The organism is Kitasatospora griseola (assembly GCF_044999035.1).
Classification (GTDB): Bacteria; Actinomycetota; Actinomycetes; order Streptomycetales; family Streptomycetaceae; genus Kitasatospora; species Kitasatospora griseola.
Genome location: NZ_CP173360.1, coordinates 388,130 through 444,471 on the forward strand (window position 1 = coordinate 388,130; position 56,342 = coordinate 444,471).

Annotated in this window: 49 protein-coding genes and 3 pseudogenes (2 of these 52 running past the window's edge); 21 read left to right on the forward strand and 31 right to left on the reverse strand. The window is 72.2% G+C overall.

The annotated features are described in order from the left end of the window. A pseudogene (locus ACI1MP_RS01915) lies at positions 1-494 on the reverse strand (alpha/beta hydrolase); its annotated part reaches 431 nt to the left of the window's first position; the annotation flags it as partial. Positions 495-518: 24 nt separating this feature from the next. Between ACI1MP_RS01915 and ACI1MP_RS01920 the strand changes: the two are divergent. Next, positions 519-1,053, forward strand: a pseudogene (locus tag ACI1MP_RS01920) (TetR/AcrR family transcriptional regulator C-terminal domain-containing protein). 438 nt (positions 1,054-1,491) lie between these two features. Continuing rightward, positions 1,492-3,639, forward strand: coding sequence for a M4 family metallopeptidase (locus tag ACI1MP_RS01925; protein WP_404867505.1), 2,148 nt, complete (start codon positions 1,492-1,494; stop codon positions 3,637-3,639). Between the two features lie 85 nt (positions 3,640-3,724). Here the strand turns inward: ACI1MP_RS01925 and ACI1MP_RS01930 are convergent, their stop codons facing one another. From ACI1MP_RS01930 to ACI1MP_RS01945, 4 genes are all read right to left on the reverse strand, one after another. Then, on the reverse strand, positions 3,725-4,408 hold the full coding sequence (locus ACI1MP_RS01930; protein WP_380331159.1) for an HD family hydrolase: 684 nt from the start codon (positions 4,406-4,408) through the stop codon (positions 3,725-3,727). Between the two features lie 90 nt (positions 4,409-4,498). After that, positions 4,499-4,768, reverse strand: a complete 270-nt coding sequence (locus ACI1MP_RS01935; RefSeq protein WP_380331162.1) for a hypothetical protein — start codon at positions 4,766-4,768, stop codon at positions 4,499-4,501. A 260-nt stretch (positions 4,769-5,028) separates the two neighbouring features. Continuing rightward, positions 5,029-5,289 (reverse strand): hypothetical protein, encoded by a 261-nt coding sequence (locus ACI1MP_RS01940; protein WP_404867506.1) that lies wholly within the window; start codon positions 5,287-5,289, stop codon positions 5,029-5,031. Between the two features lie 439 nt (positions 5,290-5,728). Beyond that, positions 5,729-6,172 carry a DUF6210 family protein gene (locus tag ACI1MP_RS01945; RefSeq protein ID WP_404867507.1) on the reverse strand — a complete coding sequence of 148 codons (444 nt, stop codon included), beginning with the start codon at positions 6,170-6,172 and terminating at the stop codon, positions 5,729-5,731. 83 nt (positions 6,173-6,255) lie between these two features. On the opposite strand from ACI1MP_RS01945, the gene ACI1MP_RS01950 reads away from it, so the two are divergent. Then, the gene (locus ACI1MP_RS01950; protein WP_380331171.1) at positions 6,256-9,807 is read left to right on the forward strand and encodes an NACHT domain-containing protein; all 3,552 of its coding nucleotides are present in this window, start codon (positions 6,256-6,258) and stop codon (positions 9,805-9,807) included. 12 nt (positions 9,808-9,819) lie between these two features. Here ACI1MP_RS01950 and ACI1MP_RS01955 read toward each other — a convergent pair whose 3' ends face one another. Next, positions 9,820-12,585 carry an AAA family ATPase gene (locus ACI1MP_RS01955; RefSeq protein WP_404867508.1) on the reverse strand — a complete coding sequence of 922 codons (2,766 nt, stop codon included), beginning with the start codon at positions 12,583-12,585 and terminating at the stop codon, positions 9,820-9,822. Between the two features lie 115 nt (positions 12,586-12,700). Next, positions 12,701-14,854, reverse strand: coding sequence for a M4 family metallopeptidase (locus ACI1MP_RS01960; RefSeq protein WP_404867509.1), 2,154 nt, complete (start codon positions 14,852-14,854; stop codon positions 12,701-12,703). Positions 14,855-15,905: 1,051 nt separating this feature from the next. Here ACI1MP_RS01960 and ACI1MP_RS01965 point away from each other — a divergent pair. After that, a complete protein-coding gene (locus ACI1MP_RS01965; RefSeq protein ID WP_380331733.1) occupies positions 15,906-16,697 on the forward strand; it encodes a chitosanase in 792 nt (263 codons plus the stop codon). A gap of 33 nt (positions 16,698-16,730) precedes the next feature. On the opposite strand, the gene ACI1MP_RS01970 is transcribed toward ACI1MP_RS01965, so the two are convergent. Continuing rightward, positions 16,731-19,907 carry a glycoside hydrolase family 9 protein gene (locus tag ACI1MP_RS01970; RefSeq protein ID WP_404867510.1) on the reverse strand — a complete coding sequence of 1,059 codons (3,177 nt, stop codon included), beginning with the start codon at positions 19,905-19,907 and terminating at the stop codon, positions 16,731-16,733. A 172-nt stretch (positions 19,908-20,079) separates the two neighbouring features. Beyond that, the gene (locus ACI1MP_RS01975; protein WP_100584324.1) at positions 20,080-20,847 is read right to left on the reverse strand and encodes a GntR family transcriptional regulator; all 768 of its coding nucleotides are present in this window, start codon (positions 20,845-20,847) and stop codon (positions 20,080-20,082) included. A 189-nt stretch (positions 20,848-21,036) separates the two neighbouring features. On the opposite strand from ACI1MP_RS01975, the gene ACI1MP_RS01980 reads away from it, so the two are divergent. Beyond that, positions 21,037-22,542: an alkaline phosphatase family protein gene (locus tag ACI1MP_RS01980; RefSeq protein WP_404867511.1), complete on the forward strand. Its 1,506-nt coding sequence runs from the start codon at positions 21,037-21,039 to the stop codon at positions 22,540-22,542. Between the two features lie 40 nt (positions 22,543-22,582). Here the strand turns inward: ACI1MP_RS01980 and ACI1MP_RS01985 are convergent, their stop codons facing one another. From ACI1MP_RS01985 to ACI1MP_RS01995, 3 genes are all read right to left on the reverse strand, one after another. Then, entirely contained in the window at positions 22,583-23,758 is a 1,176-nt protein-coding gene (locus ACI1MP_RS01985) for an 8-amino-7-oxononanoate synthase (protein ID WP_404867512.1), read from the reverse strand. Between the two features lie 98 nt (positions 23,759-23,856). Beyond that, a complete protein-coding gene (infA, locus tag ACI1MP_RS01990) occupies positions 23,857-24,081 on the reverse strand; it encodes a translation initiation factor IF-1 (protein WP_043911924.1) in 225 nt (74 codons plus the stop codon). Between the two features lie 52 nt (positions 24,082-24,133). After that, on the reverse strand, positions 24,134-24,895 hold the full coding sequence (locus ACI1MP_RS01995) for a GNAT family N-acetyltransferase (RefSeq protein WP_404867513.1): 762 nt from the start codon (positions 24,893-24,895) through the stop codon (positions 24,134-24,136). 311 nt (positions 24,896-25,206) lie between these two features. Here ACI1MP_RS01995 and ACI1MP_RS02000 point away from each other — a divergent pair, with 311 nt between their 5' ends. Continuing rightward, on the forward strand, positions 25,207-25,824 hold the full coding sequence (locus ACI1MP_RS02000; RefSeq protein ID WP_404867514.1) for a hypothetical protein: 618 nt from the start codon (positions 25,207-25,209) through the stop codon (positions 25,822-25,824). Between the two features lie 346 nt (positions 25,825-26,170). On the opposite strand, the gene ACI1MP_RS02005 is transcribed toward ACI1MP_RS02000, so the two are convergent. Both ACI1MP_RS02005 and ACI1MP_RS02010 read right to left on the reverse strand, forming a co-directional pair. Beyond that, a complete protein-coding gene (locus tag ACI1MP_RS02005) occupies positions 26,171-26,464 on the reverse strand; it encodes a DUF1330 domain-containing protein (RefSeq protein WP_404867515.1) in 294 nt (97 codons plus the stop codon). A 163-nt stretch (positions 26,465-26,627) separates the two neighbouring features. Then, complete coding sequence (locus ACI1MP_RS02010; protein WP_404867516.1) at positions 26,628-27,557, reverse strand: NADP-dependent oxidoreductase; 930 nt, start codon at positions 27,555-27,557, stop codon at positions 26,628-26,630. Between the two features lie 89 nt (positions 27,558-27,646). Between ACI1MP_RS02010 and ACI1MP_RS02015 the strand changes: the two genes are divergently transcribed. The 4 genes from ACI1MP_RS02015 to ACI1MP_RS02030 all read left to right on the forward strand — a co-directional run bounded on the left by ACI1MP_RS02015 (position 27,647) and on the right by ACI1MP_RS02030 (position 31,826). Further along, on the forward strand, positions 27,647-28,612 hold the full coding sequence (locus ACI1MP_RS02015) for an AraC family transcriptional regulator (protein ID WP_404867517.1): 966 nt from the start codon (positions 27,647-27,649) through the stop codon (positions 28,610-28,612). 218 nt (positions 28,613-28,830) lie between these two features. Then, positions 28,831-30,609 (forward strand): hypothetical protein, encoded by a 1,779-nt coding sequence (locus tag ACI1MP_RS02020; RefSeq protein WP_404867518.1) that lies wholly within the window; start codon positions 28,831-28,833, stop codon positions 30,607-30,609. An 83-nt stretch (positions 30,610-30,692) separates the two neighbouring features. Next, entirely contained in the window at positions 30,693-30,908 is a 216-nt protein-coding gene (locus ACI1MP_RS02025) for a hypothetical protein (protein WP_404867519.1), read from the forward strand. A 21-nt stretch (positions 30,909-30,929) separates the two neighbouring features. Further along, positions 30,930-31,826, forward strand: coding sequence for a hypothetical protein (locus ACI1MP_RS02030; RefSeq protein ID WP_404867520.1), 897 nt, complete (start codon positions 30,930-30,932; stop codon positions 31,824-31,826). Here ACI1MP_RS02030 and ACI1MP_RS02035 read toward each other — a convergent pair. From ACI1MP_RS02035 to ACI1MP_RS02065, 7 genes are all read right to left on the reverse strand, one after another. After that, positions 31,799-32,281, reverse strand: coding sequence for a MarR family transcriptional regulator (locus tag ACI1MP_RS02035; protein ID WP_380331214.1), 483 nt, complete (start codon positions 32,279-32,281; stop codon positions 31,799-31,801). The genes ACI1MP_RS02030 and ACI1MP_RS02035 overlap by 28 nt on opposite strands. 61 nt (positions 32,282-32,342) lie before the next feature. After that, on the reverse strand, positions 32,343-33,200 hold the full coding sequence (locus ACI1MP_RS02040) for a nitroreductase/quinone reductase family protein (RefSeq protein WP_404867521.1): 858 nt from the start codon (positions 33,198-33,200) through the stop codon (positions 32,343-32,345). Between the two features lie 107 nt (positions 33,201-33,307). Then, the gene (locus ACI1MP_RS02045; protein WP_404867522.1) at positions 33,308-33,787 is read right to left on the reverse strand and encodes a macro domain-containing protein; all 480 of its coding nucleotides are present in this window, start codon (positions 33,785-33,787) and stop codon (positions 33,308-33,310) included. Between the two features lie 42 nt (positions 33,788-33,829). Further along, positions 33,830-35,296: a multicopper oxidase family protein gene (locus ACI1MP_RS02050; protein ID WP_404867523.1), complete on the reverse strand. Its 1,467-nt coding sequence runs from the start codon at positions 35,294-35,296 to the stop codon at positions 33,830-33,832. After that, positions 35,293-36,294, reverse strand: a complete 1,002-nt coding sequence (locus tag ACI1MP_RS02055; RefSeq protein WP_404867524.1) for a TIGR03842 family LLM class F420-dependent oxidoreductase — start codon at positions 36,292-36,294, stop codon at positions 35,293-35,295. Before ACI1MP_RS02055 ends, ACI1MP_RS02050 begins: the two co-directional genes overlap by 4 nt. A 33-nt stretch (positions 36,295-36,327) precedes the next feature. Next, a complete protein-coding gene (hydA, locus tag ACI1MP_RS02060; RefSeq protein WP_404867525.1) occupies positions 36,328-37,716 on the reverse strand; it encodes a dihydropyrimidinase in 1,389 nt (462 codons plus the stop codon). A 6-nt stretch (positions 37,717-37,722) separates the two neighbouring features. Continuing rightward, a complete protein-coding gene (locus tag ACI1MP_RS02065; protein WP_404867526.1) occupies positions 37,723-38,565 on the reverse strand; it encodes a nitrilase-related carbon-nitrogen hydrolase in 843 nt (280 codons plus the stop codon). A gap of 219 nt (positions 38,566-38,784) precedes the next feature. On the opposite strand from ACI1MP_RS02065, the gene ACI1MP_RS02070 reads away from it, so the two are divergent. Both ACI1MP_RS02070 and ACI1MP_RS02075 read left to right on the forward strand, forming a co-directional pair. Further along, positions 38,785-39,399, forward strand: a complete 615-nt coding sequence (locus ACI1MP_RS02070) for a TetR/AcrR family transcriptional regulator (RefSeq protein WP_404867527.1) — start codon at positions 38,785-38,787, stop codon at positions 39,397-39,399. Continuing rightward, entirely contained in the window at positions 39,396-39,761 is a 366-nt protein-coding gene (locus ACI1MP_RS02075) for a VOC family protein (RefSeq protein WP_100584340.1), read from the forward strand. The genes ACI1MP_RS02070 and ACI1MP_RS02075 overlap by 4 nt, the downstream gene beginning before the upstream one ends. A 7-nt stretch (positions 39,762-39,768) precedes the next feature. Here ACI1MP_RS02075 and ACI1MP_RS02080 read toward each other — a convergent pair whose 3' ends face one another. Both ACI1MP_RS02080 and ACI1MP_RS02085 read right to left on the reverse strand, forming a co-directional pair. Continuing rightward, on the reverse strand, positions 39,769-40,914 hold the full coding sequence (locus ACI1MP_RS02080; protein ID WP_404867528.1) for a serine hydrolase: 1,146 nt from the start codon (positions 40,912-40,914) through the stop codon (positions 39,769-39,771). Positions 40,915-41,149: 235 nt separating this feature from the next. Continuing rightward, positions 41,150-41,761, reverse strand: coding sequence for a TetR/AcrR family transcriptional regulator (locus tag ACI1MP_RS02085; protein WP_380331243.1), 612 nt, complete (start codon positions 41,759-41,761; stop codon positions 41,150-41,152). A gap of 198 nt (positions 41,762-41,959) precedes the next feature. On the opposite strand from ACI1MP_RS02085, the gene ACI1MP_RS02090 reads away from it, so the two are divergent. From ACI1MP_RS02090 to ACI1MP_RS02100, 3 genes are all read left to right on the forward strand, one after another. Beyond that, positions 41,960-42,244 carry a hypothetical protein gene (locus ACI1MP_RS02090; RefSeq protein ID WP_380331246.1) on the forward strand — a complete coding sequence of 95 codons (285 nt, stop codon included), beginning with the start codon at positions 41,960-41,962 and terminating at the stop codon, positions 42,242-42,244. A gap of 181 nt (positions 42,245-42,425) precedes the next feature. Further along, complete coding sequence (locus ACI1MP_RS02095) at positions 42,426-42,860, forward strand: ester cyclase (RefSeq protein ID WP_189275228.1); 435 nt, start codon at positions 42,426-42,428, stop codon at positions 42,858-42,860. Between the two features lie 331 nt (positions 42,861-43,191). Continuing rightward, positions 43,192-44,142: a beta-ketoacyl-ACP synthase III gene (locus tag ACI1MP_RS02100; RefSeq protein WP_404867529.1), complete on the forward strand. Its 951-nt coding sequence runs from the start codon at positions 43,192-43,194 to the stop codon at positions 44,140-44,142. A gap of 51 nt (positions 44,143-44,193) precedes the next feature. On the opposite strand, the gene ACI1MP_RS02105 is transcribed toward ACI1MP_RS02100, so the two are convergent. Beyond that, complete coding sequence (locus ACI1MP_RS02105) at positions 44,194-44,508, reverse strand: hypothetical protein (protein ID WP_404867530.1); 315 nt, start codon at positions 44,506-44,508, stop codon at positions 44,194-44,196. A gap of 158 nt (positions 44,509-44,666) precedes the next feature. Between ACI1MP_RS02105 and ACI1MP_RS02110 the strand changes: the two genes are divergently transcribed. Beyond that, entirely contained in the window at positions 44,667-47,201 is a 2,535-nt protein-coding gene (locus ACI1MP_RS02110; RefSeq protein WP_380331254.1) for a DEAD/DEAH box helicase, read from the forward strand. 55 nt (positions 47,202-47,256) lie between these two features. Here ACI1MP_RS02110 and ACI1MP_RS02115 read toward each other — a convergent pair whose 3' ends face one another. The 6 genes from ACI1MP_RS02115 to ACI1MP_RS02140 form a co-directional block, all read right to left on the reverse strand. Beyond that, positions 47,257-47,979: a DUF981 domain-containing protein gene (locus tag ACI1MP_RS02115; protein ID WP_404867531.1), complete on the reverse strand. Its 723-nt coding sequence runs from the start codon at positions 47,977-47,979 to the stop codon at positions 47,257-47,259. Between the two features lie 119 nt (positions 47,980-48,098). Continuing rightward, positions 48,099-48,764 (reverse strand): hypothetical protein, encoded by a 666-nt coding sequence (locus ACI1MP_RS02120; protein WP_404867532.1) that lies wholly within the window; start codon positions 48,762-48,764, stop codon positions 48,099-48,101. 128 nt (positions 48,765-48,892) lie between these two features. Continuing rightward, positions 48,893-49,456, reverse strand: coding sequence for a chloramphenicol phosphotransferase CPT (gene cpt, locus ACI1MP_RS02125; RefSeq protein WP_380331263.1), 564 nt, complete (start codon positions 49,454-49,456; stop codon positions 48,893-48,895). A 23-nt stretch (positions 49,457-49,479) separates the two neighbouring features. Beyond that, the gene (locus ACI1MP_RS02130; protein ID WP_404870754.1) at positions 49,480-50,397 is read right to left on the reverse strand and encodes an MBL fold metallo-hydrolase; all 918 of its coding nucleotides are present in this window, start codon (positions 50,395-50,397) and stop codon (positions 49,480-49,482) included. 165 nt (positions 50,398-50,562) lie between these two features. Further along, positions 50,563-51,219 (reverse strand): maleylpyruvate isomerase N-terminal domain-containing protein, encoded by a 657-nt coding sequence (locus tag ACI1MP_RS02135; protein WP_404870755.1) that lies wholly within the window; start codon positions 51,217-51,219, stop codon positions 50,563-50,565. Beyond that, positions 51,177-51,713 (reverse strand): TetR-like C-terminal domain-containing protein, encoded by a 537-nt coding sequence (locus tag ACI1MP_RS02140; RefSeq protein ID WP_100584994.1) that lies wholly within the window; start codon positions 51,711-51,713, stop codon positions 51,177-51,179. The genes ACI1MP_RS02135 and ACI1MP_RS02140 overlap by 43 nt, the downstream gene beginning before the upstream one ends. Positions 51,714-51,958: 245 nt before the next feature. Between ACI1MP_RS02140 and ACI1MP_RS02145 the strand changes: the two genes are divergently transcribed. Next, positions 51,959-52,969 (forward strand): zinc-binding dehydrogenase, encoded by a 1,011-nt coding sequence (locus ACI1MP_RS02145; protein ID WP_404867533.1) that lies wholly within the window; start codon positions 51,959-51,961, stop codon positions 52,967-52,969. A 97-nt stretch (positions 52,970-53,066) separates the two neighbouring features. Here the strand turns inward: ACI1MP_RS02145 and ACI1MP_RS02150 are convergent, their stop codons facing one another. Then, positions 53,067-53,921 carry a patatin-like phospholipase family protein gene (locus ACI1MP_RS02150; protein WP_404867534.1) on the reverse strand — a complete coding sequence of 285 codons (855 nt, stop codon included), beginning with the start codon at positions 53,919-53,921 and terminating at the stop codon, positions 53,067-53,069. An 83-nt stretch (positions 53,922-54,004) separates the two neighbouring features. Between ACI1MP_RS02150 and ACI1MP_RS02155 the strand changes: the two genes are divergently transcribed. The 4 genes and pseudogenes from ACI1MP_RS02155 to ACI1MP_RS02170 all read left to right on the forward strand — a co-directional run. Further along, entirely contained in the window at positions 54,005-54,565 is a 561-nt protein-coding gene (locus ACI1MP_RS02155; protein ID WP_380331274.1) for a TetR family transcriptional regulator, read from the forward strand. An 87-nt stretch (positions 54,566-54,652) separates the two neighbouring features. Next, positions 54,653-55,087: a carboxymuconolactone decarboxylase family protein gene (locus ACI1MP_RS02160; RefSeq protein ID WP_380331277.1), complete on the forward strand. Its 435-nt coding sequence runs from the start codon at positions 54,653-54,655 to the stop codon at positions 55,085-55,087. 250 nt (positions 55,088-55,337) lie between these two features. After that, positions 55,338-55,631 (forward strand): hypothetical protein, encoded by a 294-nt coding sequence (locus ACI1MP_RS02165; protein ID WP_387999608.1) that lies wholly within the window; start codon positions 55,338-55,340, stop codon positions 55,629-55,631. A gap of 139 nt (positions 55,632-55,770) precedes the next feature. Continuing rightward, positions 55,771-56,342: pseudogene (locus ACI1MP_RS02170) on the forward strand (IS5 family transposase) (its annotated part continues 24 nt past the right edge of the window); the annotation flags it as partial.

The window sequence follows — 56,342 nt, forward strand, 5'->3', positions numbered from 1 at the left end:
TCAGCGCGCCACAGCTCTCGCCGAACACAGCTGCCCGTGACGGGTCGACGCCCCACTCGTCGGCGTGCATCAGCGGGTGGTCGAGGAACATCCCACCCGTCGTCGGCGGCGTCCGTGAGCGGACTGTCGGGGGCGAGGAGGCGGTGCTCGACCGAGACGACCAGCGCGGACAGTCGGGCGGCGAGGTGGCCGCTGGTCCGGTCGCACTGCGTCGTCGGCCCCACGAACCCGCTGCCGTGGACATGAACCACCAGCGGCAGCACAGCACTTCGACCTGCCGCCGGCCGGTACACCCGGACCGGGAGGTCGGGGCCGGGCAACGCCAACTCCTGCCATGCGATCGCCGCGTCGGGGTCGGACTCGCCGAGGATCGCCCGCGCGGCGGCGGAGGCCCGGCAGCGGTTCTCCGCCTCGCGGTGGGCGAGCAGTTCCTCGGTCGTGATCGTGTCGAAGTCCGGTGCCGGCAGCCGCGCCGCAGCAGTCGTCCCACTCAACCCCCTGCTCCCCTCGCCGCCGAACTGGGGACGGACTCCTCCAGCCTGTACCGGTACTTCCGCAACAGGACCGAGCTACTGCGCGCGGTCGCCGACCGGATCCTGCTGGCCTCCATCGACGGCCACCGACCCGAGGGCGACTGGAGGCAGCACATCACCCTGCTCGCCCGCCACCTACGCGCGAGGCCTTCGGCGAGCAGCCCCAACTCGCCGCGATCTGGGCGCTACGGGTCCGGCGGCACTGGTTCCCGGCTGGTCACGGAGGAACTGCTGCAGGCGCTGCGCGCCTCCGGCCTGCCCGACCGCGCGCTACCACCGCCTGGTGGTCCTGCTCTCCGCGCTGGTCTCCTCCGAGGCCGGCCTCAGCGGCATCACCGCCACCGAGTACGAGCAGGCCGTGGAGCAGTTCCGGGTCGCCGTGCTCGGCGCGGAGCCCAAGCGCTTTCCAGCCCTGGCCCATTTCGCCCGCGAGATCCGCCCGCTCGGCGCGGACCGCCCTGCCGTGTTCGAGGAGATCCTCGACGCGCACCCCGCCGACATTCGGGCCCGGCTCCCCTGAGCTGCCGGACCGCCGACCCGCCGGGAATTCGCCGAACGCGCTTCCTTCCCGTATTCCCGGGCAGGCCCCGTCCACGCGTTCCGGGCCGACGGAACGGCCGTGCCCGCATTCCGGTCGGCCTGCGCTTCCCCAGGCCTGAGCATTGCCGATGCCAAGACTTCTTGTGGCCGGATCACCTTCCGGTGTACTTTGGCGTGCCCGACAACTTCCTTTTCCCGTCGCTTTACTGATGGTGCATCAAAAAGGGCCACCCTACGCCGGGACGGCATTCTCCCTTGCGTTCCCCTTGCCATTCCCTTGCTACTCGACGCGGACATGTCGCAAGGGCTTCCGGCAGATCTAGCGTCCTGCCGCCGAGCCGATTCCCGCCGCGACACCACACCCCCTCGGTGCCGTCGGCCGTCCCCCCGTCAACCCGGCTCGGTGGGAGGAAACGCGATGAACCGCAAGACCGCTCTGGCGGCAGCTGTTGCGGCGGCCCTCACCCTGGGCACCGCCGTGGTGGCGGGTACGCAGAACGTCGCGCTGGCGAGTGGCGCCACGCAGTCGGGCGCCGGGTTCCAGGCGATGAGCACGACGGGCCGGTTGGCGGCCCTCGACCAGGCCGGCAAGGAGGCCGCCGCGACGGCGAAGGCGCTGGGCCTCGGCCCGGACGAGCGCTTGGTGGCCAAGGACGTGCTGGTCGACAACGACGGCGCGCGGCACGTCCGTTACGACCGCACCTACCGCGGCCTGCCGGTGCTCGGCGGCGACCTGGTCGTCCACCGCGCCAAGAACGGCCGCATCACGTCCACGAGTTGGGCCCACCAGGGGGCGATCCAGGTCGTCGGCGTAACGCCCTCGCTCTCCACCCAGGACGCCTCGAAGGCGGCCGAGCGCAGCGCCAAGCACGTCAAGCAGGCCCGCACCACCAACCTGGACACCAGCAAGCTGGTGGTCTGGGCGGCCGCCGGCAAGGCGCCGGTGCTGGCGTACCGCACCACCGTCACCGGCGCGGGCGAGGCCGGGGCGAACTCGCAGGAAGCCGTCCTGCTCGACGCCAACACGGGTGCGGTGCTGGACAGTTACCAGCTGGAGCAGGGCGTCTCGGGCACCGGCAACGGCGTCAACGTCGGCCAGGTCACCCTGGAGACCAGCCAGAGCGGCAGCGGCTACACGCTGACCGACGCGCTGCACGGCTCCACGGTCGTCTACGACTCCAACAACAGCCCGCAGTCCAATCCCGCGCAGAACGCCACGACCTTCACCGACACCACCGACAACTGGGGCGACGGCACCACCGCCAACCGCGAAAGCGCCGCCGTGGACGCCTCGTTCGGCCTCGCCAAGACCTGGGACTACTACAAGAACACCTTCAACCGCAGCGGTATCCGCAACGACGGCCGCGGCGCCCCGGCGTACGTGCACGTGGACAACCAGCTGCTGAACGCGTTCTACGACGACAGCTGCTTCTGCATGTCCTTCGGCGACGGCTCCTCGCAGAACAACAACACGCCGCTGACCGCGCTCGACGTCTCCGGCCACGAGATGACGCACGGCGTCACCGCCGCCACCGCCAACCTGAACTACTCCGGCGAGTCCGGCGGCCTCAACGAGTCGACCAGCGACATCATGGGCACCATGGTGGAGTTCTACGCCAACGACCCGGTCAACCCCGGGAACTACTACATCGGCGAGAAGCTCAACATGGGCAACGGCTACCTGCGCCGGATGGACGACCCGACGTTGGACGGCAGTTCGCTCGGTTGCTACAACAGCAACGCGGGCTCGGTGGACGTGCACTACTCGTCCGGCATCGGAAACCACTTCTTCTACCTGACCGCCGAGGGCACCGGCACCAAGACCATCGGCGGCCTGCCGCACAACGGCACCACGTGCAACGGCGACAGCTTCAGCGGCATCGGCAAGGACAAGGCCGCGGCGATCTGGTACCGCGCCCTCACCACCTACATGACCTCCACCACCGACTACAGCGCTGCCCGGACCGCCACGCTCCAGGCGGCCGCCGACCTGTACGGCGCCAACTCGCAGGAGCAGTACATCGTCTCCAAGGCGTGGGCCGCCGTCTTCATCGGCACCGCCCTGCCCAACCCGGGCGGCGGCACGCCGACCCCGTCCCCGTCCGGCTCGCCCACCGGCAACCCGAACCCCGGGAACGCCCTGGTCAACGGCGGCTTCGAACAGGGCACGACCGGCTGGACGCAGAGCGCCAACGACATCACCAACTCCAACCAGCAGACCCCGCACGGCGGTTCCTGGTACGCGTGGATGATGGGCTACGGCTCCACCGCGAGCGAGACCCTGTCGCAGGGCAACATCGCGGTGCCCGCCGGCACGCCCAAGCTCACCTTCTGGCTGAAGGTCAGCACCCAGGAGACCGGCACCACGCCCTACGACACCCTGAAGGTCACCGTCAACGGCGCCACCGTGGCCACGTACTCCAACGCCAACGCCAGCGCCGGCTACGTCCAGAAGACCGTCAACCTGAGCGCCTACGCCGGACAGACCGTCAACCTCCAGTTCAACGGCCAGGAGGACGCCTCGCTGGCGACCACCTTCCTGGTCGACGACGTGAAGATCGGCTGACCTGCCTGCTCGACCTGCTCGACCTGCTCGACCTGCTCGACCGCGAGGGTGCCGTCCGGTGCGGCGCCCTCGCGGTCGAGCGCCGTCAGCCCTGCTCGGCGCTGTCGCCGCCGTCGCCGCCGCTTCCGCTCCGCGACCAGCCGCGCCGCTCGCCCTCGTCGATCAGTCGCTGCCCGGCCTTCCACAGCGTCGCCGACGCGTCACCGATCACCGCCTTGCGCGCCCGGACGTCGTCGGCTGTCACCCCTGGCGTGCGCCAAGTTCCGCCGTGTGCCATCCAGTTGAGAAGCAGCGGCTGCAACCGGTCCATCGCCTTGGCGAACCGTGCCTCCGGGGTGCGGCGCTCCTCGAACTCGTCCCACAGCCCCCGCAGCCGCTTCGCCTGGTCCTTCGGCAGCAGCCCGAACAGTTCGTCCGCCGCCACCGCCTCGCGCTCCGCCTGATCGACGCCCGCCGCCGTGTCGTACAGCGGCGTGTCCCCCGCGTAGATCTCCACCAGGTCGTGGAGCAGGACGAGTTGGACGGTGTGCCCGACGTCGATCGGCTCGTCCGCGTACTCCGCGAGGACGCCGACCATCATCGCCAGGTGCCAGGAGTGCTCGGCGTCGTTCTCCCGCCGTTCGGCGGCGACCAGCGGCGACTGCCGCAGGATCGTCTTGAGCCGGTCGATCTCCACCAGGAAGGTGAGCTGGGCACGCAGCCGCTCGTCGATGCCGTCGTCGGGGAAGGGCGTGCGGTCCACCAGCAGGGGGCGGGGTTCGTCGCTCATGAGGCCCATCGTGCCACGGCCGCTACCACCCACACGCACAACAGCGGTGCCCGGCGGGTGGGGCACCCGCCGGGCACGCGGCTTGCAGTGTCAGCCGTTCTGCCAGGTGGCGCCAGAGCCGGCGAAGGCACCGGAGACGCCGGTGTCGTCGGACCAGATCCAGAAGTCGGTGTGCTGAAGCCCGTCGGCACCCACCGCGGAGTTCGTGTCCGCGACACCGGACCCGTTCTGGTCCGCGACGAACTGGCCCTCACCGAAGTTCGCGTCCAGGCCCTCTTGGGCGGAGGCGAGCCCGGCGCAGCCGATCACGAGGGGGGCGGCGAGGGCAGTGACGGCCAGAGCACGCTTGACACCACGCATGAGAATCTCCTCCGAGAAGTCCGCTCGACGGCGTGGCCCGACGGTGGCCCCGCCGGTTCCAGCCAGCCACGGGATCCGAGCGGCCGCAAAGGGGCCGTGCGGCCGTGCAGCCCTGACGGTTCGTCATGGGCCCTTGCGCCTGCGCGGGACGGGCAGACCGAAGGTTCACCCCTGGGTGGTCACCCGGGAGGGCTCAGACACGGGTGCCCGGCGGGTGGGGCTCCCGCCGGGCACCCGAAGGTGAGTGTCGAGGTCGCCCCTTAGAAGTGGGCACCGGCCTCGTTGTGAGAGCCCTCGACGCCCTCGTCGCCGGCGAAGACCCAGCCGGCACCGTGCTCGACGCCGCCCTCGTCGACCTTGGAGAACACGTTGGCCTCGCCGGCGCCCTCCTCGTTCGCGACGAACTGGCCCTTCTCGAAGTGGGCCTCGGGGCCTTCGTGGGCGGAGGCGAGCCCGGCGCAGCCGATCGCGAGGGGGGCGGCGAGGGCAGTGACGGCCAGAACGCGCTTGATACCACGCATGAGAAATCTCCTCCGAGTAGGTGGTTCAGTGGCGGGGCGCGGTGGTGGCCCTGCCGAGATCCAGCCAGCCACGGGATCCGGAGTGCCGCAAAGGGACCGTGCGTCCGTCTGGTCCTGACGTCGCATCACCATCCGGCGCGCCTGCGGGGATGGCGCGGTTCGACGGTTCACTCTTGGGTGGTCACCCGGGAGGCGCAGACACCGGGATCACCAGGCTCGGACCGCAAGAAGCTGACGACCCGTCAGATATACGCGCCTGCTTCGGTGTTTCTGCCTCGCCAACCTCGTCCCCCGGCGGGAATCGACTGGCGCGGCGTCTTATGGCGGGCCTTCGAGATCCTCGGCGACGCCCGGTGGCCGGCGCCCGCGTCGGGGACGTCGCGCCGACCGGCATGGTCAGGCGCACGACCTACGGTTCAGCGCGTTCCGGGACGATCGGTCAGTCGGAGTTCTCCCACACGAGAACCCCGGGGCCGTGCGGTGTCAGCACCGGCACCCAGGCCTCGTCGACCTCCGACAGGCGGGACTCGTCGAGTACCAGCCACGTGGGGAACGCGTCGTCGTGCCTCCCGGAGCCGTAGACGCCGAATTCGGCAACCGCGGCCCGCAGCCGGTCGAGCAGCTCGGCCGGCCAGTCCAGGCGTCGCGCCCCCTGCCCTTTCAGCTCTCCGACGAAGATCTCCTGCAGGTCGACGTCCAGGTCCCGCCCGAACAGCGGGATCAGGTAGCCCTCCTGCTGGTACTGGATGCAGCCGAACCCGCCGCCCTGGTTCTGGTGGACCACGCCGGTCGGCGCGGCCACGATGACGAACATCCAGCCCTGGCCGGCTCCGACGCCGTCGGGGTCCAGGAAGATGTGCCGCTTGTCGTCGGTGTGAGTCATGGTCAGGAGCCTCGCACGGACGGCCGCCCGGCTGCCGACCGGTAGGGTGCGGGCGGGGACGTGCGGAACAGAGGGGGCGCGGGATGTCGGTGATCGCGACGGCGGCCGGGGTGCTGGGGAAGCTGGTGGCGACTCCGCTGAAGGATGCGGCGATGCGGCAGGAGCGGGTGCTGCGGGCGCTCAGGGCCGTCAAGCTGGATCCGCGGACACCGCCGCGGGACTTCGACAGCGTCTACGCCATCACGCTGATCGAGTACTGCGCGGGCCGTGCGGCTTCGGTGCTCGCCGTGTTCCGCGACCAGTACGTGGTCGACTCCTTCCGCCGGTCGTTCCAGCAGCGGGACTTGACCCGGGTGCGTCGCGAGGTCGCCGAGGCGGTCGAACGGAACCGGGAGACCAGGGAGTTCGGGCATCTCGCGCACGGCTTCGAGGAGCACGTGGACGCCTTCGCCGCCGCGTTCGAGCAGGTGGTGGACCGGACCAGGGCGCCGCACGAGGTGCGTCTGGAGGAGACCGTCAAGTCGCTGCTCAGCCAGGTGAGCCGGACGCGCGACGAGGAGGAGGTCCGGCGGCTGCGGATCGAGCCCGACCGGGCCGAGCTCACGCCGGCGCAGCGGCTGGCCCGGGACGCCGAGGAGTGGTTCCGGGCGGTCAAGTACGAGGTGCTGAAGCAGTGGCCGGTCGGCGAGGATGCGGTCGCCCTGCGGGTCGACATCCCGAATCGCCGGGGGCGCGACCCGATCGTGATGCTGTGCGTGGCGGGCGAGTTGGGCCCGCACCACCTCAACACCCTGGCCGAGCTGGCCGATTCGGCCAAGGCCAAGGAGGGCTGGGGCATCGCGCGGCTGCGGGTCAGTGCGGCGGCCCGGGCCGTGGCGGCGGCCAGTGGCAACCGGCTGTTCTGCTACTCGTTCGACGAACTGATCGACGAAGAGGCCGACTTCGAGCCGTATCTGGCGTGGGTCGAGGAGGAGGTGCGGCGACGCGGGATCGACACCCGGTACGTCCCGCAGTCCTGCGAGAAGAGCGAGATCGACCCGGCGACCGGACTGCCGATCGCCACCAGCCGCTACCACTGGCGGGACGGCGGCCTGGACGACTACGTGGCCCGCTGGTTGGACGAGCCGGCCAAGCAACACCTGTCCGTGCTGGGCGAGTTCGGCATGGGCAAATCCTGGTTCGCGCTGCACCTCGCGCACACCATGGTGCTGGCCTGGCGGGACGCCAAGCGGCGCGGTGTCCCGCGGCCCCGGCTGCCGCTGCTGATACCGCTGCGCGACTACGTCAAGCAGACCCGGGTGGAGGGACTGCTGGCCGAGTTCTTCTTCGACAAGCACAACGTGAACCTGCGCAGCGCCGAGGTGGTCCGGGTGCTCAACCGGACGGGCCGGCTGCTGCTGATCTTCGACGGCTTCGACGAGATGGCGGCCCGCGCCGACCGCAACACGGTGGTGGCGAACTTCTGGTCGCTCGCCTCGGCGGTGGACCAGGGCGCGAAGGTGCTGCTGAGCAGCCGCAAGGAGCACTTCCGGGATGACCGGGAGGCCCGTGACCTGTTCGGCGCCAAGATCTCGACGGCCGGGCACGGGGCGATGGCCGATGGCCCGACCTTCGAGATCGTCCAGCTCGTCGAGTTCGAGGACGAGCAGATCGAGCGGATGCTCCGGCACGATCTGCCGGAGGAGAAGGTCCGCGAGATCATGCAGCACCCCGCCCTGCGCGGGCTGATGCGCCGTCCGCTGATGTCCGAGCTGGTGATCGAGGCACTGCCGGAGATCGAGCGGGGCGCGGAGATCGACCTCGCCCGGATCTACCTGTACGCGATGTGCCACAAGATGGACCGCGACATCCACGCCGAACGGACCTTCACCTCCCGCGCAGACAAGCTGTACTTCCTCTGCGAGGTCGCCTGGGAGATGCTCTCCACCGAGCGACTCGCCCTCAACTACCGTGATTTCCCAGGCCGATTGCGCTCGTTCTTCGGCCCGGTGGTGCAGCGCGACGCGGACCTGGACTTCTGGGAGCACGACATGCGCAACCAGGGCATGCTGGTGCGCAACGCGGAGGGCGACTACGGCCCGTCGCACAAGTCGCTGCTGGAGTTCCTGGTGGCGCTCAAGTTCGCCGGTGAACTCGGCCTGCTCACGGGCGACTTCCTGGACTCCGTCCGGGTTCCCGGCGCGGCGGAGGACGACCGCTCCCGCTCGTGGTCAGAGCACTTCGCGGCACGCGATGCGGACGGTCGTCTGCCCGCGCTGGCCGCGTTCGCGCCCGAGCCCGTGGAGGCGCTGGCCGGCACCTTCGGTGCGCAGGAGCCGAACGAGGCGGTGTTCGGGTTCCTGGCCACCATGGTCCGCGAGCATCCGGAGCACCGCGCCCGACTGTTGGAGCTGGCACACGCGAGCAGCCCGGGCAGGCCGCTGCTGAACAGCCTGCACCTGCTGGCCATGGCCGACGGCGATCTGGTGGATGCGCCGTTGGCCGGGCTCGACCTGTCCGGGTTCCGGGCTTGGATGCCCGGCCGTCGGTTCTCGCTCGCGGGCGCGGATCTGCGCGGCGCGAACCTCGCCGAGGCGGAGCTGCACAGTACCGACCTCACCGGTGCCGATCTGACAGGCGCGCAGCTCTCATCGCTGATTCTCCGGGAGCTCCCCACCTGGCGCTGCCGGATCACCACGAGCGGGGCTTTGGCCGCCTGGAACAACCACCGGGTACTCCACTGGCCCGACGGCATCCCGGCCGAACCTCCCCTCCGGTTCGACGTTCTACACGGTCCTCTGTTCATTCACGAGTGGGCCGAGTCGATCTGGTGGATGTCCGACATCATGGGTGGTCAACTGGTCGACGCCCGGACGGGGCAGTCGATGAGTGAGGTCGGTATCGACAACGGGGAGATGCTGGTGCCCATCCACTGGCGCGGGCAGCGGGTCCTGTTGGAACCCGTCGACGGCATCATTCGCGATCCGGAGACCGGGGCGGTGATCGAGACGTGGACCCCTCCCGCCGAACAGGCCGGGCATTGGACGGTCCTCACCGGTGACTTCCAGGCGGGTCTGCTCGCGATCAACGATCAGATCTCCTACCACGTCCCCGACAGCGAAGCGGCCGGCGGTTGGCGGACCGTCGCGGCTCTGGACGTCACCGCGGACGAGGACGAGATCGACCAAGTGGGTTCCCGTGACAGCGAATTGGTGACGATCGACAACATCCCGGTGATGGCGATCGACGCCTTCACCGAGCAGGTGCTGCTCCGCCCCGAGGGTCTGCCGCTGACGCTCAGCCCGGATGCGGGCCTCGAAGGGTTCGTGTACCGCGCGGCCATCGGGCTGGCGGTGCTCGCCGAGGGCGGGAGGCTCAGCGCCTGGTCGATGACGGCGGAGAGCGGAGAACCGATCTGGGAGCGCCGGACCGGCAACAGGGGGACCCTCGGAATCTTCGCCGACCCGGCCGGTTCGCGTCTCGCCGCCATCACCGACATGGGCGAACTCTGGCTGTTCGACTTCCGCACCGGCGAGCTGCTCGCCCGCGCTCCGCTCACCGACCGCCTGCGCGGCACCCGGTTCTCCCGGGACTGCGGCTTCGACGACGAAGCCCTCGACGCGATCGTCCGACTCGGCGGCATCATCGTCGACTGAACAACACCCCACCTACTCCTGATACTTCGCCAACTCCGCCCGCCCCCGCACCCCGTACTGCCGGAACAGCCGCGTCAGGTTCGCCTCCACGGCCTTCACCGACAGGTGCAGCGTCGCGGCTATCTCGCGGTTCGTCGCGCCGGTGCGAATCAGCCCGAGGATCTGCTGCTGCGTCGGCGTCGGGTCGGCCTCCAGCGCGTCCAGCGAGGCGAGCACCGTCTCGACGTGTCGCAGCCATGGCAGGCATCCGGCGGCCGCGTACCTCGTGTGGGCGTCCTGGAGGGCCGCGCGGGCGGCGGCACGGCGGCGGGCGCGGCGCTCCAGGGTGCCCAACGCGAGGTGGGCGCGGGCGAGTTCGAGGGGGTAGGGGTGGGCGGCGGGGAGCAGCGCACGCAGCGTGTCGGCGGCGCGGCGGGGGTCGGTGAGGGCGGTGAGGTGGGCTTCGGCGCGGTGCAGGCCGAGCAGGACGACGTCGCGGCCGAGGCGGCCGGCCCGGTCGCGGGCGTCGGCGAGGGTGGCGGCGGCGTCGTCGGGGCGGCCGGAGAGGGCGAGTGCCTCGGCCAGGTCGGCGTCCACCAGGAAGACGCTGGGGTCGTTGAACTGCATGTGGCGGAGCAGGAGTTGACAGCGGGTGAGGTGGTGGACGGCCATCGGGAGGTTGCCGAGCAGGAGGGCGGCGCGGCCGCGCAGTCCGTGGGCGTAGGCGAGCCACTCGTTGTCGTGGCCGTCCTCCGCGGCGCGGATCGCGGAGTCGAGGAGCTGGGCGGCGCGCTCGGCGGTGCCGCCGTTGAGTTCGGCGGCGCCGCCGAGGACGCGGGCGGGGCCGGGGGTGGGTTCGATGCGTTCGCGCAGGTCGTGGGCGGCGCGGCCGGCGGCGTAGGCCTCGGTGCTGCGGCCGGCGCGTTCGAGGACGGAGGCGGCGATGTAGAGGACGTTGGCGAGGTCCTCGGTGCGGCCGGCGGCTTCGATCTCGGTGCGCAGGGATTCGACCTCGGCGAGGGCGCGGGGGGTGTCGCCGCTGCGCAGGGCGGCGACGGCGAGGCCTTCGCGGCACAGGACGGCGGCGGCGGTGGTGGGCCGGCCGGCGGCGAGGCGGCAGCCGCGTTCGAGCAGGGCGCGGCCGTGGGCGGGGTCGGTGAGCAGGGTGATGGGGGCGCGCAGGGCGAGGAGTTCGACGAGCAGGTCGGGGTTGTCGGCGTGGTCGGCGTGCTTCTCGGCGGTTTCGAGTTCGGCGAAGCCTTCGGTCCGGTCGCCGCGGTGCAGGGCGCGGACGGCGCGTTCCTGGTGGACGGCGGCGGTGAGGGAAGGATGGCCGCCGGTGTCGTCGGCGGCGGCGGCGAGCAGGGCTTCGGCGCCGGGGTGGTCGGGGCCGAGCAGGCGGGTGAGCAGCAGCCGGGCGTGGACGCGCAGGTCGGCGGCGGGGGCGGTGGTGAGGCGTTCGCCGCAGGCGCGGGCGAGGTCGGGCAGGCCGGCGGCGGCGGCGTTGCGGGCGGCGGCGAGCAGGTGGCGTCCGGCGGTGTCGGGGTCGGGGGTGTGGTGGGCGGCGTGGCGCAGGAGTTCGGCGGCGGTGCCGGGGGCGCCTCGGGTGAGGGCGGTGTCGGCGGCGCGGGTGAGTCGGGCGGCGAGCTGCGGGTCGGGGTGTTCGGCGGCGAGGGCCTGGTGGCGGACCTGCTCGACGGGGTCGGCGGTGAGGGCGGCGAGCAGGCGGTGGGCGTCGCGCAGGGCGGCGGGGGTGGCGTCGGCGAGCACCACTTCGGCGATCAGGGGGTGGCTGAACTGGGGTGTGCCGGTGGGGGTTTGGCGGACGATGCCGTGGCGGCGGGCGGCGGCGAGGGGTTCCGTGACGGTGGCGGGCAGGCCGGTGCCGGTGCGGGCGGCGGCGAGCACGGTGAGGGCGGCGCGGGCGGCGTCGGGGAGTTCGGTGAGGCGGGCGGAGACCAGGGCGCGCAGCCGGTCGGGGACGTCGAGCGGACGGGCCGGGTCGGTGGCGAGTGCGCTCTCGCTGCCGTCGGCGGTCAGTGAGCGGCCCAACTCCAGGGCGTAGTAGGGGTTTCCGCCGCTGACGGCGTGCACGCGGCTGAGCGTGAGTCCGCTGAGACGCAGGCCGAGCCGTTCGCGCAGCAGGGCGCCGGTGCCGCGTTCGCCGAGCGGGCCGACGGGGAGGTCGCGGGCGGCGGGCGGGCAGAGGGCGCCCATGGTGGGTGCGGTGTCGGCGTGTTCGGTGCGTTCGGTGACGGCGAAGCGGATTCGGCGGTCGGTGAGGCGGCGGGCGGCGAACGCGATGACCTGGCGGCTGGCGGCGTCGAGCCACTGGGTGTCGTCGAGCAGGACGAGCACGGGGCCGCGCTGGGCGAGCCGGCGCAGCGTCTCCAGGACGGCGACCCGGACGGCCAACGGGTCGGTGGCGGAGCCGGGTTGGGGCGCGCGGTGCAGCAGGGCGCATTCCAGGGCCTGGCGCAGGTGGCTGGGGAGTTCCTCGGCGAGGGCGGGGAGGGTCTCACCGAGCAGGTCGATCAGCGCGAGGTGCGGCAGGTCGGCCTCGGCGGCGGTGGGGCTGCTGCGCAGGACCGGTTCCCCGGCCGCGTCGGCCTCCTGGGCGAGTGCGTCGAGCAGTGCGGTCTTGCCGATACCGGCCGGGCCGTGGAGCAGGACGCCGCCGGTGGCGGCGAGGGTGGAGCGGATGTCGGCGAGCAGGTGCGCACGGTCGACGAGTGCGGGCTCGGCCGGACCTGCCGTGGTGCTGGCGGGTCCGGCCGGGCCGGGGAGAATGCCGGTCATGGCGGTCAGTGTGCCGCCTTCGACCGGGTTGCGCGAGGGTGTCACATGAACACGACACGCTCGCTACTGATCGTTAAGTCCCCTTTAAGACTGGCCGATCGGGCGGGACCTCGGGTCAGCCGATGGAGACGTCGTCGAGCAGGAAGGTGGTCGCCAGGTAGGCGTCCTCCTGGCCGACGAACTGGAGGTTGACGGTCTGGCCGCGGTAGGCGCTGAGGTCCACCGTCTTCTGGACGTAGCCGGCGCTGGCGTTGGCGTTGGAGTAGGTCGCCACGGTGGCGCCGTTGACGGTGACCTTCAGGGTGTCGTACGCGGTGGTGCCGGTCTCCGCGGTGGTGACCTTCAGCCAGAAGGTGACCTTGGGGCTGCCGGCGGCGGGCACCGCGATGTTGTTCTGGGCGAGCGTCTCGGTGTTGGCGGAGCCGTAGCCCATCATCCACGCGTACCAGGAACCGCCGTGCGGGGTCTGCTGGTTGGAGTTGGTGATGTCATTGGCGCTCTGCGTCCAGCCGGCGGCGCCCTGCTCGAAGCCGCCGTTGACCAGCGCGTTCCCGGGGTTCGGGTTGCCGGTGGGCGAGCCGGACGGGGACGGGCTCGGGGAGGAGGTGCTGCCGCCCGGGTCGGGCAGCGCGGTGCCGATGGAGACGGCGGCCCACGCCTTGGAGACGATGTACCGTTCCTGCGAGTTGGCGCCGTACAGGTCGGCGGCGGCCTGCAGGGTGGCGGTGCGGGCCGAGGAGTAGTTGGTGGTGGAGGTCATGTAGGTGGTGAGGGCGCGGTACCAGATCGCCGCGGCCTTGTCCTTGCCGATGCCGCTGAAGCTGTCGCCGTTGCACGGCGTGCCGTTGTGCGGCAGGCCGCCGATGGTCTTGGCGCCGGTGCCCTCGGCGGTCAGGTAGAAGAAGTGGTTGGCGATGCCGGAGGAGTAGTGCACGTCCACCTGGCCGGCCCGACTGCTGTAGCAGGAAAGCGAGTTGCCGTCGGCGGCCGGGTTGTCCATCCGGCGCAGGTAGCCGTTGCCCATGTTGAGCTTCTCGCCGATGTAGTAGTCACCGGCGTCGGTGCTGTTGTTGGCGTAGAACTCGACCATGCTGCCGAAGATGTCGGAGGTGGCCTCGTTCAGGCCGCCGGACTCGCCGGAGTAGTTCAGGTTGGCGGTGGCGGCGGTGACGCCGTGGCTCATCTCGTGGCCGGACACGTCGAGCGCGGTCAGCGGGATGTTGCCGTTCTGCGAGGAGCCGTCGCCGAAGGACATGCAGAAGCAGCTGTCGTCGTAGAACGCGTTCAGCAGCTGGTTGTCCACGTGCACGTACGCCGGGGCGCCGCGGCCGTCGTTGCGGATACCGCTGCGGTTGAAGGTGTTCTTGTAGTAGTCCCAGGTCTTGGCGAGGCCGTAGGAGGCGTCCACGGCGGCGCTCTCGCGGCTCGAAGTGGAGCCGTTGCCCCAGGAGTTGGTGGACTTGCTGAAGGTCCGGGCGTTCTGCGCGGGGTTGGACTGCGGGCTGTTGTACGAGTCGTAGACGACCGTGGAGCCGTGCAGCGCGTCGGTCAGCGTGTAGCCGCTGCCGCCCTGGCTGGTCTCCAGGGTGACCTGCCCGACGTTGACGCCGTTGCCGGTGCCGGAGATCTCCGGGTTGACCTCGTAGGTGTCGAGGACGGCGCCGCTGGCCGCGTCGACCAGCACGGCCTCGCGGGTGTTCGCGCCGGCCTCGCCCGCGCCGGTGACGGTGGTGCGGTACGCCAGCACCGGGACCTTGCCGAACGCCCAGACCACCAGCTGGCTGCTGTCCAGGTTGGTGGTGCGGGCCTGCTTGACGTGCTTGGCGCCGCGTTCGGCGCTCGCGGAGGCGTCGCCGGCGGTCAGCTTGGGCGTCACCCCGGCGACCTTCAGCGCGCCGTCGTGCGCCCAGCTGGTGGCCGTGATCTTCCCGTTCGCGGCGCGGTGGACGACCAGGTCGCCGCCGAGCACCGGCAGGCCGCGGTAGGTGCGGTCGTAACGGACGTGCCGCGCGCCGTCGTTGTCGACCAGCACGTCCTTGGCCACCAGGCGCTCGTCCGGGCCGAGGCCCAGCGCCTTCGCCGTCGCGGCGGCCTCCTTGCCGGCCTGGTCGAGGGCCGCCAACCGGCCCGTCGTGCTCATCGCCTGGAACCCGGCGCCGGGCTGCGTGGTGGCGCTGGCCTGCGCGACGCTCTGCGAGGTGGCCATCGCGGCGGTGCCCAGGGTGAGGGCGGCCGCAACAGCTGCCGCCAAGGCGGTCTTGCGGTTCATCGGGTATTCCTCCCACCGAGCCGGGGTTGATGGGGGACGGCCGGTGACACCGATGGGGTGTGGTGTCCCGGCCGGTTTCGGCTCGGCGGCAGGACGCTAGATCCACCGGAGCCCCTTGCGACATGCCCTCGCCAACCCCACAAGGGCCGGACAAGGGTGATCCTTGCCCCGCAGCAGGGAAACCCCTGACGCCCCGTTGGCACCTGCTTTGCCGCTCCGATCCCTCGCGTTGCCCCGCTCTTCGACCGGAACCGGGGCCGTAGGGCACCCGGCGACCCGTCGCGGGTTCGCCGGGGAGGCCGGCGGCTGCTGAGCCGTCACGAACTCCGGATGCCGGGGTTGGCCCGGTCCGCGCAGCCGTAGCAGCCGGCCGGCCGCCGGCGGACGGCAGGGGGTGGAGCCACCTCCGGTAGGGGCGGGCCAGGGTGGGCTGCCGCCGCAGGACGGGCGACGGCGGCGTTCCGGGCGAGCGCCGTTGCTCCGGCCGTCGAGACTCCGCACCGCCGGGACCCACCCGGGCGGTTCGAACACGCGGGGCGCGGCATGGGCCGTTCGGGAGGACGCGGTTCCGTTTCTGAGGTAGCGTCAGGGCCCGGTCCGGATTCGGACGCCCCGTACCGGCGAGTGGAAGCTCCGAACGCGCGGTGGCCGCCGGTCCGGCCGGCCGTCGCCCCGCTCCCCCGGGCGGGGCGGTACCCGACAGAAAACGGAGCCGAATTCCATGCAGAGCGGAGCAACCAGCAGCGGCAGACGGCCGCGCCCCGTCCGGGTGGCGCTGGCGGTGGGGGTGGCCGCGGCAGTGACCGCGGGCCTCACCGCCGCAAGCCCCCAGGGCGGCGCCGCCACCAGGCGGCACGGGGCCGCGGCTCCACCGCCGATATCCGTCGACGTGTCCGACTCTCCCACCGCAGTGACGAGTTCGCCGACCTCCTCCCCGTCGCCGTCCGCACCGACCGCCGCCACGCTCCCGGCGGACCCGACCGGCACGGAACCCGGCACAGGACCCGGCACCGGCACGTCCCCGGCGGACACCGCCGTCGGTGCGTCGGGCATCGCGGCCAAGTCCTCGCCGACCCCGAGCCCGACCCCCACTTCGACGCGCAGCACCGCCTCGGCCGCCCCCGCCGCCACCACCACCCCGCGGCCGGACCTCACCGACCCGAAGTGGAAGGAGTACGCGCAGCAGCTGGTCTCCAGCGCCGAGAACTCCACCCTGGACTGGCGCTCCCAGTACCCGTACATCGAGGACATCGGCGACGGCCACGGCTACACCGCCGGAATCATCGGCTTCTGCTCCGGCACCGGCGACCTGGCCGACGTGATCACCCGCTACACCCAGCTGAAGCCGGGCAACATCCTGGCCAAGTACCTGCCGGCGCTGGCCCTGCTCGACGGCAGCGCCTCGCACCAGGGCCTCGACCCGACCTTCGTCGGCGACTGGCAGCGGGCCGCCGCGGACCCGCTGCTCCAGCAGGCCCAGAACGAGGAGCGCGACCGCCAGTACTTCACCCCGGCGGTGACGCAGGCCAAGGCGGACGGGCTGCACGCGCTCGGCCAGTTCGCCTACTACGACGCGATCGTGGTGCACGGCCCGCGCGGCTTCGCCACCATCCGCACGGCCGCGCTGGCCAAGGCGACGACTCCGGTCAAGGGCGGCAACGAGACCGCCTACCTGAACGCCTTCCTGGACGCCCGCAAGGCCTACATGCTGGCCGGCAACCCGAACCGCAACACGTCCAGGATCGACACCGAGCAGCGGGTCTTCCTCCAGGCCGGCAACCTCGACCTGCGGCCCCCGCTGAACTGGAAGGTGTACGGCGACAGTTACACCATCCCGGCCTGACCCGCCGGCCGGCCGGGACGGTCGTGGACGTCGTCAGCCGGGGGTGCCGGGCACCACCAGCCGATCCAGGTCGGGCGCGGCCCCGGAGGGGTTGGCGACCGTGAGGGTGTTGCTGCCGGCCGCCAGCGCGAGCGCCACCGTGACGGTGCCGGGCGTGGTGAAGGACCCGGTCGGGGCGAATGCCACGCTCTGCACCGGCCCGCCGTTGACGGACAGTTCGGCGGTCCGGGCGCCGGCCGAGCCGTTGGTGTAGGCGATCTGCACCTGGTACGTCCCGGCGGTGGCGACGGTGACGCCGCGGACGGCGAGCGTGCCCGTTCCGGCGGTGACGGTGCCGAGGTACCCGACCCGGCTGCCGCCGGAACAGGCCGCGCAGGCCACCACGGCGGCTCGTCCGGTCAGCGCGTTGGCCGCCGCCTCGGCCTCGTAACTTCCGCCGGAGGGTGCGGTGTTGGCGGCGGCGACGTCGACGGCGGTGTCGTCCACCACGAAGTCGGTGGTGCCGCCGTTGGCGGCGGTCTCGGCGCCGGTGAACTTCAGGGTGACGGTGCGTCCGGCCCAGGCGGACAGATCGGCGGTGCGGTGGGTGAAGCCGGCGCCCTGGTCGAGGTTGGAGTGGGTGGCGAGGGTGGTCAGCACCGTACCGCCGGCGTCCAGGAGTTGGACCTTCAGGGTGTCGGGCGTGGCGGTGGTCGTGTTCTCGGTGGAGTCGACGTGCAGCCAGTAGGAGAGGGTGGCGGCGCAGCCGGCGGGCAGGGCGACGCTCTGGGCGACGGTGTCGGTGCCGGCCGTGGAGTTGCCGTTCAACCAGGCGATCCTGCTGCCGCTGTGCGCGGGTTCGGCGCCGGTGGCGGCGGTGATCGGTTGGAAGCCGAGGGTGGAGGTCTGGGTCCACGGCGCGGCGGAGGCGTCCTCGAAGCCGGGGTTGCCGAGCAGCTGGGCCGCGGTGCAACTGCCGCCCGGGGCGACGACGGTGAGCGTGTAGGTGGCGCTGTGGCTGCCGCCCGGGGCGGTGCCGGTGACGGTGATCGGGTAGCTGCCGGGGGCGGTGCCCGCGGCGACGGTGGCGGTGAGGGTGGCGCTGCCTCCGGCGGTGACGGTGCTCGGTGCGAACGCGACGGTCACGCCGGCGGGTGCGCCGGCGGCGGTCAGCGCGATCTGCTGGGCGGCGCCCGAGGCGACGGCGGTGGTGAGCGTCGCGGTGGCGGTGCCGCCCGGGGCGGTGCTGCCGGCCGCGGGGCCGACGGTCAGGGAGAAGTCGTCGGCGGGCGGGGCGGTCGGCCCGTTGACCGCCTGCTGGAGGGCGGCGCCGATGATCGCCGAGCCGGTCATGTCGATGGCCGGCTCGGAGGTCTGCCAGGAGCGCACGTCGTCCACGTACCGGCTGCCGTGTCCGGTGAAGGCGCTGTACGGGTCGGCGCCGGCGGGCGGGCAGGCCTTCATGCCGGTCTGGTAGCTGCCCAGCCCGCCGCTGAAGATGCCGGCGGCGTTGGGCCCGTTGACCACGGCGCCGATCGGGATGGCGCCCGTCCCGTCGGTGGAGCCCTTGATGTTGGCGACCTGGTGCTGGATGCAGTGCGGGAAGGTGGTGCCTTCGCCGACCATGAAGCTGGTGCCCCACGGGTTCGCGCCGAACAGCCAGTTGCGCTGCTGGGTGGCGTAGTTGTCGAACGAGGTGTCGCCGCTGGCCTGCTTGTAGAGCGCCTCGGTGGCGAGCAGGCCGAAGCTGTGCGAGTCGGCGTCGAAGTCGGTGTAGGTGCCGCCGGCGTGGAAGATGTCGGCGGCGGCGCGGTCGGCGCCGACCTTGGTCTGCCGCTTGAGGTCGGCGACCAGGTCGGCGGCGGTGACGGCCAGTCCGCCGGGGTTGCCGGCGGCGGCGATGGCCCGGATCAGGTCGGCGTGGGCGAGCGCGCTGGTGTCGTACAGGTTGAAGGTGTCGCCCTTGTCGTTGGCCAGGTAGCTCTTGGCCCAAGTGGCGGCGGCCGTCAGGTACGGGGTGGCGTTCCGGCCCAACTGCTGCGCGGCGAGGGCGAGTTCCGCGCCGCCGAACTCCATGTCGTCGCGCCAGGTGGACTCGGGGTAGTAGTCGTTGGGGACGGCGGTGGTGAGCGGGTTCGGCGGGGCCGAGGTGTTGGCCAGCGCGTACAGCGAGGCGGCGGCCTGGTAGTAGGCCTGCGCCTGCGCGGGGTCGGCGGCGGCGTTCACCTGCGCGGCGAGCGCGAACGCGGCGGAGACCCGCCCGGCCAGGTTGGGGCTCACCTGTCCGCCCGGCGTGTTGGCCCGGAACACCGGGCGGTGGGCGGCGGCGTACCGGTCGGCGGAGGCGGTGTCGCCGTCGTCCTTCTCTGGCAGCCGCCACAGGTCGTGGTCGCCGACGAAGCTGCCGCTCGCGTTGCCGGAGCCGATGCCGACCTGGAGGTACAGGGTCTTGCTCGACTGGTCCCACATCCGGTTCAGCCAGGCTGCGCCGAACTGCGCCTCCGCACCGAGAGCAGCGGGCGCGGCGCTGCCCAGGGCGCGCTGGGCGGCGAGCAGGACGGCGTCGGCGTAGGCGGTGGTGTGGGTGAACTTCAGGTAGTCGCCGGCGTCGGACCAGCCGCCGCCGACGTTCACCGGCCCGGCGATCTTCGACAGGTCGCTGTTGGTGATGACGTCGGAGCCGCCGCTCTGGAACGAGGGCACGGCGTAGACGTTCGCGGTGGCGTCGTTCAGGTGGGCGGGTTTGCGGCCGAGCGGGCCGGAGACGGTGTCGCTGCCGTCGCGCTGGGTCTGGAAGAAGGTGACGCCGTCGGCGACGAACCTGCCGTACAGCGCGGCCGGGTCGGCGACCTTGAAGGTGGGCGAGGTGGCGCTGACGCCGCCGGCTACCACCAGGCGGTAGGTGCCGGGCGCGGTCAGGCCGGCCAGGGTGATCGGGTAGACGGCCGGGTACGCGCTGTTCCACGAGCCGAGGCTGGTGGCGCCGACGGTGCCCGTCCTGACGGTGGCGCCGGTGGAGTCGAGCACGCTCCAGCTCGCGGAGGAGACCGCGGCGCTGGTCATCAGATAGGCCTGTTTGGTCTCGCCGGGCAGGAACCCGGCCTGGTCGACGCGGATCAGGCCGGTGGCGGCGGCCTGCGCGGGGCCGGCGCCGAGAGCCAGCGGGGCGGCGGTGAGCGCGGCGGCGAGCAGCGCGCCGAGGGCGGTTCGTCGGGCCGGTCTCCTGGGCATGACCATCAGCGGCTCCCAACCGTTAGGAAGTCTTCCTTACCGTTCCTGGAAGCTAGAGCGCCGGCCGGACACGGTCAAGACTCGTCGCGGAGTTGACGCACCATCAGTTCGTGGCCGGTGCGGTCGGCCGGAGCGACACCCGTCAGCCGCGGCCGGACCGGAGCGACACCCGTCAGACCGTGATCGGCGCGGCCAGGTCGAGCGTGAAGCTGAAGCGGTCGCCGCGGTAGAGCGTGCGGACGAGCTCCAGCGGCCGGCCGGCGTCGTCGCGGCTGCGGCGGTGCAGCAGCAGCATCGGCAGGGCGGGCGGGGTACCGATCAGCAGGGCTTCGCGCGGAGTGGCGAGCACGGTCTCGATCCGCTCCTCCGCGCCGGCCAGCCGGATGCCGCGGGCGTGCAGGTGCGCGTACAGCGAGCCGGTGGGGTCGAACTCCCGGTCCAGGTCGGGGACTCGGGCGACCGGCAGGTAGGTGGATTCCAGGCCGACGCGCTCCTCGTCGGCGCGCAGGACGCGCTCCAGGTGCCAGAGCATCTCCCCCGGGGCGACGGCCAGGCGTTCGGCGAGCGCGGGCTCGGCGCTCTGCCGGTCGAGGGCGATCAGCGTGCGGCCGGGGCGCAGGCCCTGACGGGTGACGCCCTCGGTGTAGCTGGCGAGCGACAGCGGCTGCTCGATCTTGGCGCCGGCCACCACGGTGCCCCGGCCCTGACGCCGCAGCCGACCCTCCAGCAGCAGGTCGCGCAGCGCCTGCCGGAGGGTGGCCCGGGCGACGCCGTACCGCTCGGCCAGCGCCGCCTCGGTGGGGAGCCGGCCGCCGGGGCCCAACGCGTCCAGCAGCTCCTCGACCTGGGCCTTGACCAGGTAGTACTTCGGCACCCGCCCGTGCTCGGGGACGCCAGACCTGGCGGGGGCGAGGGGCGTGCCGTGGGTGCCGTGGTTCACCCGTCCAGCCTAGGGCCTGAGCCGTTCAACTGCCTACGGACCATAACGAAAAAATAACCGGTCTGGACTGAATTTTGACACTTGTTCATACAATCGTGGACTCGGAGAGGGGGTCACGCTCGCCCCGCCACCCCATCCTCGGTCTGCCGGTGCAACCGCACCCCGCCGCTTCCCCCGTTGGGAGACCTCGTGCGCAACTCCCGTACCACCCTTGCCCTTTCGATCGCCGTCGCTGCCGCCCTGCTGCCGATCGCCGGCACCGCCGCGTCGGCCGCCCCCACCTCCTACAACGGCCTGCCGAACGGCACCAAGCAGGCCAAGACGCTGGTGATCGGCATTGACGGCACCCGGTACGACAAGCTGGTGACCGCCGATGCGCCGAACCTGAAGGCGCTGATGGCCTCGGGCACCACCGCGACCTCCAACCTGTACGCGAACCCGCTGGCGCCCACCCTCTCCGGCCCGGGCTGGTCGACGATCGCCACCGGCGTCTGGCCGGACAAGCACAAGGCGCTGGACAACGCGTTCACGGGCGCGCGCTTCGACCTGTACCCGGACTACGCGAGCCGGCTGGAGACCGCGGACCCGGGCAACTCCACGCTGGTGATCGGTTCCTGGAACCCCATCACCGCGAACGTCTTCAACGGCAAGGCCGACCTGCGGATCCCGGAGAGCGAGAACGACCCGAAGACCGCCTCCGACGCCGCCGACTTCCTCGCCCACGGCAACCCGGACTCGGTGTTCCTGCACTTCGACGAGGTGGACGAGGCCGGCCACAGCTACGGCGGCGCGAGCACCCAGTACATGTCGGCGCTGCACACCGTCGACGGGCTGGTCGGCCAGGTGCTGACCGGCCTCAGGTCCCGCCCCACGTACGCCGCGGAGGACTGGCTGGTGGTCGTCACCACCGACCACGGCCACACCGACGCGGGCGGCCACGGCGGCAACTCCGCCAACGAGCGCCAGACCTGGATGGTGCTCAACGGCCAGGGCTACCAGCCCGGCGCCCGCCGCTACGACGTCAAGCCGGTGGACATCGCGCCGACCGTGCTCAAGCACGAGGGCGTGGCCGTCGACCCGGCCTGGGGCCTGGACGGCACCCCCGTGGACGAGATCGTCCCGGACGCGTTCGACGCGCTGCGCCCCAGCCTGCAGACCCGGGTGGACGAGACCGGCATCGGCTCCACCGTCAAGGGCTTCACCCACACCCCGCCCGCCGGCTGGTCGATCGACAACTCGCGGATGCCGTCCGGCGGCGTCACCGAGTGGCGCGGCTGGGCGTTCGCCACCGACGAGTTCTGGACGGCCGCGCAGCTCGCCCAGAGCCGGGAGACCAACGTCCGAGCCCGCAACGTCTTCGCGGTCGCCGACTCCGACGAGTGGGACGACAAGGCGCACGGCGCCGGCCAGTTCGACTCGACGCTGATCTCCCCCGCCTACCCGGTGGCCGGCCTGGGCCGCGGCACGCTGTCCTTCGCCACCGACTACAAGATCGACGGCCCGCAGACCGGCGACGTGTACGTGGTGTTCGACAACGGCGCCCCGCAGCTGGTGAAGTCCTACCGGGCCGACCTGAACACCGTCGAGCACCTGTCGGTCACGGTGCCGGCGGGCGCGTCCACGGCGCGCTTCCAGTTCCGCTACACCGGCACCAACTCGGCGTTCTGGACGGTCGACCAGGTCGTCTTCGGCTGACCCGATCGAGCCGCTCGACGCGCTCGAACCCCTCGACCCGCTACCGGGTCTTGACCACCACGCCGACCGCGAAGGCGATCTGGTCGTCGGTCAGGTCGGCGCGGGCGGTCAGCCGCAGCCGGGGCACGCCGTCGGGGACGGACGGGGGCCGGAAGCAGCCGACCGCGAGTCCTTCGTCACGGCAGGCGGCGGCCCAGCGCACCGCGTGCTCCGGGTCGTCGGCCCGCACCGACACCACCGCGCCGTCCGGTGCGGTGGTGTCGAGGCCGAACTCGCCGAGCCGGGTGGAGAGTTCGCGGGCCACCCGGAGCGCGTCGGCGGCCCGGCCCGGCTCGGCGCGCAGCAGGCGCAGCGCTCCGAGCGCGGCGCCGACCGCGGCCGGGTTGAGGCCGGTGTCGAAGATGAAGGTGCGGGCGGCGGAGATCAGGTGGCGGATCACCCGCTCGGGGCCGAGCACCACGCCGCCCTGCGAGCCGAGCGACTTGGAGAGCGTCGCGGTGGCGACCACGTCGGGCTGTCCGGCGATTCCCGCGGCGGCTCCGGCCCCCGCGCCGCCGGGGCCGAGCACGCCCAGGCCGTGCGCGTCGTCGAGGACCAGGGCGGCCCCGAACTCGCGGGCGGCGGCCAGGTGCTGGGCGAGCGGCGCGGCGTTGCCGTCGACCGAGAACACCGAGTCGGTGACCACCAGGGCGCGCGGCTGCGTCCGGTCGGCGAGCGCCGCCCGGACGGACCGCGGGTCGCAGTGCGCGGCCCGGGCGACCTGGCCCTTGGCGAGGCGGCAGCCGTCGATCAGCGAGGCGTGGTTGTGGGCGTCGGAGACGATCAGGGTGTCCGGCCCGGCGAGCGCGGTGAGCACGGCGAGGTTGGCGGTGTAGCCCGAGGAGAACACCAGGGCCGCCTCGTAGCCGCAGAACTCGGCGAGCTCCCGCTCCAGTTCGGTGTGCGCCTCGGTGGTGCCGGTGACCAGGCGGGAGCCGGTGGAGCCGCCGCCCCAGCGCTGCGCGGCCTCGGCGGCGGCTCCCGTGACGGCCGGGTGCCCGGTCAGGCCCAGGTAGTCGTTGGACGCCAGGTCGAGCACGTCGTCCTCGGCGGTGCGGCTGCGCAGCCGCCTGGTCAGCCCGGCGGCCTCCCGGTCGGCGGCCGCCGCGTCCACCCAGTCGAACACCGTCTCCGGGCGCGTGCCCTGCGTCCCCGTCCTGACCTGCGACTCTTCCATGCCCGGCACTCTGTCACTCCGCCGGGCGCGGGGGCAACGGCCGCCGCCGCGATGTGCGCCTTCGCACACCGACGGCGGCCGTAGGCCCTTTCGCCGGATCAGTTGCGGTAGCGGAACAGGATCCGGCCGCGAGTCAGGTCGTACGGGCTGACCTCGACCAGGACGCGGTCGAACGGGAGGATCTTGATGTAGTTCTTGCGGATCTTTCCACTGATGTGGGCGAGCACCTGGTGGCCGTTCTGCAGCTCCACCTTGAAGGTGGCGTTGCGCAGGCATTCCAGTACGGTGCCCTCGATTTCCAGGCCTTTGGCGATACGCGGCAAGGTTTCTCGTCTCTCGAGTCGGTGAAGCGAAGTGGGGTGGTCGATGCCGGTGTCAGTGCGGGCGGCGCACCAGTTCTGCGAGATGGCCCGTGCGCCGGGCGCCGAAGCGCTCGAACAGGGTGGTGGCTGCGGTGTTGGCCTGGTCGATCTCGGTCCACGCAGTGTCGATGCCGGCCTCGTCCAGGACGGCCAGCGTATGCCCGAGCAGGGCCTGCCCGGCACCCCGCCGTCGGCATTCGGCGCGCACGGCGAGCAGCCCGATCCGGGCGCGGTTGCCCCGCGACACCACCCGGATCAGCCCGCCGTACTGCCCGTCCACCACCGCGACGGCGTACAACGAAGGATCGATCAGCGTGTCCCCCGCAGGGTGGGGCCGGAGCTCGGCGGGCATCGTGTGCCACCCGGCCGCCGCCTCGACCTGAGCCCGCACCGTCCGGTCGAGCTCGCGCAGCAGCCCCTCCTCGGCCGTCCCGGCAGGCAGGATCGTCACCCCCTCCGGCACCGGACCGGCAGCCGCCGCACGACTGGGCAGGAGGTACTCCCACTCACGCCGCTCCACGGCGAATCCGGCACGCTCCCAACGGGCCGTCAGTTCGGCGTCCTCGCCGCCGACCAGGGTGTGCAGCACGGCAGTCGGCAGCTCGCCAAGCATCGCCTCCGCGAGCGGGTCGAACGCCTCGTCCTGCCAGACGTCGATGCTGACGAAGAGTCGGCCGTCGGGCCGGTACGAGACATCGCCGTGGCCGACGATCTGCTCGTCCGCCACCGCCTGCCACTCGGCCTCGTCGACCCGGTTGATCATCACAGTGTTCATGGCTGTCACCTCTCGGAAGTACCTGCACAGCAGGGCGCTCCCGACAGCGACTCGATCAGCCGCACACCGTGAGGAAAAGGGGGAGCACCCACCTTGGTCCAACTCTCATGGGTGTTCACCTCCTCGCGTCCTGTCACGGTGACCCGTACGTTAGCAACCACCCTCCGACGCCGCCAAGCGATTTAACTTCCGCCCGGCTGTTGCCTGTCCCGTCTCACGCGAGGTTGTCGTTCCCTCTGGGCCTCATCGCCTCCGATGTCACCGGACACGGATAGTTTTTTGGCGGGACCAGGCGGCTGACGGGAGCGGATGTGGAGATCGAGGAGATGCTGGACCGACTCGGCACGGTGATCGGGCCACCGCCTGCGGGCGGTGTGGTCCCGGTGCCGTGGGAGCTTGGGCCCGAGGTAATGGGTTTCCAACTTCCTGCGGACTACCGGGCGTTCGTCGACCGGTACGGGAGTGTCAGCATCAGAGGCGAGCTGCACATCTACGCACCGTCGGAAGCGCCCAGCCCTGACATCGGGCAGCCGCTCGGCTTCGAGGGATTCCTCTACGGCACGACGGATCCCTACGGGTACAGCGGCTCCCTGGCCCAGGCCTACCTGGACGGGGACTACGACGAGTGCCCGTATCCGATGTTCCCGGCCGAGGGCGGGCTTCTGAACTGGGGTAACAATGGTGGCGGCGACCACTTCTTCTGGTTGATGCGGGGGCCGGACCCGGACCGGTGGCCGGTCGCTGCCAAGTTCGACTCGATGCGGGAGTGGGACCTGTTCGAGGGCGGCTTCCTGGAGTTCCTGCTGGCGGCGGTGACGGAGGAGTATCCGTACCATCGGGACGTTGTCGCCCGTGGAACGAAGCAGGTCGGTGATGGCCGGGCTTATCGTGTTCGGGGTGACTGGTCGAAGCAGCTGGGTTGGCAGTGAGCCCGCGATCATGGTCAACGGCCAGGCTGTGGGCGGATCCGGTTCGGCGGCCTGACTGCGGTAGCCGTGGTTCAAGCGAGCCTGGTGATTGTGAGTTCGAGTCCGCCGACTCGGTTGGGTGGTCCCCGGTCGGCTGGGCACGAGAGTGAGGCCTCCCGCACAGTCCGTGGGTCTTGAGTGTCGGCTGCCGGTCCTCCACACTCACTGAGCCGCACCGCCGCTCTTCGGCAGCTGGTCCGGGAAGCCCCCGACCGCTCAACTCCGGTCGCGCGCCTGCCCGGCGGTGTGGTGCTTCTTCTCCGTCGCGGTGTCCGTCGGAGTCGGACGCCGGGCAGGTCGCCGGCTGTCAGTCGAGGCCTTCGATGATGCGGAAGTCGCGCTCGACGGCGTCGGAGAGCACGACCAGCGCTTCCTGGTAGGCCTCGCTCTCCCGGGCCGCGACGGCCTGTTCGAAGCTGTCGAACTCGATCAGTATGGTGCGCTCGGCGATTCCGGCGTCGTGTGCGACGACCAGACCGTCGCGGGCGAGGACCCGCCCGCCCCCGGCCCGGACGGCCGGGCCGGCCAGCTTGTTGTAGGCAGCCAGCTTCTCGGGGTCGTTGATGGTGCGGTAGACACTGACCCAGTAGCCCTTTGGCATGGAGCCTCCAGTGTTCGCAGGAGCACACCCGACTGCTCATAGGTACTTCGGATCGATCGTACCCAACGACTGGGTGCCGGGGTGGTGCGGAGAACGCTCCGGTCCGCCAACTCGGCAGTCTCCGTGAGGAATTGAGACCACCTCAAAAACGGAAACCTCGGCACTACGGGACGACGACGACCTTGCCCCGAATGCGCCCGGCTTCGCTGAGGCGGTGGACGTCCGCGAGCTCGGCCAGCGGGTACGAGGCGCTGATGTCGAGGGTGACTTCGCCCGCGTCGACGAGCTTCACGAGCGCTGCCAGCTGCGCCACGTCGTTGCGGGCGACCATGTGCATCGCCGTCACCCCGGCGTCGGCAGGCGGTTCCACGGGGGTGGCGATCGAGACGATCCGTCCGCCCGGCCGGACCGTCGACGCCAGAGCGGCGGCATCGTGCGGGCTCAGCGGGACGAGGTTGAGCAGGGTGTCCACCGGACCGTCGAGCGCGGCGGCGACCGGCCCGGCGGTGTAGTCGATCACCCGGTCCGCCCCTTGTCGTCGCACCACCCGGTCGCTGCGGGCGCCGGCCGTGGCGATCACCTCGGCTCCGGCGCGCTTGGCGAGCTGAGTGACGAACCCGCCGACCCCTCCGCCCGCGCCGTTGACCAGCACTCGCTGGTCGGCCGTCACCTTTCCGTGCTCGAACACCGCCTGCCAGGCCGTCAGTCCGGCCACGGGGAGGGCCGCCGCGTGCGCGAGCGGCACGGACTCCGGCGCCGGGACCAGCAGCGAACCCGGCGCCCGCACGTATTCGGCGGCTGCGCCCGCACCGTCCAACCGCCCGACGACCCGGTCGCCGACGGCGAAGCCCTTGGTCCACGGGCCGATCTCGGCAACCGTCCCGGCGACGTCCCAGCCCGGCGTGTAGGGCAGCTCCACGGGCAGGAACGCCTGCAACAGCCCGGCGCGCAGCGCGGCCTCGGTGGGGTTGAACGACGTCGCCGCGACCCGGACGAGCACCTCGCCGGAGCCGGGTCGGGGCCGCGACACCTCGTCGTGGCTGATCACGGACGCGTCGCCGAACGCGTGGATTCGCGCGGACTTCATCTTCATGCCGCGAACCTACGGGCCGTCCGCCGAGACGATCCATGCGCCAGGGTGCCCTGTTCATACGCGTTCGTCTCGACGCCTACGCTCTCCCCGTGGATCTGCTCAGCGAGGTGATCACGGTGGCGCGGACCGGGCGGCCCCGGTCGGCGTACGTGCGGTGGCATGCCCCGTGGCGGCAGCAGTTCGCGTCCGTGCCGGGTTCGGCGGGCTTCCAGGCGATCCTGGAGGGGCGTTGCTGGCTGGTGTCGCCGGATGCGGCGCCGGTCGAACTGGGCGCGGGCGATGTGCTGTTCCTGCCGCACGGCACCGGGCACACCCTGGCCGACGACCCGTCGACAGCGGCCACCGCGCCGGCCTGCACCCCTGACGACCCCGGCCTTCCCGGGCCGCACACCACCGACAGCGTCGACCGGCTCGGCCGGGGCGGTCCGGCCACCGTGGTGCTCTGCGGCGCCTACCGGCTCGACCCGTCCCGGCCCCATCCCCTGCTGCTCACCCTGCCCGACCTGATCCACCTGCCCGCAGACCCGAGCCGTCACCCCGAACTGCACGCCGCAGTACGGCTCCTGGCCTCCGAGGTGGGCACCCCGCGCCCGGGCGCCACCGCCGTCGTCCCCGCCCTGCTGGACACCCTCCTGCTGTACGTCCTGCGCATCTGGCTCGCCGAACAGCCCGCCCACGGCAGCACCACCGGCTGGGCCGCCGCACTCAACGATCCGGCGGTCACCGCCGCCCTCCACGCCGTCCACCGCGACCCGGCAGCCCCTTGGACGGTGGCGAAACTCGCCGCCGAAGCGGGCCTCTCCCGGGCGGCGTTCGCCAGACGCTTCACCTCGATGATCGGCCAACCGCCCCTCGGCTACCTGACCTGGTGGCGAATGACCACGGCGGCCCGCCTGCTCCGGGCGACCGAAGCACCCTTGCGAACCATCGCCGCCCAGGTGGGCTACGCCTCCGAATTCGCCTTCGCCAACGCGTTCAAGCGCACGCACGGGCTGGCCCCCGGCGCATATCGACGGGGATCTCACCCTCTTCCGGCTCCGCCGGCCAGGTCCTGAGGACGCTCGTCGATCGCTTCCATCGCCCGCGAGGGCGCCGCGCCCACCGGTCGACACCGACTTCAGCCGCTTCCCACCTGCCCGGTCACCCGTTTCCTGACGGGCCGTCACCAGCGGTTCCCCTCAGGGCTCGACGAGCTCCAGTGTCGGGGGCCCGTGGCAGGCTTGGCCGGTCGGCGGAGCGGGGAAGGTCCGGGGCACGGAGGAGGGGGCTGGCGATGGGACGTCGGGTTCGGGGTTGGGTGTTCGGGCTGGCGGTGTGGTGGCTGTGGATGCCGCTGCTCGCCGGGCTGGTGTGGGTGGTGAAGCATGCGGTGTTCGGGGGGTTCGGGCAGCAGGATCAGAGTTACCGGCTGTGGTTGAGGCGGGAGTTCCTGCCGCACGGCGGGTTGGTGGATGCCGCGCCGTTGTTCTGGTTCTGGGTCGCGGTGGGGTTGTGCGGCACGGTCTGGGCGGTGGTGTACGCCGTGGACGAGACGGGCGTGGGCTTCGGCGGGTGGCGGGCGCGGATCGCCGTCTCGGTGGTGGTGCTGGCGCTGGCCGGTTCGCTGGTGCGCGCCGGGACGGGCATGTGGGACGACGACAAGGACGCGGGGCGGTTCTACGCGGCGGCGACGATCCTGGACGTGCCGGCGGGCGGCGCGGGCGCGCCGCGTTCGGTGCTGCCGGTGACGGAGCGCAGTCGCCCCGGTGACGGCGCCCGGTGCGACCTGGTGGGCACGTCGGACATGCCGGCCTGCGTGAAGACCGCATCGATGCCGGACTTCGACTTCGAGGCGCGCACCGCCTCGTACGCGGCGGCGACCAAGGCCCTCACCGACAGCGCGGGCCTGTCCTCGGGCATCCACCTGATGGGGCACAGCCTGCACTACCTGCCGGGCACGGCGGGTGGCGGCGCGTGGACGGCGGTGCTGGACGGCTCCGGTGAGCAGCCGATGGAGGGCGTCGCGGTCTGGGACGGCCGGTCGAACTCGGTGGCCAGTTGCGCGTTCCGCGGCGACCACGCGTTCGACCGGGCGTTCGGCGGGACGGGCGCGGTCAGCCTGCGCAACCTGCTGGCCGAGCGCTTCCCCGGTCTGGTCTACAGCGAGCAGGACATCTGGGGTTACTGCGACGGCCCCGACCCGCGCACCGCACAGCCCGTGGTGGTGATCTCGGTGGCCCGGCAGACCGCCTGGAAGCAGCGCACCGTGCTGGCCCCGGCCGGGGTGCTGGTGCTGCGCGGTTCGCCGAACGGGAAGCCGGACGTGACGTACCGGGCCCAGGTCGACCCGGGTGAGCTGCCCGGGGCGGTGTACCCGGCCTCGGTGGTGCGTTCGCAGATCCACGAGGTGCAGTGGCTGGGCGGTCGCGGCGCGAAGGACGACCAGGGCTTCGGCTTCGCGCACACCTCGGCGGCCACCAACGCGACCAACCCCGGTGAGTTCCTGCTCCGGTCGAAGGCCGACGGCCACCTGTACTACGTGACGCCGCTGGTGCCCCGGGAGAGCTCCTCCCAACTGGTGGTGGCGTTCGCCGTGCTGCAGGCCGACCGGGCCGGCGGCGGCCTCAACGACCTGCACGTGTACGTGCGCAGCGACGACGCCCCCGCGGTGAACCTGGACGTGCTGGCCAGCCGGATGGTCTCCTACATGGCCCAGCAGACCTCCATCGCCATCAGCGCCGGCCAGGGCGGCGCCCTCCAGGAGCTCGTCCCGTTCGGCCGCGACATGTGGCGCGGCTTCGTCGACTTCAACGGTCAGACCCAGGACTACATCGACCTGTCCGGCGACGCGACGGTCACCCCCAACCTGGTCTCCCTGACCGGCCCGATCACACCGCCGGGCGGCCAGCCGCAACCCCAGCCGTCCGGCCGACCGACCGACCGGCCCACCGGCCCACCGACCGGTCAGCCCGCGTCCGGCTGCGGCGCCGATCCGAACCAGTTGACGACCACCCAGCTCGCCGCCTGCGTCGCCGAGTTGTCGAAGACCCTGCAGGGCCGCGTGCACGACTAGACCGTCCGCCCGTGCCCGCCCCGACCGGGAGAACCACTGGTCGGGGTGGGTACGGTGGGGATGGTCGAGGAGAGGGGTCCGCGGTGGTGGCACCGCCGAGCAGCGAGGCGGCCCGGGTGTGGCAGCGTCGGCTGCGGGACGTCGCGTCGGGGCTGACGGAGCGCGAACTGGACGCGGTGGAAGCCCGGTTCGGCTTCCGTTTCGCAGCCGACCACCGGGCGTTCCTGGCGGCGGGCCTGCCGACCGGGCCCAGCTGGCCGGACTGGCGGTACGGCGATCCGGAGCGGCTGCGCGAGTGACTCGCCCGGCCGGTCGAAGGCGTGCTGTTCGACGTGCGTGGGAACGGGTTCTGGTACCCGAGCTGGGGGTCGCGGCCCGAGGACGTGACGGAGCGGGAGCGGGTCGCCCGGGCCGCGCTGGCGTCCGTGCCGCAGTTGGTGCCGCTGCGCGGTCACCGCTACCTGCCGCCGGCGCCGTTCGGGCCGGGGCATCCGGTGCTGTCGGTGCATCAGACCGACATCATCGAGTACGGCCACGACCTGGTCGACTGGCTGCGGATCGCGGTCACCGGCACGCCCGGCCGCCGCGACGCGCGGCCCGTGTTCACCGTCCCGTTCTGGTCGTGCTTCGTGGCGGTCGATCCGGAGGGCGCGTTCACCACCCCGCACGATCCGACGGCGACCACCGCGGCCGAGGCGGTGGAGTACCTGCGGATGCCGGCGCTGGAGCGGCTGGTGGGCCGTCAGGTGGACGACGAACAGCTGATCACCGCGGGTCTGATGGCGGACGCGCTCGGCGTCGACGCACCCTCGCTGCCGCTGCTGGCCGGGCTCACGGACCACGGGTCCGCGGTGGGCCTCTTCGAACAGGTACTGGCGGAGCTCGGCCTCGCCGACTCCCTGCCCGCCGACGACACCGACCTGCCGTTCGAGCGTGCCCACTGGGAGCTCGTCCGCTGGTGGCTGCGCCTGATCGTGGACGGCGGGCTGCGCGCCCCGACCGGCGCGGGCGTGGTCGCCCACGGCGGCTGGGCCCTCCTGGACCGCCCGGAGTCGCTTCGGCCGCTGGTCGATCTCTCCCCGGAGCGGCTCTCCCCGGACGCGCTCGACCGGACCGACCCGGCCCGCGCGATCGTCACCGAGGCCGTCCACCTGTTGGCCGGCCCGTGGCCGCCGCCGGCGACGGGGCCTCAGGCTCCGCTCGCGCCCTGCTCGTAGGCGGTCATCGTCCGGACGAACACCGCCCGTTCGGCCGGGGTGAGCGGGGCGAACGCGGCCTGCCAGGCGGCCGCGCCGTTGGCGAGCCAGTGCTCGACGGCGGTGCGGGTGGCGGGGTCGGAGGTGAGGGAGACGATGGTGCGGCGGCGGTCCTCGGGGTCGGGGCGGCGCTCCAGGACGCCCTGACGGGTGAGGTCGCCGACCATCAGGCTGACGGTGGTGGGGGCGACTTCGAGGCGGGCGGCCAGCGCGCCGACCGGCATCGGGCCGTCGTAGACCAGGTAGGAGAGCAACGACAGGTGCCGGGGCGCGAGTTGGAAGCCGGCCAGCGCGTCGGGGACGGCGATCCGCTTGACCCGCGCCGCGACCCGGGGCATCAGCAGCAGCATGGCCCGGACGGCGTCCGGTGCGGTGAGGCCGCCGTCCGGCTGGTGCTCGGACTCCGCGTGGGCCATCCGGTCTCCTCCGCGCTGTCCGATTCCTGGCCGCCGGACCTCACCGTACCGGACGGGCCGGTCAGCGCGGTGGGTGCGGGGCGGACGGCGGGAGCAGATGGGTCTCCTCGTACACGAAGTGGGCCTCCAGCCCGTCGGTGAGCCGGTCGAGTTCGGCGCGCAGCTCGGCGGGGTCGGTGTCGGGTGCGGCGAGGCGGTCCTCGAAGCGGGTGAGCGCTTCGGCGACGGTACGGTGTTCGGCGCGCAGCCGGGCGAGGGCAGGGATCAGCTGGGGGTACTGTCGTTCGAAGGCGGTGAACGCGCCGTCCTCGCGGGTGTGGTGCAGGCCGAGGCCGTAGCAGAACTGCAGGCATTTCTCCCGCAGTTGGGCGGCGAGGTCGGGCCCGGGGACGGGACCGGCCTGGTCCAGCCGGGTGCGCAGGTCGGCGAGTTGGCGGCGCAGGTCCTCGTGGTGGAGCTGGAGTTGGCCGACCACCCGGGCGGCGAGCGCGGGGTCGACGGACAGGTCGAGCGGGTGCAGCGCGAGGACCGGGATGGTGCGGTCGGTGCGGGCGGCGTAGTCGGCGAACGACGGTACGCGGCGGGCCTGTTCGGCGTACTGGCGGTCGCGTTCGGCGGGGTCGAGCTCGACCGGCCGGACCGAGAGGGTGGTCACGCCGCCCTCGCCGTCGGGGAGTTCGACGGTGCCGCCGCCGGCGGCGACCAGGTTGCGGTACCACTGGGGGTGGTCGACGGCGCCCGCGTTGGAGCCGAACACCAGGTAGCGGCTGCCGTCCTGGTGGTAGGCGAGCGGCGTGGTGCGGGGCTGCCCGGTGCGTCGGCCGGCGGTGGTGAGCAGCAGGATCGCGGGGAAGCCCTCGACGTGTCCGCCCCGTGCCCGGAATTCCTCGATGACTCGCTGGTTGAACTCGTTGGCCATGGCCGAGCCTCTCCCCCGCTCCCGATTATGTTTGCAAGCAAAGACAATCTAGGCAGGCCGCCGACATCCGGTCAACTCCCCATCACAGACGTTGAGCTGATGACACGTCACTGGTCGTAGACCGTCACGGGCGTACCGCGCGCGGTGAGCCGGGCCGTCACCAGCGGCTCGATGCGCTCCCAGTGGCCGCCCGCCAGCCCGCACCCGATCCGCGGCATGTGGACGGAGGCGCCGAGGCGGCGGGCGTGGCCACCGAGGGTGGCGAGGGCGGTGTCGACGGCCTCGTAGCGGACCGGGACGCCGGTGGAACGGCCGGTCCTGATGCCGCGTTGGCCGACCATGTTGGCCACCCACAGGTACGGCTCGACCTGCACCAGCTGGACGGCGCCGAGCCCGAAGTCGTTGCCGGCCCGCTCGCGGTGCCAGCGCCGGTACGCGGCCTCGGGTTCGGGCCACCGGCGGGACAGCGCGAGCACGAAGCCCCTGCCCCAACCGCCGAGGTCGTTGCAGACGTGCGCGACGATCCGCACGCCCTTGCCCTGCGGCGCGGTGGCGTCCCCGCGCAGGTAACTGATCGTCTGTTCCATCCGGGCATGCTCGCAGCCGCCGCCGACACCCGCCCTCGGCGGTCAGTGCGCGTGGCCGACGCCCGCGTAGCTGCGTGGCACGGCGTGCTCCGTCCCCGGGGTGACGGTGACGAACTGGCCCATCATTCCGGCGTCCTCGTGGCGCAGGAGGTGGCAGTGGTACATGTACGGCTCGACGGGGTCGTCGAAGGAGCCGAACCGGACGGCCAGGCGGACGGTGGTGTGGGCGGGGGTGAAGACGGTGTCCTTGTGGCCGCCGGTGGGGCGGTCGGCGGCGTCGAGGACCTGGAAGGCGACTTCGTGGATGTGGAAGTTGTGGGAGGTGCCGGTGCTGTTCTCGATCTCCCAGATCTCGACGGCGTTGACGGGGACGACCTCGTCGATCCGGCCCATGTCCATCGGCCGGCCGTTGATGCTGTCCCGCCCGCTGAGGGTGAAGTGACGGACTCTCGCGCCGTCGGGCGGGACGATCGGCGCGGGCCCGGGGAGGGTGGCGGGTGGCTCGGGCGCGGGCCGGAGGTCGGCGGCGGCGACGAAGCGGATCAGGTCGAGGTCGCCGGTTGCGATGTCGAGGCCGCGGTCGAGGGTGCGCAGCACGACGTTGTCGCCGGGGGCGAACTCGACCAGGAGCTCGGCGCGTTCGCCGGGGGTGAGGTCGAGGGTGTCGGTCTCGACGGGGGCGGTCAGCAGTCCGCCGTCCGTGCCGATCAGGTGGAACCGGCGGCGGTCGGTGAAGGCCAGGTGGTACATCCGGGCGTTGGAGGCGTTGAGCAGGCGCAGCCGCACCCGGGTGGTGGTGACGGCGAAGCACGGGTTGTAGGTGCCGTTGACCAGGATGCGGTCGCCGAGGATGCCGAAGGGGCCCTTGAGCGGGTCGCCGTCGAGTTGGCCGCGGTCGGTGAGCTTCTTGTCCTGGAGGATCAGCGGGATGTCGTCGGTGCCGTAGGCGGTGGGCAGTTCGGCGTCCTGGCCGTCGTCGATCAGGAACAGGCCGGCCAGGCCGCGGTAGACGTGCTGGGAGGTGGCCCCGTGCGGGTGGGGGTGGTACCAGGTGGTGGCGGCAGGCTGGTCGACGGTCCAGGTGGGGGTCCACCGGGTGCCGGCGGGGATCAGTTGGTGCGGTCCGCCGTCCATCGCGGCGGGCAGCCGCATGCCGTGCCAGTGGACGGTGCTGGCCTCGGGCAGGGCGTTGCGGACGGTCATCGCGACCTTGTCGCCGCGGCTCGCCCGCAGCGTGGGGCCGAGGTAGGAGCCGTTGAAGCCCCAGGTGGTGGTGGGTTTGCCCGGCAGCAGGGCGGACTGGCCGACGAACATGATGAGTTCGTAGCGGCGGACGCCGTCGGGCTCCGGGGCGGGGTGCAGCAGCGGCGGGATCCGCAGCGGGGTGGACAGGTCGAGCGGCGGGGGTGCGAGGTGGTGCTCGGCGTCCGATCCGCAGCCGGCGGCCAGGCCCGCCGTCCCGGCGGCGCCGGAGAGCGCGGAGAGGGCGAGGAAGGTCCGCCGGTTCACGCGGTCAGCGCCGGGATGATGTGCGTCCCGTAGGCGTCGATGACGGCTTCGCGGGCGTCGTGCATCGCGTAGATCGCGAACTGGTCGACGCCCAACTCCCGCAGGGTGTTGAGCTTTTCGAGGTGTGCCTGGACGGGGCCGAGCAGGCAGAACCGGTCCACGACGGCGTCGGGGACGAAGTCGGTGGAGGGGTTTCCGGCCCGGCCGTGGTGGCTGTAGTCGTAGCCGTGCCGGTTCTTGATGTAGGCGGTGAGTTCCTCGGGGACGGCGCCCGAGTGTTCGCCGTACCGTGCGACCAGGTCGGCGACGTGGTTGCCGACCATGCCGCCGAACCAGCGGCACTGTTCGCGGGCGTGGTCGAGGTCGTCGCCGACGTAGGCGGGCGCGGCGACGCAGACGGTGATCGAGGCGGGGTCGCGGCCGGCCTCCTCGGCGGCGCGGCGGACGGCCTTGACCATCCACTCGGTGAGGTAGGGGTCGGCGAGTTGGAGGATGAAGCCGTCGGCCTTCTGGCCGGTCAGGGCGAGCGCCTTGGGTCCGTAGGCGGCCATCCACACCGGCAGTCGGCCGTTCTTGATCCACGGGATGCGGATCGGGCTGCCGTCGACGACGGCCTCGCGGCCCTCGGCGAGGTCGCGGATGGCGTCGACAGCGGCGCCGAGCCGCGCCAGCGTGTTGGGCCGCCGGCCGGCCACCCGCATCGCGGAGTCGCCGCGGCCGATGCCGCAGACGGTGCGGTTGCCGTACATGTCGTTCAGGGTGGCGAAGGTGGAGGCGGTCACCTCCCAGCTGCGGGTGCCGGGGTTGGTGACCATCGGGCCGACGTGCAGCCGCTCGGTGTGTTCGAGGATCCGGCTGTGGATCACGAACGGTTCCTGCCACAGCACGGCGGAGTCGAAGGTCCAGCCGTAGCGGAAGCCGTTGTGTTCGGCGCGGCGCATCAGGTCGACGACCTTCGCGGCCGGCGGGTCGGTCTGCAGGACGAGTCCGAAGTCCACGGCGGAATTCCCCAGGGTCGGTGGTGGAAGCGGTCAGAGGTACTGGCAGGTGGAGCGGGGCAGGAAGGTCCCGTGGCCGGGCCGGCCGAGGTAGTGGCCGCGGTCGAGGACGACCTCGCCGCGCGACAGCACGGTGTCCACCCGGCCGGTGACGGTGCGGCCCTCGTACGCCGAGTAGTCGACGTTCATGTGGTGGGTGGCGGCGGACAGCGTGTGGGTGGCGTGCGGGTCGTAGATCACCACGTCGGCGTCCGCGCCGGGCGCCAGGGTGCCCTTGCGCGGGTACAGGCCGAACATCCGGGCGGGCGCGGCGCAGGCGATGTCGATCCAGCGGCGGCGCGTCAGGTGCCCGTCCACCACGGCCTGGTGCAGCAGGTCCATCCGGTTCTCCACGCCGGGCAGGCCGTTGGGGATCTTCGAGAAGTCGCCGCGGCCGAGCTCCTTCTGCCCCTTGAAGCAGAACGGGCAATGGTCGGTGGAGACCACCTGGAGGTCGTCGGTGCGCAGCCCGCGCCAGAGCGCCGCCTGGTGGTCCTTGGGGCGCAGCGGCGTGGAGCACACGTACTTGGCGCCCTCGAAGTCCGGTTCGGCGAGGTTGTCGGTGGACAGGAACAGGTACTGCGGGCAGGTCTCCCCGAACACCGGCAGGCCCAGGTCGCGGGCGGCGGCGAGTTCGGCGAGCGCCTCGCGGGCGGAGACGTGCACCACGTACAGCGGCGAGCCGGCAACGCGGGCGAGCTGGATCGCGCGGTGGGTGGCCTCGGCCTCCAGCAGCGCCTTCCGCACCTCCCCGTGGTACCGGGGATCGCTCTCGCCCCGGGCCAGCGCCTGCTCGACCAGCACGTCGATGGCGGGGCCGTTCTCCGCGTGCATCATGATCAGCGCGCCGGTCTCGGACGCCTGCTGCATGGCGCGCAGGATCTGGCCGTCGTCGGAGTAGAAGACGCCGGGGTAGGCCATGAACAGCTTGAACGAGGTGACGCCCTCGCCGATCAGGCCGGGCATCTCGCGCAGCGTCGACTCGTTGACGTCCGACATGATCATGTGCAGGCCGTAGTCGATGGCGCAGCGCCCGTCGGCCTTGGCGTGCCAGGCATCGAGCCCCGCCCGCAACGAAGCACCCTTCGCCTGCACCGCAAAGTCCACGATGGTGGTGGTGCCGCCCCAGGCGGCGGCCCGGGTGCCGGTCTCGAAGGTGTCGGAGGCGTTCGTCCCGCCGAACGGCAGCTCCATGTGGGTGTGGGCGTCCACGCCGCCCGGGATCACGTACTTCCCGCTGGCGTCGAACACCCGCTCCGCCGCCCACTGTTGACGTCCGGGCAGGCCGAGTGCGACGACGGTGCCGTTCTCGATCAGCACGTCGGCGGGCATCTCGTCGGCGGCGGTGACGACCAGTCCGCCGGTGATCAGGGTCCGGGTCATCGCGGCTCAGCCCTCGGTCAGCGGGCCGTAGGCGTCCGGCCGACGGTCCCGGTAGAACGCCCACTGCTGCCGGACCTGCTCGATCAGGTCGAGGTCGAGGTCCCGGACGACGAGTTCCTCGTGCTTGTCGGAGGCGACCTCGCCGACGAACTGGCCGCGCGGGTCGACGAAGTAGCTGCTGCCGTAGAAGTCGTTGTCGCCGTACTCCTCGACCCCGACCCGGTTGATCGCCGCCACGAAGTACTCGTTCGCGACGGCCGCGGCGGGCTGCTCCAGCTGCCACAGGTACGCGGAGAGGCCTCGGCTGGTCGCCGACGGGTTGTAGACGATCTCCGCCCCCGCGAGCCCGAGCGCCCGCCAGCCCTCCGGGAAGTGCCGGTCGTAGCAGATGTTCACGCCGACCTTTCCGACCGCCGTGTCGAACACCGGCCAGCCCAGATTCCCGGGCTTGAAGTAGTACTTCTCCCAGAATCCGTGCACCTGCGGGATGTGGTGCTTGCGGTACTTCCCGAGGAAGCTGCCGTCGGCGTCGATCACGGCGGCCGTGTTGTAGTAGAACCCGGCCTGCTCGATCTCGTAGACGGGCACCACCATCACCATCCCGAGCTCCCGCGCCAGCGCGCACATCCGCTGCACGGTCGGCCCGTCCGGCACCGGCTCGGCCCACCCGTAGTGCTCGGGTTCCTGCACCTGGCAGAAGTACGGCGCGTTGAACACCTCCTGGAACCCGATGATCCGCGCCCCCTGCGCGGCGGCCTCCCGCGCGGCCTGCTCGTGCGCGGCGATCATCGACTCCTTGTCGCCTGTCCACGCGGTCTGGAACAGGGCAGCCCTGACGACACGACTCATGGTCGTACTCCTCGCTCGAAGGCCCGACGGAAGAGGCACCGTAGATCGTCGAGACTAGGAGCTGAAGGGGAAATGCCGGTGTGCCACGCGGAGCATGACGGAAAATCAGCATCCGGACGATTCCCGAATGGTCCGTTCGACGGTGCCGAAACCATCCTGCCGTCCAGCGCCGGTCGCAGCCCTTGACCGGAGTGAGCGCTCACTCCGATATTGGCGGCCATGACCGACACTCCGACCGAACAGCGGCGCCGGGCCCCGTCCATGGACGCCGAGCAGCGGCGCGGGATGATCGTCCGGGCCGCGCTGCCGCTGGTCGCCGAGTACGGCGGCGCGGTGACCACCCGTCAGATCGCCCGGGCCGCCGGGATCGGCGAGGGGACGATCTTCCGGGTCTTCGCCGACAAGGACGCCGTGCTGGACGCCTGCGTCGCCGAGGCGCTGCGGCCCGAGCGGACGCTGGAGCAGCTCGCCGCGATCCCGCTGACGCGGCCCCTCCCCGACCGGCTGGTCGAGGCCGCCGCCGTGCTGCGCGCGCACCTGGACCGACTGGGGTCGCTGCTCGGCGCACTGCACGCCACCAACGGCCGGGCCCGCGCCCGGCGCACCGGCGCGGCGCCCGAACGCGCGGCCGACTCGCTGCCGGTCCGCCAGGCGTTGGCCGAACTCATGGAGCCGGAGCGGAAGTTGCTCCGCCTGCCGCCCGACCGGCTGGCCTCGCTCCTCCTCGGCCTGCTGTTCGCCGGCGCGGGCGAGGAGCATCCGCCGGGCCCGGCCGAGCTGGTCGACGTCCTGCTGCACGGCGCACTCACCACCACCCCGGAAGGCCGGCCGTGACCATCACCCTGAACCACACCATCGTCCCCGCCGTCGACCACCAGGCAGCCGCGCGCTTCTTCGCCACCGTGATGGGCCTCGAATACACCGGCCCCGACCGGCACTTCGCGCCCGTCCGGGTCAACTCCACGCTGACGCTGGACTTCCTCGCCGTCCCCGACCCGGCCGGCCACCACCTGGCGTTCGACGTGGACCCGGCCGCCTTCGACGGCATCCTCGCCCGGCTGCGCGCCACCGGCACCCCGTACGGGAACGACCCGTCCACGCCCGACAACGGCCGCACCGACCACCCGCTGTGCGCCCGCGGCCTCTACTTCACCGACCCGGCGGGCAACCTGTTCGAGGTGATGTCGCCCGCCTGACCCGGCCTCAACTCCCCACTTCCCGCAGGGCAGTGACGGCCCGGGCGGTGGCGGCGCCGATGGCCCGGCTGATCTCGGCGTCGTCCGAGCCGGGCCGGGAGCGGGTGAAGACCGCGGCCGCGTACTGGCGGCCGTCGGGGAAGGAGACCACGCCGACCTCGTTGCGGACCACGCCGAACAGACTCCCGCTCTTGGCGGCGACCCGCACCGGCGGGCGGAACCCGCTGCCGATCCGGTGCCGGGTCAGCTGCCTCGCCATCGCGCCGCGCACCCGCGCGCACGCGGCGGCCGGGCCCGCCCGGTCCGTCCAGATCAGGCGCAGCAGCGCGACCATGTCGCGCGGGGTGGTCCTGGTCCCCCGCGACGGGTCCATGGCGCGGACGGTCGGCAGCTGCTCGTCGACCCACACCTGATCGGCCGCCGAGGCCCCGGCCGCCCAGCTCTGCAGGTCCGCCCAGTCGGCGCGGCCCAGGTCCTCGCCGATGGTGTCGAGCATGGTCCGCAGGTCGGACGTGACGAGGGTGCCGGACAGTCCGAGGCGCGCCGCAGTCGCGTTCACCGCGTCGACGCCGACCCGACCCAGCAGGACGTCGGTGGCCGGGTTGTCGCTGATGGTGAGCATCAGCACGACCAGGTCCCGCAGGGACAGCACCGTCTCGTCCTCGAACAGCGACATCCCGACCGGCCCGTCCGTCCGCTCGGCGGCCCCCAGCGTCACCCGCTCCCGCCCGTCCAGGCGGCCGTCGGCGAACGCGGTCTCCACCTCCAGCGCGATCTGCACCTTGAACACCGAGGCCTGGACGGCCGGCCGATCGGCGTTCAGCGCGATCTCGCCGTCGCCCTGCACCGGCCGGACGCACAACGCGCCCTCGCAGCCCGCCTGTTCGAAGATCTCCCGGAGTTCGCGTGTCATGTCGCCGATTCTGTCAGGCGGGTGGCGCGCGGCCTCCAGGTGCACCGGAACGCTCCGGCGCAGGGCCCGGACCGCGGGCAGGATCCCCTGCGTGGCGGCGGCTTCCCGGACGGTGCGGTGCAGGTCGTCCACGGCGCGCACCGGCAGCCCGCGGATCCGGGAACGGTGGTCGTCCTCCCAGTCGCCGGTCATGGCGGAGACGACGCCGATCGCGTGCAGGCTCCCGTCGAGGCGGTCCACCGGGTACGGCCCGCCGCCAGGTGCCTCCGGTCACGGGTGCGTGCGAACTCCCCGGTCGACCAGCCCACGATCCGGACCGGCTCGTGCTCGGTCGCACCCAGTACGACCGTCCGTTGCCGGTTCCCCGCCGGTTCGCGCCGGTGGTCGATCTCCAGCTGCTCCTCGACGATCCGGACTGCGACCTCTCGCTCGATCACGCCCCGGCATCCTGTCCGGCCCGGGGTTCGACCAGCCGTCAGGCGGCTCGCGGCAGGACGCGGTCGAGGGACCGGCGGGTGCGGGTGGCGGCGAGGGGGTCGCGGAGGAGTTGGAGGGCCTGGTTGAGGGCCAGGTAGATGCCCGTCAGCTCGTGGACGATCTGCTCGGGGTCGGTGTCGGCGGGCAGGTGGCCGGCCTCGACGGCGAGGCGGACCTCGCCGGCCAGGCGGCGGCGCCAGACCAGCAGCAGGAGGGCCAGGTTCTTGCGGACCGGGCCGTCGTGGGCGTCGAACTCGACGGCGGCGGTGGTGAACAGGCAGCCGCCGGGGAAGATCTCGCGGGCGTGCTCCAAGTACGCGATCCAGCTCTCGCAGACGGCCCGCAACCGGGGCAGACCGGGTTCGGCGTCCGCGGCCGGCTCCCAGACGAGCGTGGTGAAGAGTGTGGACGCCCGTTCCAGGGTGGCGAGTTGGAGCGTCTCCTTGGTGCCGAAGTGGCCCAGCACGCCGGCCTTGGAGAGGCCGAGATCGGTGGCGAGCCGCCCGATGGTGAGACCTTCGAGGCCGTCCACCGACGCCAACGCCACACTCCGGTCGATGATCCGGGACCGGGTACGACGCGCCTCGGCCACAGTGCTGCGCGGACTCATCGTTTCCCCTCTCGGTCGCACTGCCCGGTCCGGCGGCGCCAGGTCGGCACCCCGGCCGTGAATCCTACTGCCCGGTTCGGCCCATGTGTCGTGTGCGCCGGCCGGGTGCTCTCCGCCGGGCTTCCGACTGTTCGGCGGGCTCGGCGGATATGAAGCCGCAGCCCGTTGGTTTGCCCACAGATGGAAAGGCGGCACCGCATGACGACCGACGCCGAACGCAACCAGCAGTTCCTGAACGAGTTGGCCGACCTCAGCACGCCGGAGCACTTCGGCAGGTCCCTGCTGCTGAGCATCACGAAGCACGCGGCGGCCCGGAAGAACCCCGTCGAGCCGTTCGAGCTGACCGCGAAGATCAAGGTCTTCCCGCCGGGGGCCGAGGTGGTCCGGGAGGACCTCAGCAACTGCATCGGCCACGTCAACTCCTTCGGCAGCCTGATCCTGGTCTGTCCCTCGGGCGGCGGAGGCGGCGAAGTGCTGATGTAGCCCGCCGAACGGCCGACCGGACTGCGCGAGGCCCGGTCGGCCCGTCGCACCGTGGCTGCTTCCGGGTGAACGGCCCCGGCACCCGTGCGCGCCGAGGACATGGTGCGCGGAGTCGGCGGGTGACGATTCGGGACGGCGGGTGCCACTGCGGCAGCGCGAGGGAACGGGCAGAGAGGCGTCCATGTCCATCGAGGAGAACAAGAGTCTGGTCCGCCGGTTCTACCGGGAGATCGACGCGGGCAACCTGGCGGCCATGGACGAGTTGGTCTCCGAGGACTACGTGGACCATTCGCCGCCACCGTTTCCCGGGCTCGCTCCCGGTCGCGAGGGGTTGAAGCAGGCGTTCCGCCTGTTCTGGGAGGCCACGCCCGGCGTCCACGAGATCGAGGACCAGATCGCGGAGGGCGACAAGGTCGTGACCCGGCTGACGGGACGCGGGACGTGTGTGGGCGACCTGCCGGGCATCCCGGCGACGGGGCGACCGATCACCATGACGGCGACGGTGGTTCACCGCATCGAGAACGGGAAGCTCGCCGAGAAGTGGTCGGACAAGGACGTCCTCGGATTCCTTCAGCAGCTCGATGTGATCCCGCCCCTCGGCGAACCATCGGGATAGGTCGGACCGACGCCGAGCGCGGCCCGGCTCCCGAAAGGTCAGTCGTAGACGCGGGCCGCACCGAGCTGTTGGGCGATCGACGCCCGGGTCACCGGTTCGACGGGCGGACTGCCGGGCAAGGGGCGGCCGGTCGAACCTCGGTGAGACATACCGACGACGGTCAAACTCCACCGAGGTTCGTCGACTTCACCGAGAGCGGGTCCGAAGCGCCCGGTCCAGCGGTTCTCCTCCGATGGTGGGCGTCTTTTAGCTTCCGACCGATCGGTTGCTATATTCCTGGCCGTTGCCCCCGGCACGCGGTCGGTGGCCGCTGTCGCGGAAGGGAACTGCCATGCCCGGAGTCCGTATCGCCGGTCTCGGCCACCACCAGCCCAGCAGGGTGCTGACCAATGACGAGTTGGCGACCATGGTGGACACCAACGACGAGTGGATCCGTCGGCGGACGGGCATCGCCACCCGCCGGATCGCCGCGCCGGACGAGTCGGTGGCGGACCTCGCCGCGACCGCCGCGGCGAAGGCGCTGGCGGCGTCCGGGCTGGACCCGGCGGAGATCGGGCAGGTCACGGTGGCGACCTGCAGCGCGATGGACCGCTGCCCGTCGATCGCCGCGCAGGTCGCGGCCCGTCTCGGCATCCCGTCCGCCGTCGCGTTCGACGTGAACAACGGCTGCGCGGGTTTCTGCACCTCGCTCTCGATCGCCGACCACTCGCTGCGGGCGGGCGCGGCCCGGCACGCGCTGGTGATCGGCGCGGAGAAGATGTCGGACGTCACCGACTGGACGGACCGCCGCAGTTGCATCCTGCTGGGCGACGGCGCGGGCGCGGCGGTGCTGTCGGCGACCGACGGCGACAGTGCCGGCGTCGGACCGGTGGTGTGGGGGTCGGACCCGTCGCGGGCGAGCGCGGTGCGGCTGCTGGGCGACTGGCACCCGCGGTTCGAGCAGGACGGGCAGGCGGTGTTCCGCTGGGCGACCACGGAGCTGCCGGCACTGGCCGAGCAGGCGTGCCGGGCGGCGGGGTTGAGCCCGGCGGAGCTGGACGGGGTGGTGACGCACCAGGCGAACCTGCGGATCATCGAGTCGCTGGTGCAGAAGCTCGGCCTGTCCGAGGACGCGGTGATCGCCCGGGACGTGGTGGACTCCGGGAACACCTCGGCGGCGTCCGTCCCGCTGGCGCTGGCGAAGCTGGTGGAGCGCGGCGAACTGCCGTCCGGCGCCCGGGTGTTGCTGTTCGCTTTCGGCGGCGGCCTGTCCTGGGCCGGCCAGGTCGTCACCTGCCCCTGAACCCGAGAGGCAACCGCCCCCGAGGCGGTGCCCGCCGCCGTCGAGCGGGCGTCAGCTCCCGTCGGTGCAGGTGACGGTCAGGCGGATGGCGGCGGGCGGCGGCGGGGAGCCCTGGTAGGGGGCGATCCACGCGCCGACGCCGGTGGAGCCGACGGCCGTGGTGCGCACGCGCTGGTCGGGCCCGAGCGGGGTGCCGTCGCCGTTCGTCACGCGGACGTCGGTGGGGGTGATGCCGTCCGGGCAGATCGCGACCACCCCGCTCGGGGCGCCGGTCGCCGCCACGGTCTCGGTGAACGCCGCGGCCGGGCCCGCCGCCGCCAGCAGGGCGGCGGCGGCCAGGGCGAGGCCGGCGGTGCGCTTGCGCACGGGTGTCCTTCCGTCGTCGCGTCCCCGACGCTTCCGGGAACGGGTGCCGACGATCATTCCCCTGACGCACGGTGACGAGTCGACCGCACGGAGAAACCACCGGGACGGCCCGGCGGCGGCTCGGGCGGACCGTGCGGGCCCGAGCTTTGCCCATGGTCATGCCGGACGGGCAAGATAGCGGGGTGACCCTCCTGGACCTGATGCCGAAACCCGCCACGCCCGACTCGCTGTTCGAGACCTTCGCCGAGTGGGCGTCGGAGCGCGGCATCACTCTCTACCCCGCCCAGGAGGAGGCGCTGATCGAGCTGGTCTCCGGGAACAACGTGATCCTGGCGACGCCGACCGGCTCCGGGAAGTCCCTGGTCGCGGCGGGTGCCCACTTCGCCGCGCTGGCCGAGGGCAAGCGGACGTTCTACACCGCGCCGATCAAGGCGCTGGTGTCGGAGAAGTTCTTCGACCTGTGCAAGATCTTCGGCACCGAGCAGGTCGGCATGATGACCGGCGACGCCTCGGTGAACCCGACCGCGCCGATCATCTGCTGCACCGCCGAGGTGCTGGCGCAGATCGCGCTGCACGACGGCCCGCGCGCCGACATCGGCCAGGTCGTGATGGACGAGTTCCACTTCTATGCCGAGCCGGACCGCGGCTGGGCCTGGCAGATCCCGCTGCTCGAACTCCCGCAGGCGCAGTTCCTGCTGATGTCGGCGACCCTCGGCGACGTCCGCCGCTTCGAGGAGGACCTGACCCGTCGCACCGGCCGTCCGACCACCGTGGTCCGTTCGGCGACCCGCCCGGTCCCGCTGTTCTACGAGTACCGCCGCACCAGCCTGCACGACACGCTGGAGGAGCTGCTGAACACCGGTCAGGCGCCGGTGTACGTCGTGCACTTCACGCAGAAGGAGGCGGTGGAGCGGGCGCAGTCGCTGATGAGCATCAACATGTGCTCGAAGCAGGAGAAGGACGCCATCGCCGAGCTGATCGGCAACTTCCGCTTCACCACCAAGTTCGGCCGCAACCTGTCCCGTTACGTGCGGCACGGCATCGGCGTGCACCACGCGGGCATGCTGCCGAAGTACCGCCGCCTGGTGGAGCGCCTCGCGCAGGCCGGTCTGCTGAAGGTCATCTGCGGCACCGACACGCTCGGCGTCGGCGTCAACGTGCCGATCCGCACGGTGCTGTTCACCGCGCTGTCCAAGTACGACGGCCAGCGGGTGCGGATCCTGCGGGCCCGCGAGTTCCACCAGATCGCCGGGCGGGCGGGCCGGGCCGGCTTCGACACCGTCGGCCAGGTGGTGGCGCAGGCGCCGGAGCACGTGGTGGAGAACGACCGGGCGCTGGCGAAGGCCGGCGACGACCCGAAGAAGCGCAAGAAGGTCGTCCGGAAGAAGGCCCCGGACGGGTTCGTCTCCTGGACCGAGGAGACCTTCGAGCGGCTGATCGCGGCCGACCCGGAGCCGCTGGTGTCCCGGTTCAAGGTCAGCCACGCCATGCTGCTGTCGGTGATCGGCCGCCCGGGCAACGCGTTCGAGGCGATGCGCAAGCTGCTCACCGACAACCACGAGGACCGCCCGGCGCAGCGCCGCCACATCCGGACCGCGATCGCCATCTTCCGCTCGCTGCTGCAGGGCGGCGTGGTGGAGCAGCTGGACGAGCCGGACTCCGAGGGCCGCACGGTGCGCCTGACGCTGGACCTGCAGGAGAACTTCGCGCTGAACCAGCCGCTGTCCACGTTCGCGCTGGCCGCGTTCGAGCTGCTGGACCCGGAGTCGCCGTCGTACGCGCTGGACGTGGTCTCGGTCGTCGAGGCGACCCTGGACGACCCGCGGCAGATCCTCGCCTCGCAGGAGAACAAGGCGCGCGGCGAGGCCGTGGCGGAGATGAAGCGCGACGGCATCGAGTACGAGGAGCGGATGAACCGGCTCCAGGAGATCACGTACCCGAAGCCGCTGGAGGAGCAGCTCGGCCACGCCTACGACGTGTACCGCCGGGCGCACCCGTGGATCGGCGACCACCCGCTGCGGCCGAAGTCGGTGGTCCGCGACCTGTACGAGCGCGCCATGACGTTCACGGACTACGTGGGCTTCTACGAGCTGGCCCGCACCGAGGGCATCGTGCTGCGGTACCTGGCGGGTGCGTTCAAGGCGCTGGAGCAGACCGTCCCGGACGACATCAAGACGGACGACCTGAAGGACGTCATCGCCTGGCTGGGCGAGCTGGTCCGCCAGGTCGACTCCTCACTGCTGGACGAGTGGGAGGCGCTGGCCAACCCGACCGAGCCGGAGGCGGGCGAGGTCCGCCTCGACGACAAGCCGGCACCGGTCACCGCGAACTCCCGCGCGTTCCGGGTGCTGGTCCGCAACGAGCTGTTCCGCCGGGTCGAGCTGTGCGCGCTGGAGCACTACGACTCGCTCGCGGAACTCGACGGCGAGGACGGCTGGGACGCGGACCGCTGGGCCGACGCGATGGACGGGTACTGGGAGGAGTACGACGACCTGTTCACCGGCCCGAACGCGCGCGGCCCGAAGATGCTGCTGATCGAGGAGGTCGAGGACGAGGGCCTGTGGCGGGTCCGGCAGATCTTCGACGACCCGAACGGCGACCACGACTGGGGCATCTCCGCCGAGGTCGACCTGTACGGCTCCGACGAGGAGGGCCGCGCGGTCGTCAAGATCACGGCGGTGGGCGCGCACTGACGGCCCGCCGGCCGGAGCCCCCGGTGGGGCGGCTCCGGCCGGCCCCGCCGGGGGCTCACATGGTGTTGACGATGAGCCCGATGTGGGTGAAGTAGTTCAGCCCGCCGAAGATCAGGAACGCGAGCCCCGCCAGGCCCCAGACCACGCCGATGGTCGGGCTCATCCAGGTCCTGGGGGTGCGCAGGGCGACCGGGAACAGCAGCGCCCCGATTCCGACCAGCACGTACAGGCCGGACATGAAGCTCGCCTCCAGCCACGGGTAGTTGGCGAACTCCCCGGAGATCGGCTCCTCGGGCGGGGCGGCGAAGAGCGTGTACTTCCAGCCTGCGGCGGCGATCCCGAAACAGGCCAGCCCCATGCCGAAGACGAACACCGAGATCGGCAGTGCGACCCGGCTCGTCCGCTCGATGCCGTCCTCCACCGCGAACTCGGCGGCCCGCTTCCACAGGTAGAAGGAGGCGGACAGCAGGAACACGCCGAAGGCCAGCGCGGGTTCGCCGAAGATGATGTTGTCGAACGGGAAGCCCTGACCGGCCAGCGGCCAGGTCAGCGTCATGTGCAGACCGGTGACGACGAGCGTGAACCCGAGCGCGCCGAACGCCAGCGCCCAGCCGTCCGGTGTGGCGATGCGCCCGCGCGTCAGGAGTTGGCGGCCCAGTGCCACCACCAGGAGCAGCCCCGCGCCGGCCGCGACCGACATGATCGTGTTGTAGGTGGGCATCTTGGCCCAGTCGATCTTCAGACCGGATGCCGTGAGTGACTGCGCGTACGAAGTCATGGATCCAGACATGGACTGCTGCGGCCGACCGGCAAACCGCAGGCCGTCCAGGTTCACCGGCCTGCCGGACAGCATGCCCTGGTCCGGCGCCCCGCCCGGGCCCAGTCCGGATCCTCTGTTCACTCGTCCGAACGGTGCGTCAGGTAGTGCTCCGCGTAGGCCGACAGCTGCGGGTCCTCCAACGGCTCGTCCTGGTACCCGGCCAGGGCGATCCGGCCCTCGACCCAGTAGCGGTGGGCGAACTCCTCGAACGACGGCGCGCACCACCTGATGCCGTCGCCCTCCATGCCCTCCTCCTCCGGCTCCGCCTCGTAGTCCTCCGCCAGTTCGAACTCGAAGTCCCGCCAGGAGTGGACGACGAAGGTCTCGCCGGTCGGGCGCAGGTAGAGGTACCACATCACGCAGTCCTGCTGGTCGCGGAAGAACCGCACCAGATACGCACCGGGCTCGACCGGGCTCGGGATCGGCACCGAGAAGTTCTGCCAGCAGCCGGTCGGCGACACCGTGTCGAGCGACAGGGCCAGCCGCTCGTCACGGTGGTACGTCAGGAAGTCGGCGGGCAGGGTGAGACCGACCCGGGCCACCGCCGCCCCGAGTATCTCGACCTCGTCCACCACGCTCGACGGCCGTCCGCTCGGCCCGCCCAACCAGTCGAAGGAACCAGTGAACCGGGCCGGGTCGAGCGGCGGCACGCTGTCGTACGGGTACCGCTCGTAGGTGCCGGCGCACTCCCGGTACTCGCCGAGATCGGTGTTGCACCACTCGGCCGGGAATCGGACGGTCATCGCATACCTCGCTGAACAGTGGACGCTTCGGGCCACTGCACGCTAGTGACGACCACCGACACCCGCCGGTGCGGACGGGGTCTCAGCCCGCCCGCCGAACCGCAGTCACCACACGAACGGGTGAACCTTCACCCGCCCGGCCGGGTCTGCGGCGCCAGTGGCTCCAGCCGTTCCACGATCGCCCGGGCGCAGTCGTCCGACGGTGTGCGGGTGGTGTCCACCTCCAGGTCGTAGTGGACGCCGCGGTGCACCCGCAGGGCCTGGTCGGCGGCCATGCCCGGGGTGCGGTCGGGCCGGGCGCGTTCGCGGGCGGTCGCGGCGGCCGGGTCGCAGCGGACTCCGACCCAGCGCACCTCCAGGCCCGACAGCGCCTCGCGCCACCGCTGTTGGGACTCCGGCCCGGAGAGGAACACGTCGTCGACGATGACCGGCGCGCCCGCCCGGGCGGTGGCAGCGACGCCCGCCATCCAGGCGGCCTCCAGCCGGCGGAAGGTGTCGCCGACGGTGACGGCGCCGTCCCCGCCGAGGTCGATCCCGGCGTCCTCCGCCAGCAGCGCGGAGGGCATCGCCTCGATCAGCCCGTCGATGCCGAACGTCAGCCAGGGCTCCGGCAGCCGGTCCTGCAGCGAGCGCGCGAGGCTGCTCTTCCCGCTGCTGGAACCACCGTTGAGCACGATCACCCGAACGGTCATCGGGCCATCCCCCACCGCTCGGCTCACCACTGGTGCGCGGCGATGTTCACCGGGCCGGGTGCCAGGCGGGCGGCGTTCGCGACCAGTGCGGCCAGCTGCTCGGCCATCTGTCCGGGCGTCAGCTGCTTGCGGTCGCCGTGCCCCGGGAGCATCCACTCGAAGTGCAGCAGGGGCGCGACGCGGGCCAGCGAGGCGGCCTGCTCCTCGATCGAGTACCAGGTGACGTGTTCGGCGACGGCCAACGCGTCGGCGGTGCGCGACCAGTAGATGCTGTCGCCGCTGAAGCAGTACCGCCGGTCGGCGAGGTACAGCACGCTGCCCTCGGTGTGGCCCGGCACCGGGAGGGCGGTCACACCGTCGGCGATCTCGACCGGCTCGGTGCCGCGCAGCACCCGGTCGGCGTCCGGCGCGGATTCCAGGTCGCCTTCGTGGATCCAGAGTCGGGCTCCGAACCGGTCCGCATAGCTGCGCCCGTGCGCGGCGTGGTCCCGATGGGTCAGCAGGACGTCCGTCACCCGCCCGACCGCCTCGTAGCGGGCGGCGAGCGACTCCGACCAGCGCGGCGTGTCGATCATCATCACGGTGCCGTCCGGCCGCCGCAGCAGGTAGGAGTTGGCGCCGAACGTCTGCCGCGAATTGTGGCCGCAGAGCAGGACGTTGTCGTCGATCGCCAGCGGGAACGGGTCGGCCGCCGCGTCCAGCGGCCCCGAGTGCCGACGGATCGAACGGGTGTGGCAGGCGAACGCGGCGGCGTTCAACTGCGCCTCCTCGGCGGTGTCGCGCGGCTGGCGCACCACCTCCGAGCCCCGGCCCACCTGCACGATCAGGTCGGGCGCGAGCTGCCGCGCCACGTCGCACCCGGTGCATCGATCGTCCACATACCAGTCTTCACCCACGGCGGTACCCCCCACATGTGCTGATGAGTCGTCAACGAGCCGCAGCGGCCCGGCGCTTCAAGCCTCACCCGGACGGCGCAGAAATGGGAAGGGTCCACAGATCTTGCACTTCGACCGCCGAGGCTCTCTACAGCCGGAACGGGGCGGGTCCGTACCGAGGACGTCAGTGGAAGAAGGGCACGTCCGGCAGCGCCGGAGCACCGTGCACCATCAGAGCGCACCATCAGCCAGGCCGGCCGGGACCTCCGCGACCCGCGGACGACCGTCGCCGCACCGCCTCCCCGCCCGCACGAGGCGCCGGTGTCGGTGGCGTGCAGCACCACGGCGGGCGCCCCCTCGCGCGCCGAGCGCCGCCACCACCCGGCCGAGCATCGGCTCGACGAAGTCCGCGGGCCGGCGGGCCGGTGTGCGGCCCGCGTCCGGATCGACGTGGTGGACCAGCACTTCGCACGGCCGGGCCTCCGCCGCCCGGGCGGCGGGGCGTTCCTGGCCGCGGGTCCGGCGGACGGTCCGGTGCCGCGCCTCGGGCGGCATCCGGCGGTACTCGGCCTCGAACTCGGCGGCGCTGCACCGGAGATCGGCCAGGAGCTCGGCTGCACTGCGCGCCCCGCGCCCGCCTCGATCCGCTCGTCCCGGGCGGCCGGGCTCGGGTACTCGGACGCCGCCGCACCCGTCCGGGCCCAGCCCAGCAGCCGCCGGCCGCCGTCGGCGTTGCGGGCCGGGCGGGTCAGCACGTGCCCGCGCGACCGGCCCGGCAGCAGCGACACTGTACGGACGTCGGCATCGGTGGGCCCGGGAAGCCCGCCCGGCCGCCGCGGCTCGGCTCAGCGCGGGGCCAGGCCGTCCACCACCAGGTCGACCAGGGATGTCAGGAAGGCCGGAGTGACGGGCTCCCCGAGCAGCAGGTGGCGGGCGAACAGGGGGCTCATCAGTGCCTCGACCGCCGCCCGGGGGTCGACGTCCGGGCGGATCTCGCCGCGTTCGGCGGCCCGGCGCAGCAGGGTCTCGGCGCGTTCCAGCCGCTCGGCCCAGTAGGCGTCGCGGCCGCTGCGGGTCTCGGCGGTGGCCGGGGCGATGCTCAGGTGGAGCAGTGCGGGCCCTTCCGGGGTGGCGAGGAAAGCGCCGAGAGCGGTGAGGAGTTGACGCAGGTCCTCGCGCAGGCTGCCGGTGTCGGGCAGCGGCAGGGCGTGGTCGGTGTAGTCGGCGAGCGCCTCGCGGAGCAGCTGCTCGCGGGTGCCCCAGTTCCGGTAGACGGACGTCTCGTGCACGCCGGCCGCCGCCGCGACGGCCGAGACGCTGGCGGCGTCGAGCCCGCCCTCGGCGAGCAGTCGCACGGTGGCGTCGAGCACGGCCCGCCGCATGGCGGCGCCGCGCCGGCGCAGCGGGGTCGCGGCCCTGCCCTCGGGCAACGCGTCGTCGACCGGCTGCTTCGTGGACCCCGTCCGCTTCTCCTTCGACACGCCCGAAGCCTAACGCAGGCCTTCTTGCATTGCTGCGAACCGCGTCGTAGCCTCGGTAATGCAAGTCGCCTTGCGATAATTCCTCGGCAGGGCGCTGCGGCAACGAGGCCGCCGACACGTCCGCCGTCGGCCGGAGAGGATCGACCATGGCCCGGATGCGTGCCGTCCGCCTGCACCTGCCCACCCGCAAGCTGAGCGTCGAGGAGGTGGAGCGCCCCGCCCCCGGCCCCGGCCAGGTGCTGATCAAGGTGGAGGCGGCCGGTGTCTGCCTGTCCGACGTCCACCTGATCGACGGCTCGCTGACCCCGCTGTACCTCCCCGGCGAGAGCGTCACGCTCGGGCACGAAGTCGCGGGCACCGTCGCCGAGTTGGGCGAGGACGCGGGCGCCTGGCAGGTCGGCGACCGGGTCGTGCTGCAGGCCGGCGAGAAGCGCGACGGCATCACCTGGACGCGCGGAGTCGACTACGACGGCGGCTGGGCCGAGTACGCGCTCGCCCGCAAGGACACGCTGATCCGGCTGCCCGAGTCGATCCCGTTCGAGCAGGGCTCGATCATTCCCGACGCGGTCTCCACCCCGTGGGGCGCCATCACCACGACCGGCCAGGTGCGGCCCGCCGAGCCGGTCGGCGTGTGGGGCGTCGGCGGCCTCGGCGCGCACGGCGTGCAGTTGCTGCGGGCGATCGGCGCGAACCCGGTCATCGCCGTGGACCCCTCCCCCGCCGCCCGCGAGCGCGCCCTCGCCTTCGGCGCGGACCTGGTCCTGGACTCGGCCGACCCGGAGCTCGCCGCCAGGATCGGCGCCGCGACCGCCGGGGCCGGCCTGGCCGCCGCCTTCGACTTCGCCGGTGTCCCGGCCGTCCGCGAGCAGGCGATGACCGTCCTCGGCGCGCACGGGCGACTGGTGCTCGTCGGCCTGACCGACCAGCCGCTGACGGTCGCCGACAGCGTCCGCTTCTCCTACCTGCAGCAGCAGATCCTCGGCCACTACGGCTCGGAGGAGAGCGCCGTCCCCCAGCTGATCTCCCTCGCCGCCGGCGGGCGGCTGGACTTCTCCCGCTCGGTCAGCGAGGTCCTCCCGCTGGAGCGGGCCGCGGAGGCCGTCGAGCGTCTGCACACCAAGCAGGGCAACCCGATCCGCCTGATCCTCAAGCCCTGACGCCCCGCCGGTGCGTTCCGCGCCGCCACGGCACCACCGCAGCCCCGTCCGATCAGGTAGCCGATCGGGCGGGGCTGCGGTGGTGCCGCGCGGCGGCTCAGGCCGGGTCGGACCCGGCGTTCCAGGCGAGGCGGAACTCCGCCGCGGCCTCGGCGGCCTGACGCCGCCCCTCCCGGTGGGCCGGCGCCCAGGCCGTCCGGTCGTTCAGGTCCGGGCCGAACGCGTGCAGCGACGCCGGGTCGGGCTCGACGGTCAGCACCGTGTGCGCGGCGGCGACCGCCAGCTGCTGCTGGAGCAGCTCGCGCGGGAACAGATGCGCCTGCGGGTCGATCACCACCAGGGTGCGGGCCCCGGCCGCGAGTGCGGCGTTGGTCGCCGACCGCAGCGAACCGTCCAGGTACCGGCGGCCGTTGAGGGTGATCGGCGGGTAGATGCCCGGGAAGGCCGTGCTCGCCGCGACGGCGGCGGCGAGCGGGACGCCGCTCGCCCGGTCGAAGACCGCCTGCTCGCCGGTCTCGGCGTCCGTCACGGGAATCAGCAGCCGCCGGTCGGGCCAGTCGTCCGCGCCGATCATGGCGCGCATCCGGGCGACGTGGGCCTCCTCCGGGCCGGTGTCGGCGGCGAGCGCGATCCGACCCACCTGTCGGCGCGCCCCGTCCGGGTCCGCGGCGGCGCCCCGGAGCACGGCGAACGCCTCGCCCAGGCTGCGCCCGTCCACCCTGGGCGGCGTGCCGCCGGAGTCGGCGGAGCCCGCCGGGGTGGCGAGCCGGCCGGGGTCCTGGCCGGTGGCCAGCAGTGCGGCGGTGATCGCGCCGGCCGAGGTGCCGACGATCAGTTCGGCCGCGCCGAGATCCACCCCGCTGTCGCGCAGTCCGCGGGCGAATCCGGCCGTCCAGGCCGTACCGACAGGACCTCCGGCGCCCAGCGCGAGCGCCCGGTCGAATGTGCGCATGACCATTCCCTCCCCGTTCTTGAAACAGTCGTACCATATACTGACGTGACGTCAGGAGCGGAGCAGCGAAAGGACGGTCCACCGTGGGACGACCCCCCGACCCTGCCCGCCGGGAGGCCACCCTCGCGCGGGCGACCGACTACGTCCTGGCGCACGGCCTGGCCGGGCTGAGCCTGCGCCCGCTTGCCGCGGCACTCGACACCAGTCCGCGGATGCTGCTCTACGACTTCGGCAGCAAGCAGGAGCTGGTGGTCGCCGTCCTGGCCGAGGCCCGCCGCCGCGGCGCCACCCGGCTGGCCGGGCGCCTCCCCGCGACGGCCGCCTCGCCGGAGGAGCACCTGCGCGCCGTCTGGGCCTGGATCAGCGCACCGGAACGCGCCCCGTTCGTCCGGCTGTTCTTCGAGGTGCACGCCGACGGCCTCACCCACCCCGAGCACTACCCGGACCGGGCCGAGGCGATCACGGGCTGGTTCGACACCCTGGGCGCCACGCTCCGGGGCATCACCACCGGCCCCGACGACACCGTCACCCCCACGCTGGTCATGGCCGTCGTCCGGGGCCTGCTGTTCGACCTCACGACCACCGGGGATCGCGACCGCACCGACCGCGCGCTGGACCGCTTCTGCGAACTGCTCCGGCGCTGAAGCCTCCGGCTGTTGCGTTCGAGCGCACTCCAACTCCTACGGTTTCCCCCGTTCCCCCGCAGCGACGGACGACCGGAGACCGCGCCCATGACCACCACCGCCACCACCGCACCGCCCGAGGCCACCACCCGCCGGCAGCGTTTCGAGCACGGCCTCGACGTCCTCGGCCGGATCGACGGCGAGGCGGGCGAGAACGTGCTCGCCGCGCTGTCCGACGTCTCGCCGGAGCTCGCCCACCAGGTCGCCGCCTGGGGCTTCGGCGAGATCTACGCCCGCCCCGAACTCGCGCCGCGCGACCGCCAGTTGGTCACCCTCGGGATGCTCACCGCGCTCGGCGGCTGCGAGCCGCAACTCCGGGTGCACGTCAACGCGGCCCTCAACGTCGGCCTGACCCCGCAGCAGATCGTCGAGGCCCTCCTGCACTCCGCCGTGTACTGCGGCTTCCCGCGCGCCCTGAACGCCACCTTCGCCGCCAAGCAGGTCTTCGCCGAACGCGGCCTGCTGCCCGTTGCTTCCGCGTGAGGGCGACTCAGGAGCCCGCCGGCCGGGCGTCGCCGTCAAGAAAGTGGAACCCGGTCTCCGGACCGCCATCGCCTCCAGCGGCGGCTTCCACCCAGCGACTGCCCCTCCCCCGCCGACCGGCTTCCCGGTCCACCCGTCCCTACGCATGCGTGCGCCCGCTCGGCGCACGGGAATTGCGGGTGCTCCGGCGGGCGGCGAGGTTGGGCCCGGGGCGTTCCGGCCCCGATCACCCCGTCTCCAAGGAGTCCTCGTGCGACGCCTCGCAACCGTGCTCGGCACCCTCGCCACCGCGGCCACCATGGCCCTCGCCCTCCCCGACGCCGCCTCCGCGGCCACCGGGACGCTCTTCATCGCCCCCAACCAGACCATCGAGAATCCGAGCGGCTGCTACAACGCGCAGATCTTCCCGCTCATCCTGCGCAACGAGACCAATGACTACGCCCTCGTGTACGACGGCTCGAACTGCACCGGCCAGGTGATCGCGGTCGTTCCTCCCGGCGGCAGCACGACCCAGGAGTTCGGCCAGAGCGTGTACATCGCCTGACGACCGCCCCTCCCGGCCGGGGCCTGCCCGAGCGGCGACGCAGTCGGCCCGCCTCGGAAGGTGTTGGGTAATTGATCAACTGCGCGTTGTGATGCGGTGGCGGTGATCTCGTGGCGGCTGGTCCGCGAAGATCGCCGCCATGTGTGTCTGTACGTGCAAACCGTCCTACGACTCGTCGTTGACGGATGCCCAGTGGGCGGTGATCGAGCCGCTGCTGCCGGAGCGGGATCCGCGCCGGGCCGGCCGTCCGCTGAAGTTCCCGCGTCGGCTGGTGGTGGACACTGTGTTGTACGTGCTGGTCAGCGGCTGTGCGTGGAGGCTGGTGCCGCACGACCTGGCGCCGTGGGACGTGGCCTACCGGTGGTTCCGTGCGTGGACGGCGGACGGCACGTGGGACCGGGTCCACGACGTGCTGCGCGAGCGGGTCCGGGTGGCGGACGGCCGGGATCCGCGGCCCTCGGCGGCGGTGCTGGATTCGCAGTCGGCCCGCAGCCACCAGGGCGGACAGGCGATCGGCTACGACGCGGGCAAACGGGTGCGAGGCCGCAAGCGGCACCTGCTGGTGGACACCTGTGGGCGGTCGTGCACGCGGCCTCGGTGCAGGACCGGGCGGGCGCGAAGCTGGTCCTCACCGGTGTCCGGGAGCTGTTTCCGCAGGTCGGGCCGGTCTGGGTCGACGGCGGCTACGTGAACGTCGTCGATGCCGGGCTG

Bases quoted from the DNA above. Each gene is read 5' to 3' on its own strand.
- ACI1MP_RS01985 (WP_404867512.1), bottom strand. From the start codon at position 23,758: ATGGAAGAGTCGCAGGTCAGGACGGGGACGCAGGGCACGCGCCCGGAG.
- ACI1MP_RS02160 (WP_380331277.1), top strand. From the start codon at position 54,653: ATGACCACCACCGCCACCACCGCACCGCCCGAGGCCACCACCCGCCGG.
- ACI1MP_RS02035 (WP_380331214.1), bottom strand. From the start codon at position 32,281: ATGGCCCACGCGGAGTCCGAGCACCAGCCGGACGGCGGCCTCACCGCA.
- ACI1MP_RS02150 (WP_404867534.1), bottom strand. From the start codon at position 53,921: ATGCGCACATTCGACCGGGCGCTCGCGCTGGGCGCCGGAGGTCCTGTC.
- ACI1MP_RS02045 (WP_404867522.1), bottom strand. From the start codon at position 33,787: ATGGAACAGACGATCAGTTACCTGCGCGGGGACGCCACCGCGCCGCAG.
- ACI1MP_RS01970 (WP_404867510.1), bottom strand. From the start codon at position 19,907: ATGCCCAGGAGACCGGCCCGACGAACCGCCCTCGGCGCGCTGCTCGCC.
- ACI1MP_RS01935 (WP_380331162.1), bottom strand. From the start codon at position 4,768: ATGCGTGGTGTCAAGCGTGCTCTGGCCGTCACTGCCCTCGCCGCCCCC.
- ACI1MP_RS02140 (WP_100584994.1), bottom strand. From the start codon at position 51,713: ATGCGGCGGGCCGTGCTCGACGCCACCGTGCGACTGCTCGCCGAGGGC.
- ACI1MP_RS01995 (WP_404867513.1), bottom strand. From the start codon at position 24,895: ATGAACACTGTGATGATCAACCGGGTCGACGAGGCCGAGTGGCAGGCG.
- ACI1MP_RS02010 (WP_404867516.1), bottom strand. From the start codon at position 27,557: ATGAAGATGAAGTCCGCGCGAATCCACGCGTTCGGCGACGCGTCCGTG.
- ACI1MP_RS02020 (WP_404867518.1), top strand. From the start codon at position 28,831: ATGGGACGTCGGGTTCGGGGTTGGGTGTTCGGGCTGGCGGTGTGGTGG.
- ACI1MP_RS02085 (WP_380331243.1), bottom strand. From the start codon at position 41,761: ATGAGTCCGCGCAGCACTGTGGCCGAGGCGCGTCGTACCCGGTCCCGG.
- cpt (WP_380331263.1), bottom strand. From the start codon at position 49,456: ATGACCGTTCGGGTGATCGTGCTCAACGGTGGTTCCAGCAGCGGGAAG.
- ACI1MP_RS02110 (WP_380331254.1), top strand. From the start codon at position 44,667: ATGCCGGACGGGCAAGATAGCGGGGTGACCCTCCTGGACCTGATGCCG.
- hydA (WP_404867525.1), bottom strand. From the start codon at position 37,716: ATGACCCGGACCCTGATCACCGGCGGACTGGTCGTCACCGCCGCCGAC.
- ACI1MP_RS02100 (WP_404867529.1), top strand. From the start codon at position 43,192: ATGCCCGGAGTCCGTATCGCCGGTCTCGGCCACCACCAGCCCAGCAGG.
- ACI1MP_RS02065 (WP_404867526.1), bottom strand. From the start codon at position 38,565: ATGAGTCGTGTCGTCAGGGCTGCCCTGTTCCAGACCGCGTGGACAGGC.
- ACI1MP_RS02070 (WP_404867527.1), top strand. From the start codon at position 38,785: ATGACCGACACTCCGACCGAACAGCGGCGCCGGGCCCCGTCCATGGAC.
- ACI1MP_RS01930 (WP_380331159.1), bottom strand. From the start codon at position 4,408: ATGAGCGACGAACCCCGCCCCCTGCTGGTGGACCGCACGCCCTTCCCC.
- ACI1MP_RS02115 (WP_404867531.1), bottom strand. From the start codon at position 47,979: ATGACTTCGTACGCGCAGTCACTCACGGCATCCGGTCTGAAGATCGAC.
- ACI1MP_RS02145 (WP_404867533.1), top strand. From the start codon at position 51,959: ATGGCCCGGATGCGTGCCGTCCGCCTGCACCTGCCCACCCGCAAGCTG.
- ACI1MP_RS01950 (WP_380331171.1), top strand. From the start codon at position 6,256: ATGTCGGTGATCGCGACGGCGGCCGGGGTGCTGGGGAAGCTGGTGGCG.
- ACI1MP_RS01940 (WP_404867506.1), bottom strand. From the start codon at position 5,289: ATGCGTGGTATCAAGCGCGTTCTGGCCGTCACTGCCCTCGCCGCCCCC.
- ACI1MP_RS02040 (WP_404867521.1), bottom strand. From the start codon at position 33,200: ATGGCCAACGAGTTCAACCAGCGAGTCATCGAGGAATTCCGGGCACGG.
- ACI1MP_RS01955 (WP_404867508.1), bottom strand. From the start codon at position 12,585: ATGACCGGCATTCTCCCCGGCCCGGCCGGACCCGCCAGCACCACGGCA.
- ACI1MP_RS01925 (WP_404867505.1), top strand. From the start codon at position 1,492: ATGAACCGCAAGACCGCTCTGGCGGCAGCTGTTGCGGCGGCCCTCACC.
- ACI1MP_RS01945 (WP_404867507.1), bottom strand. From the start codon at position 6,172: ATGACTCACACCGACGACAAGCGGCACATCTTCCTGGACCCCGACGGC.
- ACI1MP_RS01960 (WP_404867509.1), bottom strand. From the start codon at position 14,854: ATGAACCGCAAGACCGCCTTGGCGGCAGCTGTTGCGGCCGCCCTCACC.
- ACI1MP_RS02005 (WP_404867515.1), bottom strand. From the start codon at position 26,464: ATGCCAAAGGGCTACTGGGTCAGTGTCTACCGCACCATCAACGACCCC.
- ACI1MP_RS02090 (WP_380331246.1), top strand. From the start codon at position 41,960: ATGACGACCGACGCCGAACGCAACCAGCAGTTCCTGAACGAGTTGGCC.
- ACI1MP_RS02120 (WP_404867532.1), bottom strand. From the start codon at position 48,764: ATGACCGTCCGATTCCCGGCCGAGTGGTGCAACACCGATCTCGGCGAG.
- ACI1MP_RS02095 (WP_189275228.1), top strand. From the start codon at position 42,426: ATGTCCATCGAGGAGAACAAGAGTCTGGTCCGCCGGTTCTACCGGGAG.